The sequence below is a fragment of the Allomuricauda sp. NFXS6 genome (assembly GCF_040148835.1).
Taxonomy (GTDB): domain Bacteria; phylum Bacteroidota; class Bacteroidia; order Flavobacteriales; family Flavobacteriaceae; genus Flagellimonas.
In genome coordinates this window covers 57,672-115,342 of record NZ_JAGEMG010000007.1, presented here as the reverse complement: position 1 = coordinate 115,342, position 57,671 = coordinate 57,672, and the positions used below count along the sequence as shown (strand labels likewise).

Below are 57,671 nucleotides of genomic sequence, written 5' to 3'. Positions count from 1 at the left end.
GTCAACATGGCAAGGGTACTTCTCCCAGAAAAGCTGTAAATGAAGCTGGCGCAATATAATGCAGTTTACATACCATAAAAACTACCTTTTATTTTTCTCCTCGATCCATTTGGCCATATACTTGGTACTGGCCAGGATTTGATGGTGTAGCATCCTCCCGATAAAATTATGTTCTCGATGGATTTCCAAAGCTTTGCTTAGTTGCTGTAAGCGCTCTGTCAATTGGTTTTGCAGCAATTCCTTATCATAAAGTTTTTGAAGCAATTGGATGCCGTTCTCTTGCACTGTTTCCCACAATTCCTGTTTTTGGTGCAACTCTACCGCAGCTTGGACAAACCTGTCCCAATCATTGCTTATGATTCCGTTCCAAGGAAGCTCGCCGTGCATACCTTCGGCACCGATGGTGGTGGTTACGCTTGGGGTTCCTGTACGCATGGCGTCCAAGAGTTTTCCTTTGATTCCTGCACCAAATTTTAGTGGAGCAAGCAATACTCTGGCACCTTTGAGCGCCACATCAAGGTTTTCTGCCCAACCGCTAACATAAAAACCGATTTTAGGATGATGCATTTCCTTGACTTCTTGGGGTAAGTACGCGCCATAAATATGGATTTCAGCATTTGCCAATTGCTTTCGTATGCCTGGCCAAATATCGTGCTTCAAAATCTTAACAGCAGCTATATTTGGGGTATGCTTCCCGTTCCCAATGCTCACAAACCCATTTCTCTTATCAAACGGAGCTAATTTATCCTTGGATATTTCCGAAAAGTCGACCATAAAGGGCAAATGGAACAATAACTCGGCAGGAATGTGGAGTTCGTGCTGCAAAATTTCGATTTCGTAGCTGGAAATCATCAAACTTAAATCACAACGGTAGATACTGGCCGTTTCCCTTAATGTTGTTGGGTGGTTTTTCCAATCTTTAATCCTAAAGGGTCGGTTTTTTTTATGAGCTTCTTCCCTACTCTTGCGCAAGGCGTGCAAATCTTCAGTGTTTAGAATACGTAAAGCATTCGGGGCAAACTCTGCAAGGCGCCATCCAAACTGTTCTTCGACCATGAAACGGTCGAACAGTACCACATTGGGCGATAATTCTTTTACAAACTCATCAAAACTCGAATGGTTGAGTTGTATAGCTACTTCTTGAACGCCTAACTTTGCTAAATCCAGACTATACTGAGTTTTACTGGCGGTACTGGCAAAGGTAATATCGTAACCGAAGGTCAAAAAAGCATCTAACAATTGCAACATACGGCATCCGGCGGCCGTGGTGGTTGGTTCGGGCCATACGTAACCAATAACAAGGATTTTTTTCGACATACGGGTAAAAGTACTTAAAGTGCAACTTCAAGCTCAAGTAAAAGAATAAAGATTTCATAACCAAGATACATGGCACCCTTCTTTACTGGTAAGCAATCCAAGAAGCAATATCTGTGTTTGACACGAATGACACCAATTTTCTCGGAAGAAGGCATCTCGACTGCGCTCGATGTGACAAGTATCAAGTTCAAGAATAAGGATTTAGGAACCAAGATACAGGACACTCTTCTTTACTGGTAAGCAAATCCAAAAAACAAAACTATTAAAACTAACCTCTGAAGTCTTGCGTCTTGAATCTTATGTCTATTTTCCAATAATCCAGCTAACCAGTCCTACATCCTTGCTGCAAACATTTTGGAAATACTGGAACGCAATTTACGCTCATAATCTTCCTCCAACCACTCTTTGTAATTTTTGGTGTTGTTCATAATGCAATAGGAATACTGTTTTACCCTAAAGGAAATCTCGTCCTTGAGCTCTTTGGCCAAAATTCGGGCGTCGAACACGTCTTCACTGTTTTCCACACAAATTTGGGCGTGCTGCTCAATACTTTTTTCGAGCACCATCTTGGATTTTTGACCTTGGGCAAATATTTTCTTGTACTCGGCTTTTACATCAAACGTAATATTGTCGGACTTACTGAACTTGGCGCGCAACTCGTCCGGCATTTCATAGACAAATTCGCGCTCAATCTCCTCATCATTTTTAATGTTCTCCAGATAAAAGTCAGGGAAATGGAAGATTTCCTGCCAGTCTATCGGTGCATCCCACGGTCCAAAACGGGCAATATTATTACCCATATCAATAACATTGAACTCCTCTTTATTGGGCAATACCCGGGAGCCCCTCCCGATCATCTGAAAATAAAGCGTGAGGGAACGCGTGGCCCGGTTCAATATGATACTTTCAACAGTAGGTTCATCAAATCCTGTTGTAAGTATGCTCACAGAGGTTAAAATTGCATCCGGGGTTTCGGCAAACCATTCCAATATCTCCTTTCGTTCCGTGGCCGTATTTTTATTGTCCAAGTGCCGCACGTTGTATCCTGCCTTTTTAAAGGTTTCGTAAACATAGAGCGAGGTGTTGATACCGTTGTTGAAAATCAGTGTTTTGGTACCCTTCGCAATCTCTTCATAGGCGGTCAGCAATTTCCCCAACATACTATGGGCACTATAGAATTCATCTGAAGATTTTACGGTGTAATCCCCGTTAATCCCCAGTTTAAGTGTTCTAAGGCTTACATCATAATTATATAGGTTGGCCTTGGCCAAGAACTGTTTGCTGATCAACGATTTTATGGATTCCCCAATGATCAGATGCTTGTAATTGTCTTTCATGGGGAGTTTGATGTTGGAGCTCAACGGTGTTGCCGTTACGCCCAAAATCGTGGCATCCTCGAAATATTTGAAGAGTTTTCTAAAGGAATTGTAGTGGGCCTCATCAATAATGACAAGTCCAATATTATTGATCTTGACCTTTTCTTCTTGCAAACGGTTGTTCAAGGTCTCCACCATGGCCACAAAGCACATATAGTCATCCTGATCATAAAGTTCCTTGACTTCACTATTGATGACTTTATTGGCCACTCCAAATCCTTTGAGCATTTTGGAGGTTTGTTTGCTGAGCTCAATACGATGGGTAAGCACCATCACCTTTTTTCCGGTCTGCTCAATAAACCTTCGGGTAATCTCGGAAAAAACCACAGTTTTACCCCCTCCTGTAGGCAATTGGTACAAAATATTGGTGCCCGTAGGAAGTTTTTCCAAGTGTTTGAAGATTTTGTTCAGGTCTTCTTCCTGATAATCGTATAAAGTTTTCTTCTTAATGGTTTTGTTTACTTCCAAAGGAAAAATGGCATTATGGATTCTTAAATAAAAAACCTTACAAAATTAGGGGTTTTTTGTGCTTGAGACCAATACTCAAAAGCTTTTCTATCAAAATAGTATCAACAATCCATATTTAGATGATTTTTCGTCCTTTTTGGTCTGGTACTCATAACATTTTGATAACAATAACATTTTGCACTTGGAAAAATGGAGATTATAATGTATAATGAAAGCTTAAAACACTTATAAACCAGATATAAGAATGAGGCAGCTAAAAATCATTAAACAGGTCACCAACCGAGAATCGAAATCACTTGACAAATACTTGCAGGACATCAGTAAAATCGATTTGATCACAGCGCAAGAGGAAGTTGAGCTAGCACAGAAGATCAGGGCCGGAGACCAAGCTGCTTTGGAAAAATTAACGAATGCCAATCTTAGATTTGTGGTTTCCGTGGCGAAACAATATCAAAATCAAGGGCTTAAATTACCCGATTTAATCAATGAAGGGAACGTTGGACTGGTTAAAGCCGCCAAGCGTTTTGATGAAACCAGGGGATTTAAATTTATTTCTTACGCGGTTTGGTGGATTCGCCAATCCATTTTGCAAGCCTTGGCAGAACAGTCCCGTGTGGTTAGATTGCCCTTGAACAAGATTGGATCCATCAACAAGATAAAAAAGACATTTTCTTACTTGGAACAGGCGCACGAACGTCCACCATCTCCAGAAGAAATAGCCAAGGAATTGGACATGACGGTTTCCGAAGTAAAACAATCCTTAAAAAATACAGGGAGACACGTATCCATGGATGCCCCTCTAAAAGAGGGAGAAACTTCCAACTTGTACGATGTGTTGAATGCCGGTGACTCACCAAAACCAGATAAAGGTTTGATGCACCAGTCCTTGAACACTGAAATAAACAGGGCCTTGGACACACTTTCTCCAAGAGAAGCCGATGTGGTTCGACTATATTACGGTATCGGAGACCAACCTTCCATGACCTTGGAAGAAATTGGTAGTACCTTTGATTTGACCAGGGAGCGAGTGCGTCAAATCCGTGAAAAAGCCATTAGAAAACTAAGGCACACCTCAAAAAGTAAGATATTGAAGTCTTATTTAGGGTAAAATCCTCCCTTAATTCCTCCAAATGAGGGAAACATTTCCCCCTTGGGGAGACTAGAAAGGGAAACATTTATAAAATTCATAGAAACCAAAGTAAAAGTAAAGCAGGCCTACAGATAAAGGCATGGTTTTAACCTTTAACTAGATAATAAAAAAGGGGATGTTGCGCGAGCAACATCCCCTTTTCCATGATATTCACTTAAACTTAGGATTTGCTCAAAAGACTAATATCAAAGTCCGTGAGCATGTCTTTCAAATCTTGAATAAAGTTCAAGTAAGCGGTGTTTTCTTTGTTATGGTTTTTCATGGTAACAAATTTTGGGGTGTTGGTCAACTATAGATAATCAAGTTCGGCAAGTTCGTTAACTGTCAAAATTTCGTTCAGTTCTTGTAAAAATGCCAGGTATTCTTCGCCGTAGGTATCGTATAACATGGTAATCTTTGGTTTATTTGTCGGGGTTTTAGGTATAACGTTAATTCATTTTAAAGATTATTTTAAAATCGTAAAATGTGGTGAAAATCCCACTTTGGGTGGTGAAACTCTACTTCTGTTTCATGTTTAAAATGTCCAGTTCTATCTCAAAGTCCAGATCTTTGTCCACCTTGCTTGGCCTTATGTTGAATTCATCATAAATAAAGCAAAGGTTCATCGGTAATCGCCTTCGTTCTATTTCGGACATAAGCCCCAATTTGGATTGCAACTCATTTTTAATTTCAAAAGCCTTATTGCTTATTTTGGGGTTTTCATGGGATTCCAACTCGGCAAGAAAAGGAATTTCTTTTCTGTCCCCTACTTCCAACATTTCGTCCATCAACATCAATTGACATTCAAGGTCCTTGGCGTGTTTGAACAAAGGGTAAAATATGCTTTGCAGGTATTTGGGGAGTTCTTTGTTTGCCATGGTTGACGTGTTTTCACATAGTTCGGAACATTTCCATCTCAAAATCTATCTGCTCCTGAATGCGCGGATATTCTTGAAGAAACTGATCGTATAAAAAAGTAAGGTGCTTTACATCCTTATCTGTTTTACAAAGTCTCGAAATTTGTTGCACCACTTCCAATAGGCCGTGAATGTTCATCATACGCAGGGAGGGCATCATTTTTTGACAGGACTGCTGCAGCTTGTCAAAATTCTCGTTCATAAGATTGACTTTGGAACTGCCAATAAATTCAAATATATTTTGCTTGAACATGCGAACGAGCTCCTCCAACAGTTCCATTTGCCCCATACAATCTTCAAGTACAGGTTTCAAATCAACTTTTTGGGAAGCAAACCCAGCTTGCAAGCTTTTTTCTATGAATTCAAAATCGGTAGCCATACAGTCTGTATTTTTAACAGAATCTTGATTTTCTTCCTTTGTGTTTTGCACCATTTTTTTAAGCGCTTCCACAATTTCTTTTTGACCGTTGGACAATGTTGTTTTTTCCAAGCTGTTTATGAGCGACAAAAACTTTGTGGCATCAGATTCGGTGAAACGTTTACTGTCCAGGCTTTGGATCCCTACTTTTTCGTAGATACTTTCGAGTTGTTTAATTTCTGATATTCCAAATACTTTGCTCTCCAATCCAAACTTGAACATCTCAAAGGATTTTTTAAGCTCACCTGCCTCAACAACTCCCAATTCCTCATAAGAAAATGAACTTAACCCTATCTCGAGCTTTTCCAAATACGTTAACAATTCACGTGTTCCCAATTTTTTGCGGTATAAGGTTATTAATCATTCTAAAAGTGTTGATAATACCGAGGTTTTACAATTTATTGTTTCGTAGTGCCTATATTTTGTTGTCAAATTGCGTTATTTGTATGTGTAAAAAACCAACCATGAAATATTTTTATTTATTCCTAAGTATTACATTATTGATCTCCTGTGGAGAAAAGAAACCTGAAGAGACCGAGACCTTGGAGGAAAAAGCCCAAAGGATTCACGATTCGGTGATTACGGTTGATACGCACGACGATATCAACGTTCAGAATTTTACGGACAGTATCAACTACACACAACGACTGGAAACTCAAATCAATATTCCGAAAATGGAAGAAGGTGGACTGGATGTTGCATGGCTAATCGTTTATACGGGTCAGGACACCTTGACAGCCGAAGGCTACGCCAAAGCCTCCGAGAATGCCATTTCCAAATTTGAAGCCATTCACAAGTTGTGCGAAGGCATTGCCCCGGACCAGATTGAGTTAGCATTGACTTCGGATGATGTTAGAAGAATTGTGGCGGCAGGGAAAAAAGTTGCGATGATCGGTGTGGAAAATGCTTACCCGATCGGTGAAGACCTATCCAAAATTGAAGAATACCATAAACGTGGTGCGCGATATATGTCGTTGTCCCATAACGGGCATAGTCAGTTCAGCGATTCAAATACAGGAGAAAAGGACAGCGTTTGGATGCACAACGGCCTGAGTGATTTGGGCAAAGAAGCCGTGGCGGAAATGAACCGCGTTGGAATGATGATCGATGTTTCCCATCCATCCAAAGAAGCTATGAAAAAGATGGTCGAGTTGACAAAAGCTCCCATTATAGCTTCGCACTCTTCGGCAAGGGCTCTTTGCGACCATAGCCGTAATTTGGATGATGAGCAATTGATGTGGATGAAAGAAAATGGCGGTGTGGTACAAACCGTTGCCTTCAGTTCGTATTTGAACACCGAAAAGCACGAAGCCCGTTCCGCTTATATGAGCGAAGTCTATAAAAAAGTAGCCGATTCATTGGACATTGCTTGGTATGAGCGTTCTCAGTTCTCTTCGTTGACCGATGAGCAACGTGAGGAATTCTTTGCCAACTACCGAAAAGTAATGAGTATAGGTGAAGAAAAGGCCGAAACCGACCCTAATGCACCACCTGCAGTGAACGTATCGGATTTTGTGGACCACATTGACTATATGGTCGATTTGATTGGAATTGAACACGTAGGTATCAGCTCCGATTTTGATGGAGGTGGTGGTATAGAAGGCTGGTCAGATGCTTCTGAAACCTTCAATGTTACCCTGGAGCTCGTAAAAAGGGGCTATACCGAAGAGGAAATAGCCAAATTATGGGGCGGTAACCTGTTAAGAGTGTTGGACGAGGTTCAGGCCGTGGCCAAAACCTTAAACTAAGAAGCGGACTTTTCCTCTTCTTTTTCCTTTTTGGCCAAACGGTCTTTAACATATTCTATTTTCGTTTTCCCGTGGGCCTTGGAATTGCCATTTTCATCTAGGTTGACCATAATAATATTGTCTACGGTAACAATACTTTCGTGGGTCATCTTATTTCTTACTTCACAGTTAAGCGAGATAGAGGTGACCCCGAATTTTATCACCTCGATACCAATTTCTATGATATCCCCCTCTTTGGCGGTGCTCATAAAATTGATTTCGGACATATATTTGGTCACAATTTTCTTGTTCTCCAGTTGAATAATACTGTACAAAGCAGCCTCTTCGTCTATCCAGGCAAGTACTTTACCTCCAAAGAGCGTTCCATTGGCGTTCAAATCCTCTGGCTTTACCCATTTTCTTGTATGAAATCGCATAGTTGAAACTTTTAGAATTCTCTTACAAAGTTAGCCCAATCCTTTGAAGATTTTCTTGTTAACCTGTTTAATTTATGCGAATTACGAAATTGAAATATTTGTTGGTCGCCGAATATGGAGTAAATAATTTTGAATGCCCAAGATTCTAAACTTGATCAATTAAGGCCCTTTTAATTGGACAAATCCTTGTGAGGGGTTTTGGTAAGAAGCTGTTTTTGGATTATTGGATGAATTGTAAAAGGGTATGGCTTTTTGACCGTTCTAGAACTGACAATTGATAATTGTTCGTTGAACCCGACACTAATGGGCACAAATTATCGCGAAGGTTCTTTTTGTCATTCTGAGCAAAGCGAAGAATCTCTGGTCCTGAGTTTTTTTCCAATTCCTAATATTAAACTCTGAACAGCTATCCTCTGCTTCCTGTTTACTGACTTCCGACTACTGATCACCGAATTATTGAACTTTTGTCTCTTTAATCGAACAGTCCCTTTTCAGGGGGCAAGGTCGTCTTTGGAATGTGTAAGTCACAGTCCATTTTGGCATTCAGTTGTTCAATAAAGTAGGCTGACAGCAAGGGAGATTCCAATTCAAGGTTCTGGTGCACAAAGAAATGGATGTTCTCCAGCCCTATGGATTTCCAGGTGGATAAACGCGCTATCCAATCGTCCAAACGGGTGTAATCCGATTTGTGATTGGCACCCACATAGCGTACAAAAGCCTCGTTTTTGGTCAAACGCATATGCATAAGGTCACGCCTGCCTGCGGTATCCACCAAAATATTGGCAATGTTGTTTTCTTCCAATAAATGATAGAGTTCTTGGGCGACTTTTTCGTCCGTAAACCAATCCGTGTGCCGAAACTCCATGGCCAGTGGAAACTCCTTGGGCCAATATTCCACAAAGCGCACTACCCTATCCCAGTTTTTTGGGCCAAAGTTATTGTGCATCTGTAAAAAGATGGTCCCGAGTTTTTCTCCAAGCAATGATGTTACTTCCAAGTAGCGGTCCGCGGCTTCCAGCGCTTTGTCGTTCATTCGGCGAAGGTGGCTTACCTCATTGGTCATTTTTGGAAAGAATTTAAAGCCTTCCGGTGTTTTGTCCCGCCATTTTTCATACTGTTCCGCAGGAAAGATGCGGTAGAAAGTAGCATTGAGTTCAATACTGTTGAACTGTGTAGAATAGTAAGCTAACTCATCTTTTGTGCCTCTTGGATAGAAATTCTTGAGTTCTTGCCTGTTCCATTTGGCACAGCCTACAAAAACCTTGGTATCAGCACCGGTTTTGTTCTTTTTCAGGACTACTGGAGTTTCCTGATGGTCCGGTGGGATGGTAAAATCTATAAGTTCTGGGTGGTCAACTTTGCCGAATTTCATTAAGACATCTTTTTATTTAATAAAGGTAAAGTTTAGGAAAGGTGACTCCAAATAAAAACCCCTACCATTTTGGAGGGGCTTTTTTCAACTTATATGGTGTTGTTAATGATGAGGAATCTATATTTCATCGATAACAAGATTTTTTTTTAAGATGTGATATCTGAAATTAAAAAAGGGCTTTTTTTATATGGTACCGTGAAAAATTATTTTTTTTATTAATGATTTTTTCGCATGTTGACCGAATAGGTTTTTTTAAAAAGGATATAGGATTTTTGAATAATGCAATAGCTAAAGGATAATCTTTGAAGAATTCCAAAAGTGCTTTGCCAAATTCCAGAAGGCTAGTAAAAAACTCTATCCAAGTTGTTACTTCCACAAAACTAAAATAGAAATTTCCTTTTCAACCATCATGGAATCAGGTCAATAGTTTTCAAAAAGTTATTAACCTTTTATTTTATCTCCTTATTTAGTTTAGAGGGATTTTGTCTGTTATCAAAGATTGTAACTATATATATCGTTTGGGAATTAAATTGGTAGTATAAGGTGGTTTGTTTGGAAATCACACATTTATGTAATCCTGATTTTTTGTCAGATTTTGGAAAAATCTTAGGGTTACTCTTGATTAAATCAATGGACTTATCCAGTTTTTCAACGAAATCCGACTTAACTTTCAACGACCAATTTTCCTGTAAGTAGTCTAAGAGTTCTGAGATTTTCTTTTCCGCAGTTTTAGAAATCTTGACCTTTCTGCTCATTCTTATCTATGCTTTACCATAAACGAATCAAAGTCAACAACATCTCCATTTTCAATTTCAGAAATCCCTTGATTTATTTCTGCTTGTTGCTCGGTAGTCAATTCATCCCAAAAATCTGCTGCCCCCTGATTTTTAAAAATTTGTTTGATGGATTGAATAATCTTAGGGTCGTTGGTGTTCAACAACATTTTTACCAATTCGATTTTTTCCGTTTGAATATTCATAATCAACATTTTTAAGAACGAAGATAATGAATCTTTTAGATTACTTACATTACTTTTCTATAGTACACTTTTGATTTAGAACCACTTGAATAATAAATTGTTATCTTTAGGCATGTCATTTTCTATCACATTTTTTAAAGTCTCCAAGATATTCAGGTATTGGGTTATGCTCGAATTCTCCATCTGTGTGCTAAGCCTAATCATTTACTGGATTTCCAAATTACTTTAAATTTCCCAGAAACATCTTTGTTGTCTTTGTTCATAACATCGTTGACAACTATTGCCATATTTACAAGTGTGCGATTCATCATTCTGTAATTTTATTAAAAATCACAACCATGGATTCACAATCCGACCGTAGGTTGGACATTCGTCCAAGTATTCCAGAGTCACATTTTAACAGTCAAATGGGTTTTAACGAGCATTTTCAGAACAAGACCCTACGTCCTGTAATTAAACTCCAAAACGATTTACTGGTAGAGGCATTCAAGAATTATGCGAACAAGCACAAGGGTGTTTTTTACGAACTTTCCTTGGAGAAAAAGTTCCATTACATTGGGCGCGCTATCCAAAAGGATATCAAATTTAGGAATTCCCTAAAGGGAATGATCATTGGGCAGTTCACGGTAAAGGAGTACCAAGATTACATTACCAATTCCTCCGCCCTTAACAAACGGATGATGAATATGGTGGTGGAACGGCTAAAGGATCAGATTCAACTTTTGGAGGAAGAAGAAGCCTTATTCCAAAATTGATTCTCCATTTAAGTTGGTGGTGAGGATATCGCTCATCAAATCAAAATAAGGGCGAATGGCCTTGAAAGACCTGTCCACTTCTTCTAAAAAAGATGAGGACAGCACTTCTTTGTCGGTAAAGTTCCGCACAAACACAAACTGTTTCTTTCTGATCAAGTCGATATCAGGATGTTCTTTGTCAAAACCTTTAGGTGCGGTTTTTACTTCATCCCCACTAAGTTCGCCCCAAATTGTTTTGAATTCCTTTTGGTTGATAAGCCCCCTAAATTCTGAAGCATCCATTTCCAGTTCTTTTCTAATCCGGTAAAGGTCTTCCTTGTTCGGAGCCCAGAATCCAGTGGCCAAAAAAGACTCGCCCGGTTTTATGTGCATATAATAGCCTCCCCGTAAATGGGCGCCCAAACGAGAAAAAGAACCGGCAAAGTGAGCTTTGTACGGTGTTTTGTCCTTAGAAAAACGTACATCACGATAAATACGAAACAACTTCATTTTTTCAATCTCATCGTGATGGTTCAAATTATCCTTGACAGCCTCAAGAAATAATTTTATATCGGATTTATGTTTCTTAAATGCAGGTTTGTGTGCTTCTAACCAATCTCTATTATTGTTCTTTTTAAGTTCGGTCAAAAAATCAAAAACTTCTTTGGATATCGTAACGTTGGATGCCATATACCGATAATATGTTATTTTTAAACTAAAGTTAACTTTTTCTCATGGGTATGGTAAGGATTTATCTAATTTTAAGACAATAAAGCACAGTATGGACAAGGAAAAAATCATAGCTGAACTCAATAGGCATAAAAAACTGCCATATTTGGACTATAGATTAAAGCAGGAAACTGAAGATTTTACCGATACTCTTTTCTATACCTTATTTGATGCCAACACTCCAGTAGCCGTTAACTTGGAATTGTTAGAGAAAAAGTTCAATAAGCTAATGGATATGGCTTGTTGGGATTTGGAGAAACCAAGCGAAGAGCTTTGGAACAATTATATTTCCCATTTACCACAAATTTTAGAAAATTTGAATTTGGATGCTGAGGCTATATTGAATTGCGACCCTGCCTCACTTTCCATTCAGGAAATTTATATGGCCTACCCCGGATTTTATGCCATTGCTATCTATAGATTGGCGCACGAACTGTATGAGGAGGGAATTCCTTTGATTCCACGTATGATGACCGAATATGCACATAGACAGACTGGTGTGGATATTAACCCGGGAGCAACAATCGGAAAATCCTTTTTTATTGACCATGCTACAGGCGTTGTTATTGGTGAGACTGCAGTGATTCATGATAACGTAAAAATTTATCAAGGTGTTACGCTAGGAGCGCTTTATGTGGCCAAGAATCTGGAGAAAACAAAACGTCACCCCACCATAGAAAATAATGTTACAATCTATGCCAATGCTACCATTTTAGGCGGTGACACCGTTGTGGGCGCCAATTCCGTTATTGGTGGTAATGCCTGGATTACCTCGTCCGTTCCTGCGAACTCAACTGTTTATCACAAACCTGAAATTAAAATAAAGACAACCCCAAATGTCTAACAGTATACTAGACCTTATCGGAAATACCCCTTTGGTGGAGTCCAGAGTATTGAACACCAACCCCAATGTAAAACTTCTTTTTAAGCTCGAGGGACACAATCCCGGAGGAAGTGTGAAAGACCGACCTGCCTACAACATGATTAAGAGTGGCTTGGAACGTGGGGATTTTACCAAAGAAACCAAACTTATCGAAGCCACCAGTGGAAATACTGGAATTGGTCTGGCCATGATTGCAGGTGTTTTTGGATTGAATATTGAGTTGGTCATGCCCGAAAATTCAACCAAAGAAAGGGTACAGACTATGCGCGCCTACGGGGCAAAAGTTACCTTAACACCAGCTGATGTAGGTATTGAAGGTGCTCGGGATTATGCCGAGGCCAAGGTCAAAGAAGAAGGGTTTAAAATGTTGAACCAGTTTTCCAATGATGACAACTGGAAAGCACACTACAAAACCACAGGCCCAGAAATTTGGCGAGATACGGATGGAGAAATCACACATTTTGTATCCAGTATGGGCACTACGGGAACCATAATGGGAACTTCCACTTACTTGAAGGAACAGAACCCAATGGTTCAGATTGTAGGTGTGCAACCTACCGACGATTCCAAAATTCCGGGAATACGAAAATGGCCCAAAGAATATCTTCCCAAAATTTTTAATCCCGACAAGGTGGATACTGTTATGGAAGTCAGCGAAAAGGATGCCACAGAAATGGCAAAGCGATTGGCCAAAGAAGAGGGCATATTCTCTGGAATGAGCAGTGGCGGAGCTGCTACGGTGGCATTACGGCTTGCAGCAACCTTGGAAAGTGGTACAATCGTCTCTATTGTTTGTGACCGTGGCGATCGTTACCTGTCCTCTGATTTATTTGAGTAGTTTTTCTGAACTTGTCTTTATGAAAAAGTAAGAGCGACTAAAAAATGTCATTTTGTAATCAAGTGCCAGCATATTTCTGATTCAAAACTTTAGCACACCTTTAATTTATCGACTTTTACATAGGATTTTTAAGGTTATCCAACATTGTTTGCGGGTCATCGATTTCTTTAAAATAGTTGCCATAAAAAATCGTTCTTTAGACTGAAATTAGTCCCAAATCTAAGATTAAGATGAATACCTTGTCAAAAATCATCACCTGGAAAAGGAACATATTGGCCAGCGTGGCTGTATTGCTAACCTTGATTATATTGAGCTTTTATGGTGCTTACACCAACCAATTCTACTTTCTAAAGGTAGACAACTACATATTCCCCATACTCACATCGATACATTTTCTGTATCTCTACGTTGTTTGGTTCAAAATTACCGAGGATGAGTTACCGGACCCTAAAATGCGAAACATTGAGTACGTACTTTACGCCATAATGATCGTGTATGTTTTCAAAATATATGACAGTATCACCGTGTTGAATTCGTTAGAGCTTTACGGTACCCATATAATACCTGCAACCTTTGAACCAATAGCTACACTTTCAGTGGTACTGCACAGTATTCTACCTGTTTTAACGCTTTACACCTTTTGGTTGAGAAAGCGCTATGTGGGTGTCTACAATTTTGAAAACTATAACGACAACCTAAATATTTGGCAATAGTTTAGAGTCCTCGAATATAGCTTCCGTAGAGATCTTTGAACTGGTACCCTTGCTGAAAGCGGTGTTTGCTAAGTTTTTTATGTGCCACCAGTCCCCAGAGCAATAATTCTTTCAAAAAATAGGAGTCTTCCTTGGGTGTATCCGGTTGATATTCCTTTAAAAGATCGTTCAATGGAGCAATGGAATCCAATTTGGATTTATACTCATCTTCTTTTTCATCATCCAAAAGGTCAAACCCTTCCCCTTCAAAGAACCAACTGACCAGTTCATCATATTCGTTTTCTTCTTCTTTGCGTTGAAGCTTATCAATTTTAGGGAAATAATTCGGAAATAAAGATTTTGCTGCATCTTCTATCAAATTCTCGGCTACGGAACCTGCCCCCTCCTGTTCTCCTTCGTAAACCAATTCTATTTTTCCTGTGATGGATGGCACTACGCCCATAAAATCACTGAGACGAACTGATGTTTTTCTGTCTCCAGCAACAATGGCCCTGCGCTCGGCGGTACTCAATAAATTTTCAAATGCGGTAATGCTCATACGTGCACTTACCCCACTTTTTGCATCTACGTACTCGCTATTTCTAGCTTCAAAACTGATTTGTTCCAACAAGTCCATCGCTATTTCAGGGACATGTACAAAATCGGACTGACGTTTATCCAACTGCGCTTCCTGCTTGGTAATTTTCTTGGCAATCTCGATACTTTCTGGGTAATGGGTAAGAATCTGGGAGCCGATTCTATCTTTCAACGGGGTTACAATACTTCCCCTGTTCGTGTAATCTTCAGGGTTGGCAGTGAATACAAACTGAATATCCAAATGCAAACGAAGTTTGAACCCACGAATTTGTATGTCTCCCTCTTGCAATATATTAAATAGCGCTACTTGAATTCTCGCTTGAAGGTCGGGAAGCTCGTTTATTACGAAAATACAACGGTTGGCCCTCGGTATCATCCCAAAATGAATCACGCGATCATCCGCGTATGATAATTTAAGATTGGCCGCTTTAATCGGGTCGACATCACCTATCAAATCGGCTACAGTAACATCTGGGGTGGCCAATTTTTCGTAAAAACGTTCACTTCGGTGTATCCAGCTAACAGGTGTGTCATCGCCTTTTTCTTTGATCAGCTCGGTGGCGTATCGAGAAATGGGTTCCAATGGGTCGTCGTGAATTTCGGAACCTTCTACAATCGGCATCCATTCGTCCAACAACTGTACCATCAAACGGGCCAAACGCGTTTTGGCCTGTCCACGCAATCCCAATAAATTAATGTTGTGACGGGAAAGAATAGCTCTTTCCAATTCTGGAATCACGGAATTTTCATAACCCCAAACCCCTTCGAACACCTGTTCTTTGTTGGATATTTTCTCCAAAAGATTCTCTCGAAGTTCGTCCTTAATGCTTCTGCTAGTATATCCCGCTGACTTCAGTTCACCTAGCGTTTTTATGTTGGTATGGTCCAAATTCATATGTTGTGTTATCCTTTAATTCTTCTTTTTCTGTTCTGCTCGTAATCTTCAAAAATCATTTCGCCCAATCCTTTTAGTCCTGTGTAAAAGGCTTTTCCCTTGTTTGCCTTGGTGAATTCACGCACAAATTGCATCAAATAAGGATCCTCTGCAATCATAAAAGTGGTGATGGGGATATGAAGTTTTCTTGCCTGTTGGGCCATTGCGTAGCATTTTTCCACAATGTATTCATCCAACCCTACGCTGTTCTTGTAATAATCACCGTTCGGGAGCCGTAAACATGATGGCTTTCCGTCCGTAATCATAAAAATCTGTTTGTTGGTATTCCGTTTTCTGCGGAGCATATCCATCGCCAATTGAAGTCCGGCCACTGTATTAGTATGGTACGGCCCCACTCGCAGATAAGGCAAGTCCTTGATGGGGATGGGCCAAGCATCGTTTCCGAAAACCAAAATATCAAGTGTATCCTTAGGATATCTTGTTGTGATGAGTTCAGCTAAGGCCATTGCTACTTTTTTAGCGGGTGTGATTCGGTCTTCACCGTATAGAATCATACTGTGGCTGATATCAATCATCAACACGGTACTCATCTGAGCCTTATACTGGGTGTCCTCCACCACCAAATCCTCTTCACTCAGTGAAAAGTTGTCCAATCCGTGGTTGACTTGGGCATTCTTGAGGCTTTCCGTCATACTGATATGCTCCAATGAATCCCCAAAACGGTATTCACGGAAATCTCCCGTATGCTCATCTCCTTTACCTGATTTCCCCGTTTTATGGTTACCCGAACCACTACGTTTTATTTTACCAAATATTTGGTCTAAAGCCCGTTGGCGAAGCATTCGCTCCAGTTTGGAGGTAATGGAAAGATTTCCACCCCCACCATTTTCGTCACCTTCTTCGCCTTCTCCACCTTGGGGATTATCCATATCGAATTCTTCACGGATATAACCCTTGGCTTTTAGGTCTTCTATAAAATCGTCAATGGTGTAATCGTCATCGGTAAGTTCATATTCCTTGTCCAGTTCGCGAAGCCAGTCCAAAGCCTCCTCCACATCACCTGAAGTATGGGTAACTAGTTCCTGAAAAATCTCGAAGAGTTTTTCGAACGGAGTTTGGTCCGGTGCTTCGTAATTGGTAAAACGAAACCCTTTTCTTGTGTTCATAGCCATTACATAAATTTACGGTATTTCGTTGTAAAGGCTAAACGTTTACAAAAAACTTAACGGATTTGTTTAATGTCGTTTTTCCAGAACTTGGGCAATATCATTCAAAGAATAACCCTTGGCCTGTAACAGAATGAGGTAGTGAAATAAAAGGTCGGCACTTTCGTTCAGGAAAAGTTCCTCGTTGTTGTCTTTGGCCTCGATTACCGTTTCCACGGCCTCCTCTCCTACTTTCTGTGCTATTTTGTTGATGCCTTTGCGAAATAACGAGGCTACATAGCTATTCGGATTCTCTTGGTCATTTTTTCTGGATTCGATGACACCTTCCAAGGTTGACAAGAAACCATAACCTTGAACATTATCTTCGGCCCAGCAAGTATCCGTTCCTTTGTGACAGGTAGGACCTATTGGATTTACCATCACTAAAAGGGTGTCGTTATCACAATCTACCTGCATATCCACTAGGTTTAAAAAGTTGCCACTTTCCTCGCCTTTGGTCCATAAGCGTTGTTTGGAACGACTGAAAAATGTGACTTTTTGTGTCTCCTTGGTTTTTTCGAACGCCTCCTGGTTCATATACCCCAGCATCAACACGTTTTTGGTTGTTGCATCCTGAATGATTGCTGGTACAAGTCCGTCTGAATTTTTATTGAAATCTATTTGCATTGTAAATTTTTCTTAAGCTGTCACATCGAGATGTCATCCTGAGCTGTCACCCTGAGCGCAGTCGAAGGGGCAATCGAAGAAGCGTCGAGATGTGAATTTTATATTCTCACAGGAATTCCTTCTTCCTTTAATTCTTTTTTAAGTGTGTTGATTTCGATTTCCTTAAAATGAAAAACACTGGCAGCTAATGCTGCATCAGCCTTTCCATCTTTAAAAGTATCCGTGAAATGTGAAATGGTTCCCGCACCACCCGATGCAATCACAGGAATATTGACCAATGCTGACAATTCAGCCAAAGCTTGATTGGCAAAACCATTTTTGGTGCCATCGTGATCCATGGAAGTAAACAAAATTTCACCTGCTCCACGTTCTTCCACTTCCTTGGCCCAGTCAAAAAGGTCCAGTTCCGTTGGTACCTTCCCTCCCACCAAATGGACTTTCCATTGTTCGTCTATTTGCTTGGCATCAATGGCTACCACAATGCATTGCGAACCGAATTTAGCCACCAGTTCATTGATCAAATCAGGTCTTTTTACCGCCGATGAATTGATGGAAACCTTATCGGCACCATTTTTAAGAAGAATATCAACATCTTCTACGGATGAAATTCCTCCGCCCACAGTAAAGGGAATATTGATAGTCTCTGCTACGTGGTAAACCAATTCGGCCAAGGTTTTGCGTTTTTCTTCGGTCGCAGAAATATCTAGAAATACCAACTCATCGGCTCCTGCTTTAGCGTGAATTTCTGCCAATTCCACAGGGTCGCCAGCATCACGGAGGTCCACAAAGTTGATGCCTTTTACGGTTCTTCCGTTTTTGATATCCAGACAGGGTATAATTCTTTTTGTAAGCATTTAATTTTAGTTATAAAACCATAAGTAAAAGAGTTGTTGTCACTCTGAACGTGTTTCAGGGTCTCATTTATCTATTTTGATGAGATGCTGAAACAAGTTCAGCATGACGTAGTTCTAGCATTATTAATCTTTAGTTTCATTTTTCACATTCAGGTTTACATCGCCATAAAAACCTAGATCTTTATTCTGCAAAATTTTGGTCCATAGGGCAATCTGTCCCGTGTGATAGGACAGGTGCTCTGTTACGTGAATGATGTTCCCGATTCCAGAAAAGTTAAAGCCCTGAACGTTTCTTTTGCGTAAAAGTTCTTTGAGCGGGGCATCATAAATAGCTCGTTTGGCTTCATCAATGGTATCTTCCAACATTTTGATGAGTTCCGCTTTGTTATGGCTTGATTTCGTTGTGAATTCTTCATCACGTTGGCGGGTGTCTTCCAAATTTTGAATGGACGCAATCCCGTATTGGGTAATATTTCCACATAGATGAAGGATGAGATTGGCGATGCTGTTACTCGACTCATTGGGTTGCTCCCAAACCTGCTCCTCCGACAACTGTTCCAGACAAATTTTGATCATGCGTAGGCTTTCGTTCATACGGTACCCTGCGTTCCAAACCAATTCTTCCTGGAGTTCTTTTTCTTTATCCATTTTCAAGAATATAATGTTCCAATTGCTTTAAACTGATTTTGCCTTCATAAATGGCTTTGCCAATGATTGTGCCCTTACAACCAATGTCAGCAAGTTTGGGAAGTTCGTCAAAGGAGGATATGCCTCCACTGGCAATTAAATTTAAGCCTTTTTTGGTTTCTGACAGCATTTTTTGGTACAAGTCGAACGAAGGTCCCTGTAACATTCCATCTTTGCTGATATCGGTACAGATAACATATTGGACTCCTTCTGATTGATATTGTTGTACAAAAGGAATCAACTCTAAATCCGATTCTTCTTGCCAGCCCGATACAGCCACTTTTTCGTTGTTGGCATCGGCCCCTAGAATAATTTTATCGGGACCATAGGTTTTCAACCAGCCCAAAAATGTTTCTCGGTCCTTTACAGCAATGCTGCCTCCAGTAATCTGATGCGCACCGCTTTCAAAAGCGATATATAAATCTTTATCAGACTTTAAACCACCGCCAAAATCAATTTGTAAGCTTGTTTTTGATGCAATGGATTCCAATACCTTATGGTTAACAATGTGTTTGGATTTTGCCCCATCCAAATCCACTAAATGAAGGTGCAGAATACCATGTGCCTCAAACTCTTTGGCTACTTCCAAGGGGTTTTCATTATAGATTTTTTTGGTATTATAATCCCCTTTGGAAAGACGAACACACTTTCCGTCGATAATATCTATAGCTGGAATCAATCTCATTATCTAATCGTATTTTATTCGGTCTATGGACATCCACATCTCTGAATCTCCCACTCTTTTAAAGCCTAAATTTTCATAAAAACTATGGGCGTCCAATGTTTTAAGTGCCACCGTATTTACCCTTTTTACATCGGGACGATCCAAAACATATTGCATTAGTTTTCTTCCAAGTCCTTTGCCTTTGTGGGGGTCAAAGACAACGACATCCATGATATAGGCAAAAACCAATGCGTCCGTCATCATTCTGGCATAAGCAATTTGTTGGTCATTTTCATCATACATTCCAAAACAGATGCTTTTTTCGATGGTCAGAAGTGTTTCCTCCTTGGTCCTTCCTTCTCCCCAATACGTGGATGAAACTTCAGTGTGAACCTTTTCAATATCTAATTTGTCCTTATCCGTTGAAATATAGAACTCCATATCAGCTAAGGGTTAAAAAGTTCTTCATGATTTCACTGCCGACATCACTGCTTTTTTCGGGGTGAAACTGCACGCCATAAAAATTATCTTTCTGCAAAGCGGCACTATATTCCACATTATATTCCGATGTGGCAATTGTTTCTTTTCCAATTGGAGCGTAAAAACTATGCACCAAATAGATATAGGATTTCTCGGGAATATTGGTGAAAAGCTTGCTTTTCAAGTCTGAAATCTGGTTCCATCCAATTTGAGGCACTTTTACGTTGTTGGAAAACTTCACTACATCCAAATCAAAGATGCCCAAACCTTCGGTATTTCCTTCTTTGGAAGAATGGCACATCAACTGCATACCCAAACAGATGCCCAAAACAGGTTGCTTTAATGTTGGAATCACCTTGTCCAAGCCCGTAGCCTTTAATTTGGCCATTGCTGAACTGGCCTCTCCAACTCCTGGAAAAATGACTTTGTCGGCATTTCGGATTTCATCGGCCTCGTGACTCAAAACCGCTTCGTAGCCTAGCCGCTTTATGGCAAACATGATACTTTGGATATTTCCAGCCCCATAATCAATTATTACAATTTTCATTTAAAGCATTCCTTTAGTTGATGGTAAAACCATTTTTTCCGCATCGCGCTTCACCGCCATTTTTATGGACTTGGCAAAAGCTTTGAAAATAGCCTCGATTTTATGGTGTTCGTTGGTGCCTTCTGCTTTGATGTTCAAATTCGCCTTGGCTCCATCGGTGAACGATTTAAAAAAGTGCATAAACATTTCGGTAGGCATATCTCCCACTTTTTCACGTTTGAACTCGGTATCCCAGACCAACCAGTTTCTACCTCCAAAGTCAATAGCTACTTGTGCGAGGCAATCATCCATGGGTAAAGCAAAACCATAGCGTTCTATACCGAGTTTGTTACCTAAAGCTTTAGAAAACAATTCACCCAGAGCAATAGCAGTATCTTCAATGGTATGGTGCTCATCTACTTCCAAATCCCCATCTACCTTAATGTTTAAATCCATTTGTCCATGTCGGGCCAATTGGTCCAACATATGGTCAAAAAATGCTAAACCTGTGTTGATGTCACTCTTTCCGGTTCCATCAAGGTTTATCTTGATTTTAATGTCGGTTTCATTGGTTTTTCGGGATATTTCCGCTACCCGGTTTTCCAGTATTAAAAACTCGTAGATTTTCTCCCAATCATTGCTTTCCAATGCAATATTTTCATCCAACTCTTCGCGTTTTACCGTGATTTCTCCAGTGCCCAGATGAGTTTCATCATTGATAAAGATTCCTTTGGCTCCGAGGTTTTTGGCCAATTCCATGTCCGTCAATCGGTCACCGATCACAAAGGAATTCTCCAAGTCATATTCCTTAGAAAAATAGGAAGTCAACATTCCCGTGCCTGGTTTGCGGGTATCTGCATTGTCCTTTGGAAATGTTCTGTCTATAAAAACCTTATCAAAAACTACCCCTTCATTTTCAAAAGCTTTGATGATGAAATTGTGAACCGGCCAAAAGGTGTCCTCAGGGAAAATATCGGTACCCAACCCATCTTGGTTGGTGATCATCACCAATTCATAATCCAATTCCTTGGCAATTTTGCCCAAATAGGTAAAAGCTTTGGGATAAAAATCTAGCTTCTCAAAGGCATCAATCTGCTCATCGGCAGTTTCTTTGATCATCGTCCCATCCCGATCAATAAATAGTACTTTTTTGCCCATTACTTCATTTCTTTTAAAATGGCTATCAATTTTTTGTTCTCTTCTGGTGTGCCCACGGTAAATCGCAAGGTATTTTCACAGAGCGGTTGCGTACTTCGGTTACGCACCACCACTTGCTTTTCAAGCAATTGTTGGTAACGTTTGTTAGCATCATCCACTTTAGCCAATACAAAATTGGCATCGGTTGGATATAATTCTTTTACAAAATCCAGATTATCCAATGCTTTGATCAATCCATCTCTTTCATAAAGAATCTGCTGTACCTCTTGATCGACCAAATCTTGATTCAATACTCGCTGTAAAGCTCGTTGCTGTGTTAGTTGATTTACGTTATAGGGTGGTTTGATTTTGTTCAAAATACCTATTATTTCTTCCGATGCATAGCATATCCCCAATCGGATACCTGCCAATCCATATGCTTTGGATAGCGTTTGGGTCACAATCAAGTTCGGATATGTTTTAAGTTGTGACAACCAACTTTCATCTTTTGAAAAATCAATATATGCTTCGTCAATAACCACCAGTCCATTAAAGGATTCCAACAACTTCTCAATTCTTTCTTTTTTGAAGGAGTTTCCAGTGGGGTTGTTGGGCGAGCAGATAAAAAGAAGCTTGGAATTGGAGTCTGTAACTTTTAAAATTTCATTTACATTCGGTTCAAAATCTGTCGTTAGCAAAACTTCTTTGTTCTCTACCGCATTGATGCCAGCAAGTACCTTGTACATTCCATAAGTAGGCGGCAAAGTGATAATGTTATCCTGATTGGGTTCACAAAACGCCCTATAAATTAAATCCAAGATCTCGTCGCTACCGTTACCCAATAAAATTTGACTTTCCGACAATTCTTTTTGCTCCGCCAAAAGCGATTTAAGGCTTCGCTGGTACGGATCTGGATAGCGATTGACCCCATTATCGAACGGATTTTCGTTGGCATCCAAAAAAATCATCTCCGAACCATCGGACACATATTCGTCACGTGCAGAAGAGTATGGTTGCAGCTTACGAACCGATTCTCGAACTATTTTGTTTAAATTAAACCCTTCCATTATTTCAAACTTTTTAATCTAAGGGTTACTGCATTTTTATGTGCTTGCAGGCCTTCTGCCTCTGCCATCAATTCTATGGCGCTTCCAATGCCTTGTATGCCTTTTTCTGATATTTTCTGAAAGGTTATACTCTTCATAAAGCTATCCAAATTTACGCCGCTATATTGCTTGGCGTAACCGTTGGTGGGCAGGGTGTGATTGGTGCCAGAAGCATAATCACCAGCACTTTCCGGCGTATAGTTTCCAATAAAAACAGATCCGGCATTTTGAATGTTCTCGAGGTAATAATCCTCATTTTCCACACAAACAATAAAGTGTTCTGGACCATATTCATTAATAAGTTCCAAAGCTTCTTGGTCATTGTTGACCAAAATTAGCCTACTATTGATAATTGATTTGCTAGCTATTTCCGCTCTAGGCAATTGCTGTAGTTGACTTTCGATCTCCTCTTCAACGGACTTAATCAATTTTTCTGAAGTAGAAACCAGGATTACCTGACTATCAACTCCATGTTCTGCTTGACTGAGCAAATCCGAAGCTACAAAAGCAGCCTTGGCTGAATCATCCGCAACCACCAAAAGCTCGCTTGGTCCCGCTGGCATATCTATTGCTACGCCATATTTGGTAGCTAATTGCTTTGCAACCGTCACATATTGGTTTCCTGGGCCAAATATTTTATAGACTTTTGGAATGCTTTCCGTTCCAAAGGTCATCCCTGCAATGGCTTGAATGCCGCCAACTTTAAAAATTTGGGTTACCCCACACAATTGGGCGGTATATAAAATCGCTGGATTGACTTCACCTTTCTTGTCTGGTGGACTGCAAAGCACAATTTCTTTGCACCCTGCCAGTTTAGCGGGTATGGCCAACATTAAAATGGTTGAAAACAGTGGTGCTGTACCGCCCGGAATATACAACCCTACCTTTTGAATGGGCCGCTTTTCTTGCCAACATGCTACCCCGGGCATTGTTTCCACTTCAACCTTAGTTGTTTTTTGGGCAGCATGGAATTTCTCAATATTCGATTTGGCCAGATTGATGGCTTGTTTCAATGCATCCGAAACAGAATCGTTAGCTTTCTGAATTTCTGAATTGGAAACGACTAGCGAGTCTAAATCAATCTTGTCAAATTGGGCCGTATATTTTTTGATTACGGTGTCACCATCCGATTGTACCTCCCTGAAAATACTGTTGACCACCTCTTCAATATCGGCAACAGTTTGCGTGGGACGTTTTAGTATTTCGTCCCATTCTTTTGGCTGTGGATAATTGATACGTTGCATTACAGTACCATTTTTTCGATAGGACAAACCAAAATTCCCTCTGCACCGGCTTGTTTCAGCTCATCAATCACTTCCCAAAAAGTTTCGCGATTGATTACAGTGTGCACGGAGCTCCAACCCTCTTCTGCCAAGGGCAATACCGTGGGGCTTCGCATTCCCGGTAAAATTGCAATGATTTCATCCAATTTATCGTTCGGAGCATTCATCAACACATATTTGTTCTGACGCGCTTGAAGCACCGATTTAATCCTGAACTGGATTTTTTTCAGCAATTCTTTACGCTCTTCGGAAATGGTCGGTGATACCGCTAGTACAGCTTCACTTTTCAGCATCACCTCAACTTCTTTCAGGTTGTTTTTGAAAAGGGTACTTCCACTGGAAACAATATCACAAATACCGTAAGCCAATCCAATATTGGGAGCGATTTCCACAGAACCGTTAATGATGTGCAAATCTGCCGTAACACCTTTGGATGCCAAGTAATCCTTGACCGTATTCGGGTAAGAGGTTGCGATTTTTTTACCTTCAAAATCCTTGATGGAATTGTAGGCTTCACTTTTTGGAACTGCCAAGGATACCCGGCATTTAGAAAAACCCAATCGCTCCGCAATGGAAATATCCTTTCCTTTTTCAATGAGCACATTTTCGCCTATAATGGCAATGTCTACCACTCCATCCCTAAGGTATTGTGGGATATCACCATTTCTTAGGTAAAACACTTCCAAAGGAAAATTACGAGAAGTTGCTTTTAACTGGTCCTTTCCATTGTCGATGGAAATACCACAATCTTTTAAAATTTTGAGGGAATCCTCGTTTAAACGGCCACTTTTTTGAACAGCAATTCTAATTTTTGTCATTTTTCAATCGTTTTGTCCGAAAAACCAAAGGGGTACAAAAAATAAACCCGTTTGATTTCTCAAACGGGTTAGAATATATTTTAAAAACAACAATACATTTCTATCTCGCTTGAGGGCAAGTATAAAAATGATGATGTGTGTTTTTGTTTCTCATTATGGTCCAAAAATAGGATATATTTTTATATCAAAAAAGGGATATTTAGTTATTTCCCAAAATTAATGGTAATCCATCATCGCCTGAACCTACCACCACGACTTTAGCATTTGGTGATTCCGCCAACTTTAGGGTGGCATCTATGCCTTTGTCCTGCAATATTTTATCGGTAAGAGAGGCGCTCAATATTTTATTGGCATCCGCCTTACCTTGGGCTTCAATACGAACTTTTTGAGCTTCTTTTTCGGCGGTGATCAATCTAAATTCGTATTCCAAGGATTCTTGCTCTTGCTTCAGCTTGCGCTCAATGGCTTCCTTTATGGTTGGCGGAAGTGTAACATCCCTAACAAGAATTTGGTTCAATTGAATATATTGATCGCCAACAATGTTTCTTGTTTCTTCAAAAATTTCTTGTTGGATGGCGTCCCTCTTACTGGAATATAGTTGCTCAGGTGTGTATCTTCCCACAACACTTCGCGCAGCAGAGCGTATTGCTGGAAGAAGGATACGATCCTTGTAAAGCTCACTTTTTTCTTGGTGCAATTTTCCCAAGGATTCATACTCAGGTTGAAACCAAGCAGAGGCATCAAGCTTAATTTCCAATCCATTGGAGGAAAGTACTTGCATTTTCTCAAAAACCTCCTGTTGTCTAACTTCATAAATAAAGACATTGTTCCATGGAGCTACCAAGTGAAACCCTTCACCCAGTGGTGGCTCATCGGTAACTACACCACCTCCAAAGGTTTTATAAAGCACACCGGCCTCACCTGATCCAATGGTAATAGCAGATTTTGAAATAATAATAATTAAGAAAATAATCGCTGCCAGTGCCGGCAACGCAATCTTTGGTAATCTATCCATTTGTATTTTGATTTATATTAATCCATTATATTTTCTGATAAACCATTCCAATGCTAAGGAAAAGATCATCAGTCCGAGTAAAATACGGAAATCTATTAAAGATACAACATTATCCCTGCTCTTTTGAACAGGGAGGTATTCTTCTGAAGAAGTTAAGTCGTTTATAAGGGTTTTAACTCCATCTAAAAAGTAACTTTTGCCCTTGTTTTTCCGAGCCAATCGCTCCAATTTTTGATTGTTCGCAGAAATCAATTGTTTTTCTGGATTGAAATCCAGAATTCGGAAGGTACCCGAACGATTTAGGTTTTCATCTTGGACCGTAACGGTGAAATTGTATTCCCCAGCCTCCAAATCACTCAAATCCACCTCATAAAAAGAACCTTTTAAAAGTATAGGGGACACTCTGGAAAAATCATTGTCCTTACCCTTAATAGCGATGGAAAGATTGGCATTGGAATCAAACTGGTAGCTTTCATCAAAATACGAAACTCTAATTTTGGCCACACTGGCGTTGTCAAAAACTAGTTCATAATCCAACTCCAATCGGCTCCGCTGTCTATTGGATGCCAAATAAACCATCATATTATTTATGAAGTCATCAAATTTTTTAAAATTTTGATCATTCCGGTAGACTTGTGCCCGCCAGCGCCAGAGATCTTCACCAAATAGTACCGCCTCTTTTGTGTTTCCTTCTGTAAGGATAGTGAACAAGGGTTTATCCAAAGTAATGCCCTGCAACTGCTGAAACATCAGTATTTCGCTATTCTTGTTCAGTTGAATGTCCCCAAGGGTACCCTTTAGCGGGGGAAACCCATCCACGGAAAAATCGCCCAAACCAAATAACCCAAAGGCGTTATTCAATATTGGTAAAATTTCTTCTGGTTGCCTACTGCCAGAAATGGTAAAACTCTCTTGTGCCCTATTTAAAAAGTTCCAATCGGTTTTGCTTCCTGTTATGGTGAGGTAATTGGAGGTTGAATTTTCCAGAAACTCGTAAACACTCCTAAAATTCCGATTCGGCTGATATAGGATTATAAGGTCGGATTCCTCAAGAATGGACTGCTCCGTAATGGGTTTTACCAAGGTTACGGAACGCTGTTCGTTCGATTCGATAGCTTTTTTGAGTGCTCCAATATCTGGATGTAGTATGTCGGAAACTACAATCACATTCGTTTTTTCATCAATTACTTCAATAGCCGTTTCTTTGGAGTTATTCGCTGTATTCCGTTCATTTTCCAGCGGATTCACCTCAATTTTGATGGTTTTGATGCCAACACTCTGCGCCTCAATCAAGGTATTTAAGGTTTGACTGCTCTTGTTGCTGTTGAGATTGACTCGCTCTTGATGCACCCTCTTTCCGTTAATGGAAATAGTGACTGTACTTGAAACAGGTCTTGAACCTTGGTACCGAATGGAAGTCTCAATAGGGAAGCTGTTCCGTAAAAAGGCGTATTTATTTACGTTGATAAGTCCAACTGAAATATCTTCGTACTGCGTGGTGTCGCCCACTACAACCGGGTTTACGGTTGATTTTTCATTTAAGTTGATGTATTCGTAGTCTCTGCCGAGTGTTTGATTACCATCTGAAAACAAAACAATCACATTGTTTCCGTTTACAAAAACATCATTTACCGTGGAAAGTGCATTTGAAATATCGGTATTTGATTGATTGAAGTGGATGGAATCCATTGCTTCGATTGTTTTCCCAAACCCATATTGATGGATAGTAAAACGTTGATTTAAAGCATCGTCTTGTTTGATTTGTGTAATGGCCTCCGAAATTTCTGCATAAGAAGTAGCCTCTTCCATTGAGGTGGAATTGTCCACCAACAGAATCAGGTTTGCTTTTTCTACAAAATAATCTTTGCCAACGAACTTTGGATTTATCAAAAGTAAAAGGCCGCTAAATAAGGTGACAAACCTTAATGCGGCCAATATGATCTTTAGCGAACCCTTTCTTGGGTTTTTATAAAAGTATTGAAAATAAACTATGGTAAGCGCGGCAACGACTGCTAAAATAATAAGTAGTACCGTGCTCAAATCCATTCATTTAGGTTAACATTCCACCATCAACATTCAATACCTGTCCTGTTACATAGCCAGATAGGTCCGACGCCAAGAACACACAAGCGTTGGCCACATCTTCAGGGCTTCCTCCACGTTTTAATGGAATACCTTCTCTCCAACCTTGAACAGTTTTTTCGTCCAATTTCTCGGTCATTTCTGTCTCGATAAAACCTGGGGCAATGGCGTTACAACGAATATTTCTGGATCCCAATTCCAATGCTACGGACTTGGTAAAACCAATCATCCCTGCTTTGGAAGCTGCGTAGTTTGTCTGTCCGGCATTACCTTTAACACCAACCACACTACTCATATTGATAATGGAGCCTTTGCGCTGCTTTAACATGGTTCGTTGCACAGCTTTAGTCATATTGAATACAGATTTAAGGTTGATTTCGATGACTTTATCAAAATCGTCCTCTCCCATTCGCATCAATAGGTTATCCTTGGTAATACCTGCGTTATTGATGAGTACATCGATTTTGCCATCAAAATCCTCCAAAACTTTGGCCACAAGGGCTTCAGATTCTTCAAAACTGGCGGCATTACTTTTATAGGCCTTGGCTTTTACGCCCATTTGGGTCAGTTCTTTTTCCAATTCCAAGGCTGGAGCTTCGCTAGAACTGTAGGTGAATGCCACATTGGCACCGTGTTTTGCAAATACTTCGGCTATTCCTTTACCAATTCCCCTACTGGCTCCTGTTATGATTACGTTTTTCCCTTCCAAAAGTTTCATCTATGGATATTTATTTGTTTTTAACTGTCAGATGCAATTCGCCAATTAACACCTCTATTAGTGTCCAAAATTGATATGGCTCATTTCATACAATGATTGTGTTTGAATTGTTATTAACCAAAATATTGGTTGTTATCCGGTTTACTAAAATTCGTCATTTCGAGTGGATTTCACGGCAGTAGGAGTAAAATTTGTATCGAGAAACAAAATTTTCATCTAAAAAGTTCTCGATACGATTTTTGGTTTCTCAAAATCACTCGAACTGACACCTAGAACTATTTTTAGGTTCAAAATCCAAAACTGGTCAAATATAGTTGTTGTTTTATGTTTAGACGAAAAAAAATCCCGCATAAAACGGGATTTAGAATGGTTTTAACGGTTGGTTACCCAACCACTTCTTTTACTTTTACGCCAATTTCGGCTGGTGAATCCACCACATGGATACCACAATCGCGCATAATTTTTTTCTTGGCTTGCGCCGTATCGTCACTACCACCTACAATGGCACCAGCGTGTCCCATGGTACGTCCTGCTGGAGCAGTTTCACCAGCGATAAAACCAACAATTGGTTTTTTGCTACCGCTTTCCTTATACCATCTTGCAGCTTCTGCTTCCAATTGACCGCCAATCTCTCCAATCATAACTACACATTCGGTCTCTGGGTCGTTGATCAAAAGCTCAACAGCTTGTTTGGTTGTAGTTCCGATAATGGGGTCACCACCTATACCAATGGCCGTAGTAATTCCCAACCCTTGACGAACCACTTGATCAGCCGCCTCATAAGTCAAGGTTCCAGATTTGGAAACGATACCTACCTTCCCTTTTTTAAAGACAAATCCTGGCATAATACCAACTTTGGCCTCTCCTGGGGTAATTACACCTGGGCAGTTTGGGCCAATCAATGTGCAGTCAAAATCCTTGATGTAGTCGTTGGCCTTTACCATATCCGCTACTGGAATACCTTCGGTAATTGTGATGATTACTTTAATTCCTGCATCGGCAGCTTCCATAATGGCATCCGCAGCAAATGCGGGCGGAACAAAAATAATCGTGGTGTCGGCACCAACTTCTTTTACAGCTTCTTCCACTGTGTTGAAAACTGGTTTTCCCAAATGCTCTTGACCACCTTTTCCGGGGGTCACACCACCAACCACGTTGGTTCCGTATTCAATCATTTGTTCGGCATGGAAGGTTCCTTCGCTACCGGTAAATCCTTGTACAATTATGTTTGAATCCTTGTTTACTAAGACGCTCATATATTTAACTTAATGTAGAGATACAAAAATATGGTTTACTAAAGTTTTTATCTATTGATTTCTTAAATCTTTTTCAGTTTTTGCAAGATTTCTGGAATCTTTTTGATGGATGCTATTTGTTTCAATTTTTCCCGTGCTTCTTCTGCCGGATAACCAAAATAGGTTTTACCGCCCTCAAGAGACTTAGATATGCCTGATTGGGCCAAAATGACAGCCTTTTTACCAATAGTGGCTCCACTAGTAATTCCAACTTGTCCCCAAAGGGTCACTTCATCTTCAATGATACAGCAACCGGCAATGCCTACGTGGGAGGCTATTAAACATTTTTTTCCGATCACTGTATCATGGCCCACTTGAATTTGATTATCAAGTTTTGCCCCTTCCTTTACGGTTGTTGACCCGGTTACACCGCGGTCAATAGTGCATCCAGCTCCGATATCCACATTGTCTTCAATCACCACGTTCCCTCCGGACAAGAGTTTGTCGAAACCTTTGGGCCTGTTTTTATAATAAAAAGCATCGGCTCCCAAAACGGTGCCTGCGTGGATAGTTACATTATCACCAATGATACACCCATCATAAATGGTAACATTGGGGTGAATCACACAGTTTTTACCAATCTTAACATGGTTACCAATAAAAACATTGGGCTGAATTATCGTTCCTTCCCCGATTTTGGCAGAATCCGCCTTGGATGAGGCTGCAGTTTCAAAAGGTTTAAAATGTCTGGTCAATTTGTTGAAATCCCTGAAAGGATCATCGGAAATCAACAATGCTTTGCCCTTGGGACAATCCACCTCTTTGTTGATGAGGACAATCGTGGCACTGGATTGTAAAGCTTTGTCATAGTATTTGGGGTGGTCTACAAATACAATGTCCCCTTTTTCCACTACGTGGATTTCATTCATGCCCAAAACAGGGAAATCTTCATCTCCGATAAAGTCGGTATCAATAATCTCCGATATTTCTTTTAATGTATAGGTTCTAGGGAATTTCATTTGAGACTACTCTTTGGCTCGTTCCAAATAGGCTGCTTTCTCTGTATCGATCTTTATCTTATCACCTTCGTTAATAAAAAGTGGCACATTGATCGTTGCTCCCGTTTCCACAGTGGCTGGCTTTGTGGCATTGGTTGCCGTGTTTCCCTTTACTCCTGGTTCGGTATGGGTTACTTCCAATACAACACTTGCTGGCATTTCAACGGAAAGCGGGTTGTTATCCTCTGCGTTGAAAATTATGGTCACCACTTCGCTTTCCTTCAACAAGTCGGATGCATCCAAAGCATCTTTCTGCAAAGCAATCTGGGTATAATCATCCGTGTTCATAAAGTGATAAGTTTCCCCATCATTGTACAAAAACTGGTACGAACGTGTTTCTACACGGACATCTTCAATCTTATGTCCTGCGGAAAATGTATTGTCCACTACTTTACCCGTGGTCACACTTTTTAATTTGGTACGTACAAAAGCGGGGCCCTTACCTGGTTTTACGTGAAGGAACTCTATAATTTTGTAAATATCGTTGTTGTACCTAATGCACAACCCTTTTCTTATATCGGAAGTACTTGCCATAAATTTTTAATTTGAACTGAAATATCCTTTCATAATTCCACGCTGCGAATCTCTGATAAATTGAAGAATTTCATCTCTTTCAGGAGTTGCTTCCATCTCAGCTTCAATAATGGATGCCGCTTGGGAATTGTTATAATTTTGTTGATACAGTAATCTGTAAATGTTTTGAATCTCTCGAATCTTGTCGGCTTCGAAACCTCTCCTGCGCAATCCAATGGAGTTTATCCCTACATAAGAAAGTGGCTCTCTTGCGGCTTTTACATAAGGAGGCACATCTTTACGTACCAAGGAACCTCCTGTTACAAAGGCATGGTTTCCAATGGACACGAACTGGTGTACGGCCACCATTCCGGCCAAAACAACATTTTGACCTATGGTCACGTGACCTGCCAAGGTTGAATTATTGCTGAAGATACATCCGTCGCCCACAAAACAATCGTGTGCTACGTGGCAATATGCCATGATCAAACAATCATTTCCAATTACGGTTTTCATACGGTCAGAAGTACCTTTGTTAATCGTGGCACACTCCCTGATCGTAGTGTTGTTTCCAATTACGACCGTGGTATCTTCTCCTTGATATTTTAAATCTTGGGGCATGGCAGAAATTACCGCGCCTGGAAAGATGCTACAGTTTTTTCCGATTCTTGCACCCTCCATTATGGTAACGTTGGAACCGATCCATGTACCTTCACCAATGGTTACATTATTATGTATGGTGGCGAAGGGCTCGATCACCACATTTTTGGCGATTTTGGCTCCTGGGTGTACATATGCTAGGGGTTGGTTCATCTACGAATCTGTGTTTTTTGTTTTTACGATCTGTGCCATAAGCTCAGCTTCGGAGACCAATTTCCCATTAGCGTATGCATAGGCTTGCATGTGACAAATTCCTCTACGAATAGGAGAAATCAAATCACATTTAAATATTAGGGTGTCGCCCGGTACCACTTGCTGTTTAAACTTTACTTTATCAATTTTCATGAAAAAAGTTAGGTAGTTCTCCGGGTCGGGAACAGTGCTCAAAACAAGTATTCCTCCTGTTTGGGCCATGGCTTCCACTTGTAAAACCCCTGGCATTACGGGAGCTCCAGGAAAGTGACCTACGAAAAATGGTTCGTTCATGGTCACGTTTTTCACCCCTACCACATGGGTATCGGAGAGTTCCAAAATTTTATCGACCAACAAAAATGGTGGTCTGTGTGGTAATCGTTCCATGATTTGGTTGACATTCAACAAGGGCTCTTGGTTCAAATCATAGCTGGGAACTTTGTTCCTTTTTTCTATTTTGATGATTTTGGACAGCTTTTTCGCAAACTGCGTATTTACAAAATGGCCAGGTTTATTGGCAATTACCTTACCTCGGATTCTTGTTCCTGCCAAAGCTAGATCACCGATAACATCCAACAACTTGTGTCTTGCAGCCTCATTGGGGTGATGCAGGGTCAGGTTGTCCAAAATGCCATTGGGTTTTACGGAAAGCTTCTCTTTTCCGAAAGCTTTCTCCAATTTTTTCATTGTGGACTCCGAGATTTCCTTGTCCACGTAAACAATGGCATTGTTAAGATCTCCTCCTTTGATCAGTCCGTTTTCCAGCAACATCTCCAGTTCGTGCAGAAAACTAAAGGTACGTGAATCGGCAATTTCGTCTTTAAAATCTGACATTTTCTCCAAAGTCGCATTTTGGGTGCCCAAAACTTTGGTTCCAAAATCCACCATGGTGGTGACTTGGTATTGATCTGCTGGAATTATAGTGATTTCACTTCCCGTAGTTTCGTCTTTATAAGAAACAACATCTTTTACCACATATTCTTCACGTTCTTGGTCTTGCTCTACAAAGCCTGCCTCTTCCAAAGCTTCCACAAAATATTTGGAAGATCCATCCATAATGGGTGGTTCAGGTGCATCCAGTTCAATAAGAACATTGTCAATGTCCAACCCTACCAAGGCGGCCAATACGTGCTCCGATGTATGGATCTTTACACCGTTCTTTTCCAGATTGGTGCCACGTTGGGTATTGACCACATAATTGGCATCTGCTTCAATTATGGGCTCACCTTCCAAATCTATTCTTTTAAAAGCAAATCCGTGGTTCTCTTCCGCAGGAACAAAACTCATGGTTACGTTTTCGCCCGTATGTAGCCCAACTCCCTGAAGGGTTACTTTCTTGGCGATGGTGCGTTGTTTGTTACTTGGTTTGCTCACCTTCAACTCTTTTTTCTATGTTAGAGATTTGATTTGCCAATTTCGGCAAATTCTTAAAGTGTACATATGATTTGTTGAAATCTCCATAGTTCAAAGCTGGTGACCCTTGGAGTACTTCATCATCTTTTACGTTTCTTCCGATACCGGACTGGGCCTGTATGCGGACCCTATCGCCTATGGTGATATGCCCTACAATGCCTACTTGACCGCCAATTAGACAATTTTTACCGATCTTAGTAGAGCCTGCCACCCCTGTTTGCGCAGCAATGGCGGTATTTTCACCAATTTCTACATTGTGTGCAATTTGTATTTGATTATCCAGCTTCACACCTCTTCGCAATATGGTGGAACCTAAAGTCGCACGGTCAATAGTGGTGCCGGCACCGACATCGACATTATCTTCTATAATTACATTGCCGGTCTGCGGTACTTTGCTGTATTCTCCTTCAGAGTTTGGTGTAAACCCGAATCCATCCGCTCCGATAATTGCTCCTCCGTGGATTACACAATTACTACCGATAATAGTTTCGGAATATACCTTGGCCCCGGCAAAAACAACCACATTGTTACCAATGGTTACATTATCGCCAATATATGCGTTGGGGTAAACCTTTACGTTGTCCCCGATTGTGACGTTTTCTCCCAAATAGGCAAAAGCGCCAAGGTAAAAACCTTCTCCATAGTGGGCACTCTCCGAGATATAGCTTGGATTCTCGACCCCAACCTTGTTGTTTTTAACTTGATTGTAGTATTCCAATAATTTGGAAAAGGATTTATAAGCATCGTCTACCTTGATAAGTGTAGTGGAAACTTTTTGGTCTGGAATAAAATCTTTATTTACTATGGTAATGGATGCCTTTGTGGAATAGATGTAAGAGGTATATTTAGGATTGGCGAGAAAGGTCAACGACCCTTTTTCACCGTCTTCTATCCGGGATAATTTGTGGACAGCGATTTGAGGATTCCCCTCAACTTCCCCTTCTAAGATTCCGGCAATTTGGGTAGCTGTAAATTTCATTGGTGCAAAAGTAACAAAATTTGTTAAACGGCTTTCTTTGGATAACAGCAGTAATATTTGGTTACGGTTTTGGCCAGCGCTTTTAGACTAAGCTGGTCCGACTCCTTTAAAACATCTGAAATTTTTCCGTTCTTTTTTAAAATTTGAATGGCCTCATCTTTACTGTAAGCCTTATTGGATATTTCTCCCTGAAACACAAAATTGGAAGCTTCTTCAACGGAAAGATCGTGCTTTTCAATGATCCAATCCAATTTCTCGTTCATTTTTTCAGGAGATATGGGTCTCTTTTTTACTTTCACGTGCAACAGCCTTCTGTCCAAAATCATCTTGCACAGTTTGGAGAGCACAAAATCATTATGGAACTGCCAACTTTTCAAGGCACCAAAAATATCTATATCATCAAGTTCGGCAAAAGTCTTTAAAACATCAGGAGCAAAGGATAAAGTTCCGTTATTCTTCAGAAAAAACAATAGTGGCTGACTTCCCATTAAATCTTCCCCTTGATCTAACAGCAATCTTGCCCGCTGCATGATCCGAACCAATAACTGCTCGGCCACCAATCCTGTTTTGTGCAAGTATACCTGCCAATACATAAATCTGCGGGCCATCAAAAACTTTTCCACCGCATAAATGGCTTTCTCTTCTACCACCAAATCACCTTCGACCACATTGAGCATGGAGATAAGCCTTTCCGAATTGATGTTCCCCTCGGTAACCCCAGAGTAAAAACTGTCCCGTTTCAGGTAATCCAATCGGTCCATGTCCAATTGACTGGACACCAACTGATTTAAGAACGGCTTGGGATAATCGCCTTTGAAAATGGAGATAGCCGTGTCCAGTTGGCCATCGAACTCCTTGTTCAGTTCCATCATAAATTTCAAAGAAATCTGCTCGTGACTTATTTCTTTGGCAACAAACCCTTCCAAAGCGTGGGAAAATGGCCCATGGCCAATGTCGTGAAGCAAAATGGCACACAACAATCCTTTCTCTTCTTCTTGGGTGATTTCTACATTTTTTAATTTTAAAACCTGAATAGCCTTCGTCATTAAATGCATACTGCCCAGTGCATGATGGAATCTGGTGTGATGTGCGCCTGGATAAACCAAATAGGAAAGCCCCATTTGGGATATCCGCCTCAACCTTTGAAAGTAAGGATGAGAGATAAGACTAAAAATTAGTTCGTTGGGAGTTCCAATAAAACCGTAAATTGGGTCGTTGAAAACATTAAGTTTATTGGTTTTTACCAAGGATTTTTGTTTTAATTCCCACAAAGATAACGACTATATGAACAAGATAACAATTCTTTGGGTCGATGATGAAATCGACCTCTTAAAACCACACATATTATTTCTGGAAAGCAAAGACTACAAAGTGGTAACGAGCCAAAGTGGTCAAGATGCACTGGAAGAGATCAAGGAAACCTTTTTTGATATTGTTTTTTTGGATGAAAATATGCCCGGGCTATCCGGATTGGAGACCTTGACCGAAATAAAAAAATACGATGGTTCCATTCCCGTAGTGATGATCACAAAGAGTGAGGAGGAATATATTATGGACGAGGCCATCGGTTCTAAAATTGCCGATTATTTGATTAAACCCGTTAACCCCAATCAAATTCTCCTTTCTTTAAAAAAGAGCTTGGACAATTCGCGATTGGTCTCGGAAAAGACCACCTCCAATTACCAACAGGAGTTTCGAAAAATTGCCATGGACCTTTCTATGATCAATACCCAAGACGAATGGGTGGAGCTCTATAAAAAATTGATTTACTGGGAGCTGGAACTGGAACAAATTGAGGATTCCGGTATGTTCGAGATATTGGAATCCCAAAAAGTGGAGGCCAATGCTCAGTTTGGGAAGTTTGTGGACAAAAATTACAAAGCCTGGTTTCAGGATGGTGATGCGCCCATAATGTCCCATACCTTGTTTAAAAAGAAGATTCAACCAGAACTGGAGGACAACAAAACACTGCTTGTTGTTATTGATAATTTACGGTACGACCAATGGTTGGCTTTTGAGAAAACACTTTCCGTTCATTACAAAAAGAAACAAGAATGTGCTTATTTCAGTATTCTCCCTACGGCAACACAGTATGCCCGTAATGCCCTTTTTTCTGGCCTGATGCCTTCTGAAATGGAGAAAAGATATCCCGAATGGTGGAAAAACGATACCGATGAAGGGGGGAAAAACCTTCATGAACTTGAGTTTCTTGGAGAACAACTAAAAAGGCTGGGGCTCAATCTGAATTGGGAATACCATAAAATAAGCAATCTGAAGCAAGGGAAGCAATTGGCACAGAACTTTAAGTCCCAAAAAGACAACGATTTGACAGTTTTGGTTTACAACTTTGTGGATATGCTCTCCCACTCCAAAACCGAAATGGAAGTGGTTAAAGAGCTTGCCTCCAACGACAAAGCATACCGCTCCCTTACCTTGAGCTGGTTTAAAAACTCGCCATTGCTGGAAATCATCCAGCAGGCACAGGATTTGGGAATGAAACTAATTTTGACAACGGACCACGGCACCATCAATGTAAAACAACCTTCCAAGGTGATCGGAGACAGGGAAACCAGTTTAAACCTGAGATACAAAACAGGTAGGAGCCTTACCTATCAGGATAAAGATGTGCTGGCCACCAAAAATCCACAGGAAATCCATTTGCCCAATATTAATTTGAGCAGCAGCTTCATTTTCGCCAAGAACGATTTGTTTTTTGCCTATCCGAACAACTACAATCATTATGTAAGTTATTATCGGAACACCTATCAGCATGGAGGCGTTTCTTTGGAAGAAATGATTGTTCCTTTTGTAGTTTTGGACCCAAAATAATACTGGAGTGAAGAGAAGTTTTCAATTGGACGAAATCCAAGACGTAGCAAAAGAAGTATTGCAGAAAGTTCCGAACAAAGTTCTTTGTTTGTATGGTGATATGGGAGTCGGTAAAACCACCTTGGTCAAGGCCTTGGTAAAACAACTTGGAGCAGTGGATTTGGCCAACAGTCCCACTTTTGGTTTGGTAAATGAGTACTCCGATGAAAATGATACTCCCCTAGCCTACCATTTCGATTTTTACAGACTCAACGACGAAATGGAGGCGCTCGATATGGGGTTTGATGATTACCTGAGTTCGGATGCTTGGTTGTTTATAGAGTGGCCCGATAAAATATCGACCCTGTTGCCAGAAGATGCTGTGAGTGTATTCTTGCGCTTTATCGAGGAAAGCACGCGTTCAATCGAGTTAAATGTTTCTTAAAACACAACTGCTCTATCTTCAAACAAATTATTGCACAAGGCAAGCCGATTTCGATAAACTGTAAGTTTTTTAGGTTTAAAAACCAATTTTATCGATAAAAGGCATGGTTAGTTGAAATATTTTCCTACATTTGTCTTGTGAATTAATTCATTTATTAACCAAAAACTCTTTTACGATGAACACTAAGAAAGTTTTTTTTGGATTGCTAGCTGTTGCATTTTTGGCGATGACTGCTGTATCAACTACAGTAACTTTTGACGACAATCAAACTACTAGCATCAAGAAAAAGGATATCAGAAAGCTTTAATTTTCTTTTTCCTTAACAAGTAAAATGGCTCTATTTTCAAATAGGGTCATTTTTTTTGCAATAAAATGTAGTTTTTCCTGTTATCAAGAACGATGAGCGATAAAAGAAGTATTAGAAAGAAGTTAATTATGGAGGGGATTTTTGCGCTCTTGATAGCAATTACCCCAATATTGTTTTATTGGTATAAATATATACCAGTAGGAACAGACTCCTATTCCTTTTTGGGAATTGGTTTTGAGCCCAATGGTTTTAACGATGTATCGGAAGCTTTTTACTATTACTTTAGTAAAATAGTCCCGTTATTGGCTCTAGTCATATGGTTTATTACGTGCAAGGAATGGTGGTATTATGCAATACTGATTCCAATAGCCATGTATAGTTTTCAATTATTTGCAGTCTTGACCTTTCAATCTGGTATTGTCGATGAAAACGAGGTAATGTATGTAATCGCTGTTACCATGGTTGTCGTGCCTGTTGTATACTTTATTCGACTTAAACTAGTGGATAAACACGTACATGGTATCGACTTAGAGGCCATGGATACCGAACTCCAAATCCTCAAGGAAAAAGAGGAATTGCGCAAGGAACGCGAGAAATTGGAAAAACGACAAAAGAGCGTTTCAAAAAAACTGTAAATTTGCTTCAAAGCCCTTCAGGGTGTTTTGAACAGATTTACCTTTTATGAGCCAAGCTTCCTCGCCATTTAGCAAACAACAATTATTGCCCCAAGAAGAAACCCTAGAGGTCATTAAACAAAAAGGGGAGCTTTTCATTGGAATCCCAAAGGAGAATCAATTTCAAGAAAAACGGGTGTGCCTTACCCCGGATGCCGTAAATGCCATTACGGCGCACGGGCATCGGGTTTTACTGGAATCGGGAGCGGGCGAAGGCGCCAACTTTTCCGATTTGGATTATACCAATGCAGGAGCCGAAATTACCAGGGACACCAAAAAAGTGTTTTCCTGCCCCATTATTTTAAAAGTGGAGCCCCCTACCCTTTCCGAAATAGACATACTGAATCCCCAGACCATAGTAATTTCCGCATTACAAATTAAAACACAGAGCAAGGATTATTTTGAGGTGATGGCCAAAAAAAGGCTCACCGCTATTGCTTTTGAATACATACGAGATGATGATGGCAATTATCCCGCCGTTCGCTCATTGAGTGAAATAGCCGGAATATCGTCCATTTTGATTGCATCCGAGCTCATGTCCAATCCCAATACGGGCAATGGACTTATGTTTGGAAATATTAGCGGAGTGCCCCCGGTGGAAGTTGTGATTATCGGAGCGGGAACTGTTGGTCAGTTTGCTGCGCGCTCAGCTCTTGGACTTGGGGCCAATGTTAAGGTGTTTGATAACTCCATTAGTAAATTGAGGGACCTCCAAACCAATCTTAACCAAACCTTGTATACCTCTACCGTACAGCCGAAGAATTTGTTGAAATCCCTAAAGCGCTGTGATGTGGCCATTGGTGCCACCCGTGGAAAGGACCGCTCGCCGGTAGTTGTTTCCAATTCCATGGTAGAAAACATGAAAAAGGGCGCGGTGATCATTGACGTGAGTATTGATATGGGCGGCTGTTTTGAAACTTCGGATGTGACCACGCACAGAAAGCCTACCTTTGAGAAATATGGGGTGGTCCATTATTGCGTTCCCAACATTCCATCAAGATACCCGAGAACATCTTCCATATCCATTAGCAATATATTTACTCCTTATTTATTGAAAATTGGTGAAGAAGGCGGCTTGGAACATTCACTTCGGTTTGATAAAGGCTTGCGGAACGGACTTTATATGTACCACGGTATTTTGACCAACAAATCTGTGGGCGATTGGTTCGGCTTGAGCTATAACGATATTAACTTTCTTATTTTTTAATGTAGATGGCATTTTTAAAACGATTGGGATGGTACTTGGTTGGACTGTCCATAGGATTGATTTTTCTGGTTTTTATTTTGAAGAAAAAATCGGGTGAAGAGGGGTTGGATTTCTGCTATTTGCCGAATTGCAGGGTGCTCAAGGATATGCGTTCCAAACCTTTGACTTTTTCGGAATCGCTTCCCGAACAGTATCGAGACACGCTGATGATTCAGGCTTTTTTAGAGGACGGCGATGTGGATTTTGGAAAGAGCGATACCAAATCCAAGCCCTGTAAAACATATTTTATCTCCCATGAATACGAAGGTAAAGCATTGGAATTGCAAGCTAAGCGTTGTGAGGAGGAAGTAATACTGGAAAAGGTCGAAAAAATTAATCAATAACATTTCATTGCCTTATCCGTCAATTCAAACGGGGCATTCGTCAATTTGTAATCTAATTACACAAATCAAGTGTTATATTTCTGACTAAACAGAAAAACACCTTTTTTATGATTGATTTTGGCGTTCTTAGATATAAACTCAGTAAAGCATCAAAAAGGAAATCATCTTTTGAATCAACTCTTTCAATAAATGAGAAGACAATAGTAAGACAAGAGTTGCTAAGAGAAATTTTGAAAAAGCTCAGTTTTTGGGAACAACAAAACGGCTTTTTGGACAACAAAATTACCTTGCACCGTTTGGCCAAAGAACTCAACACCAACAGTTCTTACTTATCCAAAGTAATAAACACCCATAAAAATCAAAATTTTGCAAGTTATCTAAAAGATCTTCGGATTACTTATGCGATAAATCATTTAAAGGAAAACCCAGAGATTGTGAAAACCAAATCCATGATCCAGGTAGCCGAAATGTACGGGTTTAACTCGTTAAGTGTTTTTACAAAAACGTTTAAAACTAAAACTGGGGTAACGCCAGGGGTGTTTTTTAAGCGGATTTTGGAGGAGGAGTGGAGGAAAACACTATAACCAATTTTGTGATGTATCAATCCACAACTATAATGAATTGTTTTCATAATACATGCTTCAAATACTTAAAGCTTGTAAACAAGCCCAAATCCAAAATTAAGTTTATTTTCCAGTAATTCTTCATTTTTAGTTTTTAAGTTTTCCTCTCCATTTTTGAGGAACGTTTTTTTTCTGAAAAGAAAAAACTTGTCCTTTTCAAGGAACACCAATCCTGTTTTTTCTTTAAATTGAAAATTATATCCAATCGATACAATAAAATTTAGTCGATGACTTTTTTCCACTCCGAATGTAATGTTTGGCTGTACATGGAAATTCCTTTGGGAAAGGGATACATCTATTTTACCACTGTCAAAATCCTTTCCTTTGACAAAAAAATCTTCTGTGCTTTTATAACTGTCTATAAAAGAGTACAGTTCTTGATAGCCTAATTTCACATCAGTGGAAATAAAGATTGGGCGCCCATTTGGATTCAAGTTAATTTTTTTGGAAACAACAAAGTCATGAGAAATGATTCCAAATCTTGTAATTTTACTTTTATTGGCATACCCAACAAATAAATCTGGTCTGATTTCATATAAAAGTGAAGTGGAGATACCCCATGCATTTCTTTTTGAAGAAGAACCGTTTTCTTGTATTTCAATGGCTGTGTTTTCGTAGGAGACGGAAAATGGGTTTATGTTGATAGGTTCCCAAACAAGCATCATCTCTGATTTGAAACGATGAAGAAAATCAAACAAATTTGATTGGCTTTCGTTTTGTTTGTTGTTAGACGGGTTGATTGATTGAAACAAGCGCTCTACTCTTTCATCGGGCAAAATAATATTATAATCATCCCAAAATTCTTTGCTATAATGTTTAGGAGCATCCAATAAAATGTCCTGAAATTGAGATCTTTCCAAATATGGAATATCTAGGGTATTGGGTACAACCTCTGTAGTAACATAATCACTTGTCAGTTCCAATATTTCTCCCTTTTTGTCGAAGGCAGTTTCATAATGGGAATGTTTATACCTCCATAGGTTATCATCACCTTGTTCGTAAGTGATTGTAAGATTTCTATATTTTCGTCGATACGGGCTTATATTCAGCAAAGAAACAGTTGAAACATCCCTGATATTAACTTTTATTATGGCAAAGGAAGAATCCATAACATAAACATTACCAGATTGTCCTTCATTGTTTTCAAAATAAATATGATAAACATCCTTATCATTTTGCTTTAGGGTATCCTTTATTTTATATGTAAAGTTGTTTGGTCTTCTCAAAAAAGCCTTTCTTCTTGCCACAAAATCAAAACTATGTATATCGTGACTACCCCCATAAATCCTTAGATGTAAAGAATCCAATTGTCCACTTTCATATTTTCGGAACTCATTCAGTTTTACATCTCCTGACAACTGCCTTTTTAAATATGTTTTTTTTATGGATTCCATTACTGCTTCCACAATATATATTGGTTTTGACTCATCCTTCCAATTAGTTTTTTCTCGAAGAAAACCCATATGCCTCTCTTCTATTAGGGGGTAATTGTTCGGAATGGCTTTTATTGCTTTGTGAATCAACTCTCTTCCATAATCTATTGGTGTAAGGGTAATCCCTTTTAATTCTGTAATCTCAGGAACTAAGGAAAGAATGTGGTAACCCTCTTTTAAAAAGAATTTCTTGGTTTGATAACCAATGGTGGAGATGACTATTTCTTTTTTCTCGTTCCATGCATCAAATACCAATCTAAATAGGCCTTCTTTGTTCGAGATGGTTCCCAAATTGGTATTTTCAACACGAATATGGACGTATGGAAGAGGAGTATTATTCTCGTCAACTATTTTTCCAGAAATTATTGTTTGGGCAAAACTAAAATGAAATAATAAGAAGCACAGTAAGCTTAAAAATATATAAGCAGTATTTTTTAATTTAGTATAAAAAATAAACATAAAAAGACCTTAATAATACCTATAGAGATTGGAGTTCAACAAATGTAACCGAGTTGTTAAATAATAAGGTGACAAGGCTTATAAATGCCTTGCCACCTTTAGATGAACTATTTTTTCTTTGGAAATATTTCATTTCCAGCAATTAATCCAACTATAAACCCCGCAAGAAGCCATCCAATAACCCCTCCATTTATGTCCGACAATTCATCTTTTTTCAGTTCAACAACTCCATATTCATTATTACTTTTCATGATTTTTAAATTTTAAGTTAATTATATTTTACCTCTTTGCAATCCAGTGCCTAGAATTGCTATCGCTGCACCCACAACAAATGCAAATACAGCACCTAAAAAACCTCCTTCGACCTCTTTCTGTTCTTGAATACTTAATTCTTGAACTTTGAAACTTTCTAAATTTTTCATTGATATAAATTTTAATTAAACAATAATTTTCGCAACCAAAGCCAGAAATTCTGTTGCGCGCTGCTTTAGATTACTTTTTCAAATATGGGAGTTGCCACTCTCAAATTTTGAGAGTGAGCAGGTGAAAAATGTTAAAATTTCAGTAATCGTTTCATATTGCCAAAGCTATACCCTCCGGAAAGGTTCCGTTCGGTTATTTCGTCGAGCGCTTCCACATAAAACCCGCATTTAAAGCTTGTGGTTTCGGTGTACACATAGCTCTGTCGTGATAAATCATAACAAATGGGGGCGTTGAGTTCTTTCATAGTTTCTATCATTCTAAAAACTGTGGCTTCGGACACTTCCAACCTATCTGCCAACTGTTTTGGCCTTCCTGTGGCCTTTAATCGTATCAATTGATCTATACGTTCCAAAATTGCTATCTGTTGAGTAAGTTTTGCCATGATTAAAAGATTTATGAATTAACAGGTTTACGAATGGATAAGAATGAAGGTACTTGTTGCTGCCATAAGTTAAAATAAGCTCCTTTTTGATCATATAATTGGTAATGCGAGCCCTCTTCCAAAACTTCTCCTTTGTCCAAAACCACTATTTTATCCGCATTCACCACCGTACTCAACCTATGGGCTATAATGATTACGGTTTTGCCCTCTGATCGTAAATTGTCAATAGTTTTTTGCACAAAATTCTCTGAGCTGCTGTCCAAGGACGAAGTAGCCTCGTCCAAGACCAAAATTTCTGGGTCTTTATACAATGCCCGTGCAATGGCCATACGTTGTTTTTGCCCTCCCGATAAGGATGCTCCATTTTCACCTAAATAGGTGCTGAAGTCATTAGGGAGACTCTCTATGAAATCCAAAATGCCAATGTCCTTGCATATTTTGTATATCCTCTCAAAGTCTGGTTGTAGTTCTCCTACAGCTATATTTTCAATGACATTTCCTGCAAATAGGTCGATTTTTTGTGGTACTACGCTTATCAAATTGCGGAGACTTTGGTTTTCCATATGGTTGATATCAATATCCCCAATTCGAATTTTACCCTTATTTATGGGATAGATATTCTGTAAAAGGGATACAAGGGTCGATTTTCCTGAGCCACTTTCCCCCACAAAGGCCGTTATGGTGCCTTTCTGAATGGTCAGGTTTAAATTTTTAAAGATTTCGACCCTTGTTCCATATTGAAAATTTACCTCCGAGAAGGTAATATCATCAACCTTATCCCTAGTGAACACTATGTTTTTATCCTTCTCCTCTCGCTCCAAATCCATAATTTCAAAAAGACGGTCCGCCGCTATGAGGGCATTTTGAATTTCTTTGTTTGCTCCTATCAAACTACTCAATGGTCCAGTAAAATATCCGATGATGGCATAGAACGATAATAGCTCTCCAGGGCTGATCTGTCTTTCAATAACAAAACCTGAACCTGCCCAAAGGAGCACAATGATGAATACTTGTGAGATAGCTTTTGACGAGGTCTGAGAAAAAATCATATTTAAACTGGAAGTATAGCCAGTTCTTAATAGGGTGATAAAGCGGGTTTCTGTTTTGATGTTTGCAAAATCTTCCAAACCAAACCTTTTTATGGTACCCACAGCATTTAGGGACTCCACCAATTGACTTTCCAAATCGGCGGCATTTTCCATGAACCGTCGCTCTACTTTTTTATTGAGTCTATTTACAATCCAATAAATAAGACTGTATATGGGAATAATAATCAACATAATCAGGGCCAGCTTCCAATAATAGGAGAACATCAAGGCGAAGGAAAAGACCACGATAAGTATGTTGACGGTTAGATTAAGAGATACCCCATTTATAAAGTTTCTGATTTTTACCGCATCGTTGATTCGGGATATAATCTCCCCTACTCTCATGGTGTCAAAAAACTCGTGAGGCAGCTTTATCAAATGTTTGTAGTAGCCCAATATTAATCGGGCATCTATTTGTTGTCCTGTTTTTAAAAGAAAGGTGTCCTTATAATACCCAATGGCTAGTTGAATCAATAATAGGATGATCATAACTACACTTAGCAAGTTCAGCAGTTTGGCATTGCCATCTACCAAAACATGGTCTGTAATCTTTTGAATGTAAATAGATGTGGAGAAACCCAACAAGGTGTAGACCAAAGCACCAATAAAAGCTTGTACAAGCACTGCTCTATGAGGCCGTAACAAGAACCAAAATCTTTTAAATACAGATACTTTTTCGTTACTTTTTTCAAAGCTTTCATTTGGCAGCAATAGCACTAAGACCTCTGTCCATTCTTTTTTAAATTCTTCATGGCTTCGCTTTTCCAGCTTTCCCGTGCCAGGGTCCATGATTTTTATGTGTGATTTGGTTACTTCGTAAATTACAACATAATGATGCAGTCTTTCGCGCACAATAATATGTGCAATAGCTGGTTTGGGGATTTTAAATAGGCTCTCAAAATCACCCCGTACTCCTTTGGCTTCAAACCCCAATTTTTCAGCCGCTTTAATAAGACCGTAAACGTTGGTTCCTTTTTTGTCGGTTCCAGCATATTGTCTTATTCTTGAAATAGGTATTTGTAAATTATAATGTGCTGCTATGGAGGCCAGACAAGTGGCTCCACAATCTGTAATATCATGCTGTTTTATGGTTGTTTTCGCCATTTTAGTCGATTGAAGTAATTTGACCATTCTGTTTGGTTGGATTCATCCAATCGTCAACCTTGTCATATAAGAGCTGGTACAGGGTCCTTTCGGTAAGTTCAAAGCGAGCATTAAAGGTCATACCTTTTTTTATGGTCCCTCGCGCCCCATTTTTAAGCTCCAAGAACTCTTCGTTCATTTGGCATCTCATCTTAAAAATAGGTTGCTCATTGATTAATTCAATATCTTCCGAAATCTCTAAGATTTTTCCCGTAGCCAAACCCCACTGGTTATAGTTATAGGCATCTATTTGAAAATTAACGGGTTTTGATTCATCAATAAGTCCAATATCCAAAGGGCTCACATAACATTCGGCCAATAGCTCGGTATCAGGTGATATCTCGGCCAATATAGATCCAGAAGTAACGATACTACCCCTTTCAATACCAACTGGATTCACAAGAGACCCAGAGACAGGAGCTGTTACGATATACTCTTTTTTGTTTTCTAGGTATTGGGAACTTTTGTTTTGGGTGATTTCCAAATCATTCCTGAGTTCAGTTAAGCTGGTTTCCCATTTGTTGAATTGTTGCTTTTTGAATTGATTAAATGCGCTAAGCGCTAAATCATATTCCAATTTGATATTTTCAAATTCAGCTTTTGCAATTACTCCTTTGTCCAAAAGTTTTTGGTTGCGATCAAAATCAACTTTTAACTTTTTTATTCGAGTTTTGTGTTCAAAGGAAATCTCTAAAAATTGAAAATACTCTTTTTGGTATTTTGGAGATTGAATACTATCGCTTTGTATTCGTTTTTGATTCAATAGGTATTGTAGGTCTCTTATTTGTTCTAAGAATCTTTTTGTATCGTACTTGGTCAGGGCTATTTGTTCGTTAAGTACATTATTTTCCAGAATGAGCAGTACATCTCCTTTTTCTACATATTTATTGCTCTCAATACCGGAAAACAATACTTTTCCGGAATTAAGACTTGTAATAGCTATTCGTTCCTTAGAGGGTTTGACCAGACCTTGGGCGTTTGTGTAAACTTTTACCTTAATAAAGGGCAAAGCACAAATAATAGACAGGATAAAAAACAGTAGCAAACTATAAATTGCTTTGCTTTTTACCCCATTTTTGGGAATGTACGCCTGTACTGTATTCTCAATAATCTCTTTCGGGAAAATTTGCATGGACTAAATGTCGCTGCAAATAAAAAGGCAAACAAGCTAAGATTTTCGTGATTTATAAATGCGAATTCAGATTTATAAATTATACCAACTTGCCCAATAAAAATTAACTTCTTGATTACTTTTTTGAATAGTAATCGAGGTAAATCTAACCTTTCAACTTCCTACGCTTACGCTCTTTGGTAATTAAAGTAAGTTCTCGTGAAGTTTGCCCGGCAACGGAGGTGTTTTCCTCCGCCCTTCTGATCAGATAGGGCATTACATCCCTTACGGGTCCGTAGGGAACATATTTTACGGAGTTGTAGCCGTGTGCTGCCAAGTTATAGGTAATGTGATCACTCATCCCGAACAACTGACTAAACCAAATTCGTTCATCATTGGAAGAAATGTTGGATTTTTCCATAAGGTCCACCAATCGTAGGGTGCTTTTTTCGTTATGGGTTCCCGCAAAAATGGTAAAACGTTCCAAGCGTTCCATCATATAATCGATAGCGGCGTCGAAATTTTCATCGGTTAGCCTTTTATTTTCACAAATGGGACTTTGGTAACCTTTGTCTTCGGCCCTTTCGTTCTCTTTTTCCATATAAGCTCCCCGAACCACTTTGGCCCCGATCTTAAAACCTTCTTCCTCCGCCATTTTGTAAAGCTTTACAATGTACCCCATACGATCCCAGCGGTACATTTGGAAGGTATTGAACACAACGGCTTTTTCTTTGTTGTATTTGCGCATCATATCCAGGACCAAATCATCTGCGGCATCCTGCATCCAGCTTTCTTCGGCATCAATCAACAAGGCAACATCCAATTTATGTGCTTTTTGGCAAACCTTATCAAATCGATTTACGATTCGCCCCCATTCGGCCTCTTCTTTCTCCGTTAATTTAGCTCCTTCGGACACCTTTTCGTAAAGTTTAAAACGACCAAAACCCGTTGGTTTAAAAACGGCAAATGGCATCGCATCTTTCTCCTTTACGAAATCCAGGATTTCAAGGGTCTTTTCCATGGCAAAATCCAATTGGTTGTCCACTTCTTTGCCTTCGGCCGAATAATCCAAAATGGAACAAACACCATTACCGTACATGTTGTCTATGATCGGTAGGCAATCCTCTTCGTTCACCCCACCGCAAAAATGGTCGAACACGGTAGCCCTGATCAAACCTTCGACCGGTAGGCGCATTTTTATGGCAAAATTGGTAATCGCCGTTCCGATACGTACCAAGGGCGCCATGGAAATCATTTTAAAAAGGAAATAGGCCCGGTTCAACTGGGGGTCCGACTTTAGCTCAAAAGCTATTGCAGTATTCTCAAAATTTGGTCGCATTCTTTACTATCCATTAAAGATTCAAAGATAAGTACGCAAAGTAGAACCGTATATATAAAAATAGTCTTTATTTAGTGGTGTAATTTGAATTATGGAATCGGTTAAATCACAATCCTACGAGGTACACATTAATGATTTGGCAAAAGCTGCTCTTAACCAGCACATTGCTAAAAATAGTTACTCCAAATTGTTTCTTTTGGTAGATGAAAACACCAAAACACATTGTTTGCCCATTTTTAAAAAAATATTGGAAAAGCCGGTTGATTCCGTGTTGGAAATCAAGTCCGGTGAAGAAAATAAACACATTTATACCTGTTTGCAGCTCTGGGAGGACCTCTCCAATTTGGACGGGGACCGCAAAAGCTTGCTCATTAACCTGGGTGGCGGGGTGCTTACGGATCTGGGAGGGTTTGTTGCCTCTACTTTTAAAAGGGGAATTGACTTTATAAACATTCCCACTACCCTACTTTCCATGGTAGATGCATCCATTGGTGGCAAAACCGGAGTGGACCTGGGTTCTTTAAAAAATCAGGTCGGTGTGATCAATCAGCCGGAAATGGTCTTGATTTTCCCGGAGTTTTTGAATACCCTTGATTCTCGCCAAACCAAAAGTGGTTATGCCGAAATGCTCAAGCACGGCCTTATACAGGATGAAGCTTATTGGAACGATTTGTTGGATAAAAGCAATTTTACCGATGCTTCTTGCATTCAAAAATCCATTGCCATTAAGAACAAGGTGGTTTTACAGGATCCAACGGAACAAGGTTTGCGAAAGATTTTAAACTTTGGACATACATTGGGACACGCCATTGAATCCTATTGCTTGGAGAATGAAGATAAAAAGACCTTGTTGCATGGGGAGGCCATCGCCGTCGGAATGATTCTGGAGGGCTATTTGTCCCATGAGCTCCGTGGTCTTTCCAAATTGGCAGTGGACGAAATCAAAAAAGGCTTTTTGAAACATTTTGAAAAGGTTGATTTTACCGAAGACGACATTGCAAACATTCTTCGCTTGCTCAAATACGATAAGAAGAACTCCCATGGCAATGTAAATTTTGTATTGCTTCAAGCCATTGGAGACGCGGTTACGGACATCAAAGTACCAGAAGAATTGTTCCCCAAAGCATTTGCTTTCTACAGGGAATAAACAGTTCGCATACATATTTTTTACGTTGGCAACTCTTTGCGCTCATCAAATTCAAAAATTCCTAGTTTAGGAACGCTAATTATAACTAACCATTATGAAACGAATTTTGATAGACTACAAGAAGTTGGACCACAAAGTGGCGGGGCAATTAATTGATTTGTATCCAGACGGTTACGGAGACGATGACATCATTTCCATAAGAAAGCCCAATGGAGAGCTTATTGAAGCAGTAGAAATAAAAACCCCGGACACCATCTACCTGGTGAAAATAAGTAGGAGTCTTTCCAATTTTATCGCCAATTTTGAAGAAAACATTGAAAAGGAGCTCGACAAAGATTTAGTGGCTTCTGAGTTTGAAGCTGGTTCGTTCGACGGTCTGGAATCCGCCTCGGAAGAAGATGCGGACTATGACGATAATTATTGATTAAGCCAAATAACGTTCACGAAAGATTCGAACATGATGCGCTTGGTGCCCACAAATAATAAAGCCAAGGGCCCTGACACTCATTTTGGAGCCACTGGCCACTCCTATCCTTTTAATGGCCTCTTCATCAAAAGAATCAAAGAGAGAAATTGTGGAGTCCCTGACCGCCTTATATTCTTCAATTAAATCACTTTTGGAACGGTTGTCCGCATTGGAATACGGCACATAGGTGTCTTGATCAAAACCGGGCAAAGGAGTTTTATCGTTTCTGGCAATACAAAGGGCACGGTACTGAAAAATCCGTTCCGTGTCGATCATATGCACCAATGCCTCTGCCAAGGACCATTTGCCTTCGGCGTAAGCATAATTAAGTTTCTCTTCTGGGATTTCTTCAAAAAGGGATAAAAATGTACTTTTCCCTCGCTTTAATTCTTCAATCAGTTCCACTTCGCCCAGCGCCATGACGTAGGTCTGGTAAAATGGATTGTACTCAGAAGACGGAAGTTCCGAAAGTACCATATATCGTGGAAGGTTTACAACTCGTTGAAAATGGTGTGCATCAAACGTCTCTTATCGTTGATGCTCTCTTCCAAGGAAATCATCGTTTCCGTTCTACTGATTCCTTCAATATCATCTATTTTAAAAATGATGTTTTTGGCATGTGTGGTATCCTTGGCCCGGATTTTACAGAAAATATTGAATTTGCCTGTAGTAATGTGGGCTACCGTAACATAAGGTATCTGCCCTAACCTTTCCAGCACAAATTTGGTTTGGTGGGTTTTTTCCAAGAAAATACCAACATAAGCAATAAAGGAATACCCAAGCTTTACGTAATCAAGGGTAAGGGAAGAACCTTTTATGATTCCAGACTCTTCCATTTTTTTGACTCGGACATGAACCGTACCTGCGGAAATCAGCAATTTTTTTGCGATGTCCGTAAAGGGTGTACGGGTGTTATCGATTAACATATCCAATATCTGGTGGTCTATCTCGTCCAACTTTACTTTGTTCATTACATTGAATTTTGCAGCAAAAGTAGTTAAAAAAGGAAATTTACGTAATAAAATTGCTTTTTTTTTAAATAATATGCAAGAACCTTAAAAAAAAGTCTCTTATTTATTGAATTTCAATAGTAAATTGAGAATCTCTTTTTGGGTGGATGGAAAGCCAAAATCCTTGGAATCAATACATTCTAAGGTTTGGTGTCCGTAAAAACCTGTTAGTGGCCCAATCTCCGCGATTTCTGGTCGGAATACAATTTTTTCATGGACTAAAACTTCTTTATATCGAATTCCGACGGAATGACCGGCTTCAAACTCAGGATTGACGATATCTGGATTATAGACCAGTACATCAAAAAATAACTTGTCGTTTTCAGGTATGGAGAAGTAATCGCCCGTTTTAAAATCATTGATTTTATCCGTAGCTATGGTTTTTAACGCTTCTACTATTGAGAGGAAGATTAGTTCGCGTGTTTTTTCCCTTTCGTAGTCTTTGGGATAGTGACCTGCTTCGAACAAAATGGTCGGCACACCCAACATTTGAAGTGTGTCCCCGATGCAATTATCATTAAATCCATCATCGTACCGCCCAATCTGTCCCGGAACAAGGTCTTGAAGCATGGTGTTCATTGCAACAATCAATTTCATCGCCACTTCCCTACTTGGGGTAATGTGACATTCCCTATTACTGGAGGGCGATAAAAACGAAACGGTTGCGGGTTTGTTGGTTTTCCCCGCGCTAAATAATGTGCGTTGATCGTGAAGGTTAAAACAAAAATCTGGTTGAAAACTTTCGAACAACTTCCGAAAAGCCATGCTTTCGGGCTGCGTCAAACTTTTGGCATCACGGTTTAAATCTACCTTATTAGCGTTCTCTCGAGTGTATATTTCGGCGCCATCGGGATTAAGCATGGGTAGAATCGTTAGGGTACATTCCCTTAAAATGGTCTTGGCCAACGGTTCATCAGATTGTAAGTAATTGACCATATCCCAGACAGCTTTGGTAGTAGTGGACTCGTTCCCGTGCATTTGCGACCACATCAGCACTTTTTTATCCCCGAAACCCATTTTGAAAGCATGGATATCAACACCATTTACCGAACTCCCAATAGCGATTGGAGGATCGGATAGTTTTGTGAAACACGGTTGTACAGCTTTTAGGTCAATGTATCTGCCAGTAATGGAATCATTTTTATATCGTGAATAATCAAGCATACACTTTTGAAATTAAAGTTTACAAAAGTAACCATACTCTTTTTTACAATTGTAACAATTTGGAATATACAAACGCGATACATTTGTAACGGTTTTTCTGGGTATATTATTGAGAATATATAAATGTAAACATAATTATATTAATAGACTTTATAGTATTATATATCAAATATTTATATTCTTGTATCTCAATTATTACGTTAAGTTATATGGTGATGTTTGGTAAGTTTATATACGTATTGTTTTAAAATATATTACCTTAGAGATAATTAAATTTACATTTGTGAACAAAGAGATTGTTTCCCGTATAGAAGCCGTTATTGAACATTTGGATGTATCTGTATCCGCCTTTGCCGATGAGATTGGCGTACAGCGTTCAAGCATCTCCCATTTACTCAATGGACGAAACAAACCTAGTTTGGACTTTGTTATGAAATTGGTCACCGCCTACCCTGAGGTGGATTTATACTGGCTATTAAAAGGTGAAGGAAATTTTCCAAAGGAAAACACCAATCAAGTTGGATTGAACGCACCGGAAGTTACAGAAGATATCCATAAACAAGCAGTAGAAGATTTTGTTTCTCCACTCCCTCCCCATAAAAATCACGATGAACACGAAAAGAAAGACCCGTATAAAATTGTAATGTTCTATGAGGATGGCACCTTTAAAATATTCAACACAAAAAACGATTGACCCTTTCAGCTAGTTTCCGTTACTTTGCACATATGATGAAATATCTTTTTTTTGGATTGATTGTGCTATTTTTTATAGCCTGTGGACAGCCACCACAACGTAATTGTGAGGATTTCAAAACTGGGGAGTTCAAGTTTACTGCCACCATCAATGGCGAAGAGAAAACAACCACATTCCACAGGACTCTTGAGCTTGAGGTTGATGAATTTGAAGGAAAGAAGGATTCGTCCTCCATTCGATGGATCAACGATTGTGAATATATCCTGAAGAATTTAAACCCTAAAAACAAAGCCGAAGAACAGCCCATCCACATCAAAATACTGACTACCACGGCGTCTTCCTATACCTTTGAATACAACGTTGTTGGAAATAGCCAAAAATTTAAAGGTACCGCCCATAAACTGGATTAATCCTTTTAATTAGGTCTTTGGTAGGCAAGTTCAGGGCTTGACTCCTTTTGTTTCTTGAACAATCGCTGTTGTTGTTTTACAGTGAGGGTACTGCCATCGTGACTCCACCCTGGTGGGCCAAAAATGTACATAAGTTTATGTGAAAGCTTTTTTGACTTTTTTACATCATTCCAGATATCCTTGAATTCATGGGTAAGAATAACTACCGGATTGTACGATTCAGGTGCATGGATTACACCATATTTTACATCTACATCGTCATCCAGTTCTTTCCAAGTACCGAACATTTTATCGAAAATATTTAAGAACCCACCATGATTTTTATCTAGATATTCCACATTTTGTGCGTGGTGTACTTGGTGCATGGTATGCGTGTTGAATATTTTTTCCAAAAAACCTAGCTTGGGAACATAGACCGTATGCAATTGAAATTGCCAAAGTGCTTCAATCCCTAAACAAACCAGAACCATTTCCGGCGGAAAGCCAATGGCGGGCAACCAAATATAAAAGAAAGGCTTGTATAGAATCGTGAACCAGCCATTTCTAATTGCTGTTCCCAAATTAAAGTTATCCGAAGAATGGTGCACGATATGTGCCGCCCACAAAATGCGAACCTCATGGTTGGCCCTGTGGAACCAATAATAGGTAAAATCATCGCCCAATTGGCAAATAATCCAAATGTACCAAGCATAGCCAAAGGACTCGTAGCCCATAATATTGGTCCTTATACCTCCAACTACGGGATTGAAAAGTTCATATGTCCCTTCAAAAAGAAGTATGGCAAAGGCTACTTTAAAAAGTGGTCCCAATATAGCGGAACCAATTCCCATAAAACCACTTGCAGCTAAATCCTTCCAATTGTAAAGATCATGGTGTTCATGATCATGGGTTTTGCTATAAGTCAATTCCAATAAAATGAAAGCAATAAAGACTGGTACACCATATACCAGGGGGTTTGTGAAATCCATAAAGATGTATTAAGCAATCTGCCTTAGGTGTGTAAATCGGTTGGAAAATTAGCCATAAATCGAATCAAAACAAAGTGGTTTGATCAGAACTATCATTCTTTGTTTCTATATCATCATCATCATTGCCTATCTGTTCTTCGTCTACCACCTCTATATCTTCGGCCTCTTGTTCCTTCGGTTCTTCGAAGGGCAAGGGGTCAAGGGCGTTGATGTTTTTCACCTTGTCCGCAGTAAGCTGATTCCCAAGTGCTTTAATGCCTTTCACGGCAATAAAGTCCTCAACATCCACTTGTAGGTTGGGTTTTGGGTCTTTTCCGCGAGGTTTTACAAACTCAATGTCGATCATTGGCCTCCAATCGGTGGACACGAGCTCCAAATAGGATTTGGAACCCTCATCAATTACCACTTCTTCCTTGTTGGGGTTTTCCACCAAGAATCTTTTTAGGTAAAAACGTTCTTTGTCACCAACGTAGTGCACTACTGAAATCGGTTTGTCCGGGTTCCATTTTTCCAGTACGATCATATCGTCGTTGAACCGTGTGAGCAAGTCCGGTGGGATGGTTTTTACGATTCCCTTCTGATCAATTACCAAAAGTAGGTCGTCTCCTTTAAACTCCCCCAGCAACTCCCCTCTTCCATCCACATTGAGACGACTCACCACGTCATCGAACCAAATCTTTCTCGGTTTTAATGTTGATACGCCTTTCTCTTTTAGCTCGATACGCTTTACGGTGTATTTTGTAACTAAATTACCTTTGGAACCCCGCCCTTTGATGAGTACATCGGAAAAATCCAGGTCCCATTTCAATTTTTTGATACTACCGGATTGACGCAACATTACCGTGACCACTTCAGCCTCCCCATTTGGATTGGCGGAAAAATACAAGACTTCGGAAGAAGCTTTATCGCCTGCAAGTTGATAAATCTTATCACGAGTCATACTGGTCACATTGAAGCGCTTCACATAGGTCGGTCCTCCTTTCATGAGTTTGTAAATCATGTTGTAGGTGGTCCGTTTGTCCTTCTTTTTGAATACGGCTACGTGGATGATATTTTTTCCGACAAACACCTTGGAATCCACCTTGGTGACCATCATTTCACCTTTTTGGGTAAAAACGATAATGTCGTCTATGTCGCTACAATCGGTGACGTATTCATCCCGCTTTAGCGAAGTTCCAATAAAACCTTCTTCTCGATTTACGTAAAGTTTTGTATTTCTGATGACAACCTTGGTAGCTTCGATATCATCAAAAATTCGTATTTCCGATTTTCGCTCTCTACCAGCGCCATATTTCTTTTTAAGCTCTTTGAAATAAGCAATGGCATAATCCACCAAGTGTTCCAAATGATGCTTGGTTTCTGCAATCCTATCTTCTAAACTCTCAATAAGTTGCTGCGCTTTGTCTAAATCAAACTTTGAAATACGCTTGATTCTGATTTCCGTCAAACGAACAATATCGTCTCGAGTCACCTCTCTTTTTAAATGGGAGATGTGTGGTTTCAGTCCTTTGTCGATAGCATCGATTACGCCTTCCCAGGTTTCTTCTTCTTCAATTTCACGATAAATTCTGTTCTCGATAAATATTCGTTCCAAAGAAGAGAAATGCCATTGTTCCTCGAGCTCGCTCAATTGTATTTCAAGTTCTGCTTTAAGTAAATCCACAGTATTGTCTGTAGATCTTTCAAGCATCTCTTTGACGCCAATAAATAATGGCTTGTTGTCTTCAATCACACATCCCAACGGAGAGATGGATGATTCGCAAGCTGTAAATGCATAAAGTGCGTCAATGGTTTTGTCTGGAGAAATTCCATTGGGCAGATGCACTAGAATTTCTACTTCGGCAGCTGTGTTGTCCTCAATCTTTTTTACTTTGATTTTCCCCTTGTCGTTAGCCTTTAAGATGGAGTCAATTAAAGATGAGGTATTGGTGCCGTAGGGTATTTCGTTGATGACCAAGGTATTCTTGTCCAAGGTGGATATTTTGGCCCTAACCCTGATTTTTCCACCACGCATCCCGTCGTTATAGTTGGTCACATCAATCACTCCTGCCGTTGGGAAATCGGGATAAATGGTAAACCTTTTTCCTTTTAGGTGTTTTATGGATGCGTCTATCAACTCGTTAAAGTTGTGCGGGAGTATTTTCGTTGAAAGTCCTACTGCAATTCCTTCGGCTCCTTGAGCCAAAAGAAGCGGAAATTTAACGGGAAGATTAACAGGTTCTTTTTTTCTGCCATCATAAGAAAGTTGCCACTCCGTAATTTTTGGGCTGTAGACTACTTCCAGGGCAAACTTGGACAGTCGAGCCTCAATGTAACGCGGTGCTGCAGCACCATCGCCGGTTAAAATGTTGCCCCAGTTACCTTGGGTGTCGATAAGGAGGTCTTTTTGTCCAATTTGGACCATAGCATCGGCAATACTCGCATCACCGTGCGGGTGGTACTGCATGGTGTGCCCCACCACGTTGGCCACCTTGTTGTAACGGCCATCGTCCAACTCTTTCAACGAGTGCATAATTCTACGCTGCACAGGTTTAAAGCCATCTTCGATAGCAGGGACGGCACGTTCCAAAATTACATACGAAGCATAATCCAAAAACCAATCCTTGTACATCCCCGTAACCTTGATCAGGCTATCTTGGGACTCATCTTGGTTTTCTAAACTCTCATCGTTCAGTTCTTCATTTTCTTCCATTTAGAAAGTCGGCATTTATTTGGGTTGTAGTTGGTTTTCTTCAACAAGGTCAAGTTCCACTTTGAGGTTGTTTATAATGAATTCCTGTCTGTCCGGCGTATTTTTCCCCATATAAAATTTCAACAGGGTATCTATGCTCATTGCCTTGTCCAGCATAACAGGCTCCAAACGGATATCATCACCTATAAAATTTTTGAACTCATCCGGAGATATTTCACCCAATCCCTTAAATCGGGTTATTTCTGGTTTTCCGCTGAGTTTTTCAATGGCATTTCTTCGTTCTTCGTCACTGTAGCAATAAATGGTCTCTTTTTTGTTACGTACCCGAAACAATGGGGTTTGAAGAATGTATAAGTGGTTTTCCTTGATCAATTCTGGAAAAAATTGCAAAAAGAAGGTAATCAGCAACAAGCGAATGTGCATTCCATCCACATCGGCATCCGTTGCGATCACAATATTGTTATATCTGAGGTCT

62 protein-coding genes (1 of these 62 only partly in view) are annotated in these 57,671 nt (G+C 39.8%); 18 read left to right on the top strand and 44 right to left on the bottom strand.

Going from position 1 to position 57,671, the window contains the following annotated elements; all coding sequences use genetic code 11:
- Positions 1-81: 81 nt before the first annotated feature.
- On the bottom strand, positions 82-1,317 hold the full coding sequence (locus tag J4E06_RS11765) for a glycosyltransferase (protein ID WP_349524115.1): 1,236 nt from the start codon (positions 1,315-1,317) through the stop codon (positions 82-84).
- A 69-nt stretch (positions 1,318-1,386) separates the two neighbouring features.
- On the opposite strand from J4E06_RS11765, the gene J4E06_RS11760 reads away from it, so the two are divergent.
- Positions 1,387-1,557 (top strand): hypothetical protein, encoded by a 171-nt coding sequence (locus J4E06_RS11760; protein ID WP_349524114.1) that lies wholly within the window; start codon positions 1,387-1,389, stop codon positions 1,555-1,557.
- A 92-nt stretch (positions 1,558-1,649) separates the two neighbouring features.
- Here the strand turns inward: J4E06_RS11760 and J4E06_RS11755 are convergent, their stop codons facing one another.
- Positions 1,650-3,161 carry a DEAD/DEAH box helicase gene (locus J4E06_RS11755; protein WP_349524113.1) on the bottom strand — a complete coding sequence of 504 codons (1,512 nt, stop codon included), beginning with the start codon at positions 3,159-3,161 and terminating at the stop codon, positions 1,650-1,652.
- A gap of 244 nt (positions 3,162-3,405) precedes the next feature.
- Here J4E06_RS11755 and J4E06_RS11750 point away from each other — a divergent pair, with 244 nt between their 5' ends.
- Positions 3,406-4,269, top strand: a complete 864-nt coding sequence (locus J4E06_RS11750; protein WP_100818963.1) for a sigma-70 family RNA polymerase sigma factor — start codon at positions 3,406-3,408, stop codon at positions 4,267-4,269.
- Positions 4,270-4,808: 539 nt separating this feature from the next.
- Here the strand turns inward: J4E06_RS11750 and J4E06_RS11745 are convergent.
- Both J4E06_RS11745 and J4E06_RS11740 read right to left on the bottom strand, forming a co-directional pair.
- Positions 4,809-5,168 carry a hypothetical protein gene (locus J4E06_RS11745; RefSeq protein ID WP_349524112.1) on the bottom strand — a complete coding sequence of 120 codons (360 nt, stop codon included), beginning with the start codon at positions 5,166-5,168 and terminating at the stop codon, positions 4,809-4,811.
- A gap of 13 nt (positions 5,169-5,181) precedes the next feature.
- Positions 5,182-5,961, bottom strand: a complete 780-nt coding sequence (locus J4E06_RS11740; protein WP_349524111.1) for a hypothetical protein — start codon at positions 5,959-5,961, stop codon at positions 5,182-5,184.
- 128 nt (positions 5,962-6,089) lie between these two features.
- Here J4E06_RS11740 and J4E06_RS11735 point away from each other — a divergent pair, with 128 nt between their 5' ends.
- Positions 6,090-7,373 (top strand): dipeptidase, encoded by a 1,284-nt coding sequence (locus J4E06_RS11735; RefSeq protein ID WP_349524110.1) that lies wholly within the window; start codon positions 6,090-6,092, stop codon positions 7,371-7,373.
- Here the strand turns inward: J4E06_RS11735 and J4E06_RS11730 are convergent.
- The 4 genes from J4E06_RS11730 to J4E06_RS11715 form a co-directional block, all read right to left on the bottom strand.
- Positions 7,370-7,789, bottom strand: coding sequence for an acyl-CoA thioesterase (locus J4E06_RS11730; protein WP_349524109.1), 420 nt, complete (start codon positions 7,787-7,789; stop codon positions 7,370-7,372). The genes J4E06_RS11735 and J4E06_RS11730 overlap by 4 nt on opposite strands.
- Before the next feature lie 472 nt (positions 7,790-8,261).
- The gene (locus J4E06_RS11725) at positions 8,262-9,161 is read right to left on the bottom strand and encodes a DUF72 domain-containing protein (RefSeq protein ID WP_349524108.1); all 900 of its coding nucleotides are present in this window, start codon (positions 9,159-9,161) and stop codon (positions 8,262-8,264) included.
- Positions 9,162-9,610: 449 nt separating this feature from the next.
- Positions 9,611-9,916, bottom strand: a complete 306-nt coding sequence (locus tag J4E06_RS11720) for a type II toxin-antitoxin system RelE/ParE family toxin (RefSeq protein WP_349524107.1) — start codon at positions 9,914-9,916, stop codon at positions 9,611-9,613.
- A 2-nt stretch (positions 9,917-9,918) separates the two neighbouring features.
- Positions 9,919-10,140 carry a hypothetical protein gene (locus J4E06_RS11715; RefSeq protein WP_349524106.1) on the bottom strand — a complete coding sequence of 74 codons (222 nt, stop codon included), beginning with the start codon at positions 10,138-10,140 and terminating at the stop codon, positions 9,919-9,921.
- Between the two features lie 338 nt (positions 10,141-10,478).
- Here J4E06_RS11715 and J4E06_RS11710 point away from each other — a divergent pair, with 338 nt between their 5' ends.
- Positions 10,479-10,895: a glyoxalase gene (locus J4E06_RS11710; RefSeq protein ID WP_349524105.1), complete on the top strand. Its 417-nt coding sequence runs from the start codon at positions 10,479-10,481 to the stop codon at positions 10,893-10,895.
- Here J4E06_RS11710 and J4E06_RS11705 read toward each other — a convergent pair.
- The gene (locus J4E06_RS11705; RefSeq protein ID WP_349524104.1) at positions 10,881-11,564 is read right to left on the bottom strand and encodes a DUF2461 domain-containing protein; all 684 of its coding nucleotides are present in this window, start codon (positions 11,562-11,564) and stop codon (positions 10,881-10,883) included. The two genes, J4E06_RS11710 and J4E06_RS11705, sit on opposite strands and share 15 nt — an antisense overlap.
- A gap of 91 nt (positions 11,565-11,655) precedes the next feature.
- Between J4E06_RS11705 and epsC the strand changes: the two genes are divergently transcribed.
- From epsC to J4E06_RS11690, 3 genes are all read left to right on the top strand, one after another.
- Positions 11,656-12,447, top strand: a complete 792-nt coding sequence (gene epsC, locus J4E06_RS11700) for a serine O-acetyltransferase EpsC (RefSeq protein ID WP_349524103.1) — start codon at positions 11,656-11,658, stop codon at positions 12,445-12,447.
- A complete protein-coding gene (gene cysM / locus J4E06_RS11695; RefSeq protein WP_349524102.1) occupies positions 12,440-13,324 on the top strand; it encodes a cysteine synthase CysM in 885 nt (294 codons plus the stop codon). The genes epsC and cysM overlap by 8 nt, the downstream gene beginning before the upstream one ends.
- Before the next feature lie 230 nt (positions 13,325-13,554).
- Positions 13,555-14,037, top strand: a complete 483-nt coding sequence (locus tag J4E06_RS11690; protein WP_349524101.1) for a hypothetical protein — start codon at positions 13,555-13,557, stop codon at positions 14,035-14,037.
- A gap of 1 nt (position 14,038) precedes the next feature.
- Here the strand turns inward: J4E06_RS11690 and J4E06_RS11685 are convergent, their stop codons facing one another.
- The 22 genes from J4E06_RS11685 to J4E06_RS11580 form a co-directional block, all read right to left on the bottom strand.
- Entirely contained in the window at positions 14,039-15,508 is a 1,470-nt protein-coding gene (locus tag J4E06_RS11685; RefSeq protein ID WP_349524100.1) for a magnesium chelatase, read from the bottom strand.
- Between the two features lie 8 nt (positions 15,509-15,516).
- Positions 15,517-16,680 (bottom strand): vWA domain-containing protein, encoded by a 1,164-nt coding sequence (locus J4E06_RS11680; protein WP_349524099.1) that lies wholly within the window; start codon positions 16,678-16,680, stop codon positions 15,517-15,519.
- A gap of 63 nt (positions 16,681-16,743) precedes the next feature.
- Positions 16,744-17,340 (bottom strand): bifunctional phosphoribosyl-AMP cyclohydrolase/phosphoribosyl-ATP diphosphatase HisIE, encoded by a 597-nt coding sequence (hisIE, locus tag J4E06_RS11675; protein WP_349524098.1) that lies wholly within the window; start codon positions 17,338-17,340, stop codon positions 16,744-16,746.
- A 98-nt stretch (positions 17,341-17,438) separates the two neighbouring features.
- The gene (gene hisF, locus J4E06_RS11670) at positions 17,439-18,194 is read right to left on the bottom strand and encodes an imidazole glycerol phosphate synthase subunit HisF (protein ID WP_349524097.1); all 756 of its coding nucleotides are present in this window, start codon (positions 18,192-18,194) and stop codon (positions 17,439-17,441) included.
- 123 nt (positions 18,195-18,317) lie between these two features.
- Positions 18,318-18,842, bottom strand: a complete 525-nt coding sequence (locus J4E06_RS11665) for a DinB family protein (protein WP_349524096.1) — start codon at positions 18,840-18,842, stop codon at positions 18,318-18,320.
- Entirely contained in the window at positions 18,835-19,566 is a 732-nt protein-coding gene (gene hisA / locus J4E06_RS11660; protein WP_349524095.1) for a 1-(5-phosphoribosyl)-5-[(5-phosphoribosylamino)methylideneamino]imidazole-4-carboxamide isomerase, read from the bottom strand. The genes J4E06_RS11665 and hisA overlap by 8 nt, the downstream gene beginning before the upstream one ends.
- Before the next feature lie 3 nt (positions 19,567-19,569).
- A complete protein-coding gene (locus J4E06_RS11655; RefSeq protein WP_349524094.1) occupies positions 19,570-19,986 on the bottom strand; it encodes a GNAT family N-acetyltransferase in 417 nt (138 codons plus the stop codon).
- Between the two features lies 1 nt (position 19,987).
- A complete protein-coding gene (hisH, locus tag J4E06_RS11650; RefSeq protein ID WP_349524093.1) occupies positions 19,988-20,572 on the bottom strand; it encodes an imidazole glycerol phosphate synthase subunit HisH in 585 nt (194 codons plus the stop codon).
- Positions 20,573-21,709 (bottom strand): bifunctional histidinol-phosphatase/imidazoleglycerol-phosphate dehydratase HisB, encoded by a 1,137-nt coding sequence (hisB, locus tag J4E06_RS11645; RefSeq protein WP_349524092.1) that lies wholly within the window; start codon positions 21,707-21,709, stop codon positions 20,573-20,575.
- Positions 21,709-22,755 (bottom strand): histidinol-phosphate transaminase, encoded by a 1,047-nt coding sequence (gene hisC, locus J4E06_RS11640; protein ID WP_349524091.1) that lies wholly within the window; start codon positions 22,753-22,755, stop codon positions 21,709-21,711. The genes hisB and hisC overlap by 1 nt, the downstream gene beginning before the upstream one ends.
- On the bottom strand, positions 22,755-24,038 hold the full coding sequence (gene hisD, locus J4E06_RS11635; RefSeq protein WP_349524090.1) for a histidinol dehydrogenase: 1,284 nt from the start codon (positions 24,036-24,038) through the stop codon (positions 22,755-22,757). Before hisD ends, hisC begins: the two co-directional genes overlap by 1 nt.
- On the bottom strand, positions 24,038-24,895 hold the full coding sequence (gene hisG / locus J4E06_RS11630) for an ATP phosphoribosyltransferase (protein WP_349524089.1): 858 nt from the start codon (positions 24,893-24,895) through the stop codon (positions 24,038-24,040). The genes hisD and hisG overlap by 1 nt, the downstream gene beginning before the upstream one ends.
- A gap of 199 nt (positions 24,896-25,094) precedes the next feature.
- Positions 25,095-25,910, bottom strand: coding sequence for a prohibitin family protein (locus J4E06_RS11625; RefSeq protein WP_349524088.1), 816 nt, complete (start codon positions 25,908-25,910; stop codon positions 25,095-25,097).
- Positions 25,911-25,922: 12 nt separating this feature from the next.
- Entirely contained in the window at positions 25,923-27,956 is a 2,034-nt protein-coding gene (locus J4E06_RS11620) for a vWA domain-containing protein (protein WP_349524087.1), read from the bottom strand.
- 4 nt (positions 27,957-27,960) lie between these two features.
- Positions 27,961-28,710 (bottom strand): 3-oxoacyl-[acyl-carrier-protein] reductase, encoded by a 750-nt coding sequence (fabG, locus tag J4E06_RS11615; RefSeq protein WP_349524086.1) that lies wholly within the window; start codon positions 28,708-28,710, stop codon positions 27,961-27,963.
- Between the two features lie 383 nt (positions 28,711-29,093).
- Complete coding sequence (sucD, locus tag J4E06_RS11610; protein WP_349524085.1) at positions 29,094-29,966, bottom strand: succinate--CoA ligase subunit alpha; 873 nt, start codon at positions 29,964-29,966, stop codon at positions 29,094-29,096.
- Between the two features lie 62 nt (positions 29,967-30,028).
- Entirely contained in the window at positions 30,029-30,964 is a 936-nt protein-coding gene (locus tag J4E06_RS11605) for a UDP-3-O-(3-hydroxymyristoyl)glucosamine N-acyltransferase (RefSeq protein ID WP_349524084.1), read from the bottom strand.
- A 6-nt stretch (positions 30,965-30,970) separates the two neighbouring features.
- Positions 30,971-31,537: an elongation factor P gene (gene efp / locus J4E06_RS11600; protein ID WP_349524083.1), complete on the bottom strand. Its 567-nt coding sequence runs from the start codon at positions 31,535-31,537 to the stop codon at positions 30,971-30,973.
- 6 nt (positions 31,538-31,543) lie between these two features.
- Positions 31,544-32,329 (bottom strand): acyl-ACP--UDP-N-acetylglucosamine O-acyltransferase, encoded by a 786-nt coding sequence (gene lpxA / locus J4E06_RS11595; protein ID WP_349524082.1) that lies wholly within the window; start codon positions 32,327-32,329, stop codon positions 31,544-31,546.
- Positions 32,330-33,742, bottom strand: coding sequence for a bifunctional UDP-3-O-[3-hydroxymyristoyl] N-acetylglucosamine deacetylase/3-hydroxyacyl-ACP dehydratase (locus tag J4E06_RS11590; protein ID WP_349524081.1), 1,413 nt, complete (start codon positions 33,740-33,742; stop codon positions 32,330-32,332).
- Entirely contained in the window at positions 33,726-34,760 is a 1,035-nt protein-coding gene (gene lpxD, locus J4E06_RS11585; RefSeq protein ID WP_349524080.1) for a UDP-3-O-(3-hydroxymyristoyl)glucosamine N-acyltransferase, read from the bottom strand. Before lpxD ends, J4E06_RS11590 begins: the two co-directional genes overlap by 17 nt.
- Before the next feature lie 23 nt (positions 34,761-34,783).
- Positions 34,784-36,007, bottom strand: a complete 1,224-nt coding sequence (locus tag J4E06_RS11580) for an HD domain-containing protein (protein ID WP_349524079.1) — start codon at positions 36,005-36,007, stop codon at positions 34,784-34,786.
- A 37-nt stretch (positions 36,008-36,044) separates the two neighbouring features.
- On the opposite strand from J4E06_RS11580, the gene porX reads away from it, so the two are divergent.
- The 7 genes from porX (at position 36,045) to J4E06_RS11545 (ending at position 41,168) form a co-directional block, all read left to right on the top strand.
- Positions 36,045-37,589 (top strand): T9SS response regulator signal transducer PorX, encoded by a 1,545-nt coding sequence (gene porX / locus J4E06_RS11575; protein ID WP_349524078.1) that lies wholly within the window; start codon positions 36,045-36,047, stop codon positions 37,587-37,589.
- A gap of 7 nt (positions 37,590-37,596) precedes the next feature.
- Positions 37,597-38,013 (top strand): tRNA (adenosine(37)-N6)-threonylcarbamoyltransferase complex ATPase subunit type 1 TsaE, encoded by a 417-nt coding sequence (gene tsaE, locus J4E06_RS11570; RefSeq protein ID WP_349524077.1) that lies wholly within the window; start codon positions 37,597-37,599, stop codon positions 38,011-38,013.
- Positions 38,014-38,188: 175 nt separating this feature from the next.
- Entirely contained in the window at positions 38,189-38,320 is a 132-nt protein-coding gene (locus J4E06_RS11565; protein ID WP_262917769.1) for a hypothetical protein, read from the top strand.
- Positions 38,321-38,412: 92 nt separating this feature from the next.
- On the top strand, positions 38,413-38,955 hold the full coding sequence (locus J4E06_RS11560) for a hypothetical protein (protein ID WP_349524076.1): 543 nt from the start codon (positions 38,413-38,415) through the stop codon (positions 38,953-38,955).
- A gap of 46 nt (positions 38,956-39,001) precedes the next feature.
- Positions 39,002-40,201, top strand: a complete 1,200-nt coding sequence (locus tag J4E06_RS11555) for an alanine dehydrogenase (RefSeq protein ID WP_349524075.1) — start codon at positions 39,002-39,004, stop codon at positions 40,199-40,201.
- Positions 40,202-40,206: 5 nt separating this feature from the next.
- The gene (locus J4E06_RS11550; RefSeq protein ID WP_349524074.1) at positions 40,207-40,584 is read left to right on the top strand and encodes a DUF4258 domain-containing protein; all 378 of its coding nucleotides are present in this window, start codon (positions 40,207-40,209) and stop codon (positions 40,582-40,584) included.
- A 230-nt stretch (positions 40,585-40,814) separates the two neighbouring features.
- Positions 40,815-41,168: a helix-turn-helix domain-containing protein gene (locus J4E06_RS11545; RefSeq protein ID WP_349524073.1), complete on the top strand. Its 354-nt coding sequence runs from the start codon at positions 40,815-40,817 to the stop codon at positions 41,166-41,168.
- A 65-nt stretch (positions 41,169-41,233) separates the two neighbouring features.
- On the opposite strand, the gene J4E06_RS11540 is transcribed toward J4E06_RS11545, so the two are convergent.
- The 7 genes from J4E06_RS11540 to J4E06_RS11510 form a co-directional block, all read right to left on the bottom strand.
- Positions 41,234-43,099 carry a carboxypeptidase-like regulatory domain-containing protein gene (locus J4E06_RS11540; RefSeq protein ID WP_349524072.1) on the bottom strand — a complete coding sequence of 622 codons (1,866 nt, stop codon included), beginning with the start codon at positions 43,097-43,099 and terminating at the stop codon, positions 41,234-41,236.
- 107 nt (positions 43,100-43,206) lie between these two features.
- A complete protein-coding gene (locus J4E06_RS11535) occupies positions 43,207-43,350 on the bottom strand; it encodes a class IIb bacteriocin, lactobin A/cerein 7B family (RefSeq protein ID WP_349524071.1) in 144 nt (47 codons plus the stop codon).
- Between the two features lie 21 nt (positions 43,351-43,371).
- Entirely contained in the window at positions 43,372-43,521 is a 150-nt protein-coding gene (locus J4E06_RS11530) for a hypothetical protein (protein ID WP_349524070.1), read from the bottom strand.
- Between the two features lie 131 nt (positions 43,522-43,652).
- Positions 43,653-43,964: an HTH domain-containing protein gene (locus J4E06_RS11525; protein WP_349524069.1), complete on the bottom strand. Its 312-nt coding sequence runs from the start codon at positions 43,962-43,964 to the stop codon at positions 43,653-43,655.
- Between the two features lie 11 nt (positions 43,965-43,975).
- Positions 43,976-46,156 carry a peptidase domain-containing ABC transporter gene (locus J4E06_RS11520; RefSeq protein ID WP_349524068.1) on the bottom strand — a complete coding sequence of 727 codons (2,181 nt, stop codon included), beginning with the start codon at positions 46,154-46,156 and terminating at the stop codon, positions 43,976-43,978.
- Between the two features lies 1 nt (position 46,157).
- Entirely contained in the window at positions 46,158-47,327 is a 1,170-nt protein-coding gene (locus tag J4E06_RS11515) for an HlyD family secretion protein (RefSeq protein WP_349524067.1), read from the bottom strand.
- Positions 47,328-47,472: 145 nt separating this feature from the next.
- Positions 47,473-48,645 carry a proline dehydrogenase family protein gene (locus J4E06_RS11510; RefSeq protein WP_349524066.1) on the bottom strand — a complete coding sequence of 391 codons (1,173 nt, stop codon included), beginning with the start codon at positions 48,643-48,645 and terminating at the stop codon, positions 47,473-47,475.
- 91 nt (positions 48,646-48,736) lie between these two features.
- On the opposite strand from J4E06_RS11510, the gene aroB reads away from it, so the two are divergent.
- A complete protein-coding gene (aroB, locus tag J4E06_RS11505) occupies positions 48,737-49,792 on the top strand; it encodes a 3-dehydroquinate synthase (protein WP_349524065.1) in 1,056 nt (351 codons plus the stop codon).
- A gap of 94 nt (positions 49,793-49,886) precedes the next feature.
- A complete protein-coding gene (locus J4E06_RS11500; protein WP_349524064.1) occupies positions 49,887-50,216 on the top strand; it encodes a hypothetical protein in 330 nt (109 codons plus the stop codon).
- Here J4E06_RS11500 and J4E06_RS11495 read toward each other — a convergent pair whose 3' ends face one another.
- From J4E06_RS11495 to J4E06_RS11485, 3 genes are all read right to left on the bottom strand, one after another.
- Positions 50,217-50,735, bottom strand: a complete 519-nt coding sequence (locus J4E06_RS11495; protein WP_349524063.1) for a DinB family protein — start codon at positions 50,733-50,735, stop codon at positions 50,217-50,219.
- Positions 50,736-50,749: 14 nt separating this feature from the next.
- Entirely contained in the window at positions 50,750-51,229 is a 480-nt protein-coding gene (locus tag J4E06_RS11490) for an Lrp/AsnC family transcriptional regulator (RefSeq protein ID WP_349524062.1), read from the bottom strand.
- Positions 51,230-51,328: 99 nt separating this feature from the next.
- Positions 51,329-52,432 carry a M14 family metallopeptidase gene (locus J4E06_RS11485; RefSeq protein WP_349524061.1) on the bottom strand — a complete coding sequence of 368 codons (1,104 nt, stop codon included), beginning with the start codon at positions 52,430-52,432 and terminating at the stop codon, positions 51,329-51,331.
- A 283-nt stretch (positions 52,433-52,715) separates the two neighbouring features.
- Here J4E06_RS11485 and J4E06_RS11480 point away from each other — a divergent pair, with 283 nt between their 5' ends.
- Both J4E06_RS11480 and J4E06_RS11475 read left to right on the top strand, forming a co-directional pair.
- Positions 52,716-53,126 carry a helix-turn-helix transcriptional regulator gene (locus J4E06_RS11480; RefSeq protein WP_349524060.1) on the top strand — a complete coding sequence of 137 codons (411 nt, stop codon included), beginning with the start codon at positions 52,716-52,718 and terminating at the stop codon, positions 53,124-53,126.
- 32 nt (positions 53,127-53,158) lie between these two features.
- Complete coding sequence (locus J4E06_RS11475; RefSeq protein WP_349524059.1) at positions 53,159-53,536, top strand: DNA topoisomerase IV; 378 nt, start codon at positions 53,159-53,161, stop codon at positions 53,534-53,536.
- Positions 53,537-53,541: 5 nt separating this feature from the next.
- On the opposite strand, the gene J4E06_RS11470 is transcribed toward J4E06_RS11475, so the two are convergent.
- From J4E06_RS11470 to J4E06_RS11460, 3 genes are all read right to left on the bottom strand, one after another.
- Positions 53,542-54,504, bottom strand: coding sequence for a sterol desaturase family protein (locus J4E06_RS11470; RefSeq protein ID WP_349524058.1), 963 nt, complete (start codon positions 54,502-54,504; stop codon positions 53,542-53,544).
- Positions 54,505-54,568: 64 nt separating this feature from the next.
- Positions 54,569-57,196, bottom strand: coding sequence for a DNA gyrase/topoisomerase IV subunit A (locus J4E06_RS11465; RefSeq protein ID WP_349524057.1), 2,628 nt, complete (start codon positions 57,194-57,196; stop codon positions 54,569-54,571).
- A 15-nt stretch (positions 57,197-57,211) separates the two neighbouring features.
- Positions 57,212-57,671, bottom strand: partial view of a DNA topoisomerase IV subunit B gene (locus J4E06_RS11460; protein ID WP_349524056.1) — the 3' portion only. 1,409 nt of this gene lie beyond the right edge of the window; the window shows 460 of its 1,869 coding nt (coding positions 1,410-1,869); the start codon falls outside the window, past its right edge; it ends in the stop codon at positions 57,212-57,214.

Coding starts and splice junctions, on each gene's coding strand:
- J4E06_RS11485 (WP_349524061.1), bottom strand. CDS start 52,432: ATGCTTGATTATTCACGATATAAAAATGATTCCATTACTGGCAGATAC.
- hisF (WP_349524097.1), bottom strand. CDS start 18,194: ATGCTTACAAAAAGAATTATACCCTGTCTGGATATCAAAAACGGAAGA.
- J4E06_RS11475 (WP_349524059.1), top strand. CDS start 53,159: ATGATGAAATATCTTTTTTTTGGATTGATTGTGCTATTTTTTATAGCC.
- J4E06_RS11500 (WP_349524064.1), top strand. CDS start 49,887: ATGAAACGAATTTTGATAGACTACAAGAAGTTGGACCACAAAGTGGCG.
- J4E06_RS11535 (WP_349524071.1), bottom strand. CDS start 43,350: ATGAAAAGTAATAATGAATATGGAGTTGTTGAACTGAAAAAAGATGAA.
- J4E06_RS11710 (WP_349524105.1), top strand. CDS start 10,479: ATGGATTCACAATCCGACCGTAGGTTGGACATTCGTCCAAGTATTCCA.
- epsC (WP_349524103.1), top strand. CDS start 11,656: ATGGACAAGGAAAAAATCATAGCTGAACTCAATAGGCATAAAAAACTG.
- J4E06_RS11470 (WP_349524058.1), bottom strand. CDS start 54,504: ATGGATTTCACAAACCCCCTGGTATATGGTGTACCAGTCTTTATTGCT.
- J4E06_RS11745 (WP_349524112.1), bottom strand. CDS start 5,168: ATGGCAAACAAAGAACTCCCCAAATACCTGCAAAGCATATTTTACCCT.
- J4E06_RS11750 (WP_100818963.1), top strand. CDS start 3,406: ATGAGGCAGCTAAAAATCATTAAACAGGTCACCAACCGAGAATCGAAA.
- J4E06_RS11555 (WP_349524075.1), top strand. CDS start 39,002: ATGAGCCAAGCTTCCTCGCCATTTAGCAAACAACAATTATTGCCCCAA.
- efp (WP_349524083.1), bottom strand. CDS start 31,537: ATGGCAAGTACTTCCGATATAAGAAAAGGGTTGTGCATTAGGTACAAC.
- J4E06_RS11490 (WP_349524062.1), bottom strand. CDS start 51,229: ATGAACAAAGTAAAGTTGGACGAGATAGACCACCAGATATTGGATATG.
- J4E06_RS11550 (WP_349524074.1), top strand. CDS start 40,207: ATGGCATTTTTAAAACGATTGGGATGGTACTTGGTTGGACTGTCCATA.
- J4E06_RS11465 (WP_349524057.1), bottom strand. CDS start 57,196: ATGGAAGAAAATGAAGAACTGAACGATGAGAGTTTAGAAAACCAAGAT.
- J4E06_RS11625 (WP_349524088.1), bottom strand. CDS start 25,910: ATGGATAGATTACCAAAGATTGCGTTGCCGGCACTGGCAGCGATTATT.
- hisC (WP_349524091.1), bottom strand. CDS start 22,755: ATGGAAGGGTTTAATTTAAACAAAATAGTTCGAGAATCGGTTCGTAAG.
- J4E06_RS11690 (WP_349524101.1), top strand. CDS start 13,555: ATGAATACCTTGTCAAAAATCATCACCTGGAAAAGGAACATATTGGCC.
- porX (WP_349524078.1), top strand. CDS start 36,045: ATGAACAAGATAACAATTCTTTGGGTCGATGATGAAATCGACCTCTTA.
- J4E06_RS11730 (WP_349524109.1), bottom strand. CDS start 7,789: ATGCGATTTCATACAAGAAAATGGGTAAAGCCAGAGGATTTGAACGCC.
- J4E06_RS11510 (WP_349524066.1), bottom strand. CDS start 48,645: ATGCGACCAAATTTTGAGAATACTGCAATAGCTTTTGAGCTAAAGTCG.
- aroB (WP_349524065.1), top strand. CDS start 48,737: ATGGAATCGGTTAAATCACAATCCTACGAGGTACACATTAATGATTTG.
- J4E06_RS11620 (WP_349524087.1), bottom strand. CDS start 27,956: ATGGATTTGAGCACGGTACTACTTATTATTTTAGCAGTCGTTGCCGCG.
- J4E06_RS11495 (WP_349524063.1), bottom strand. CDS start 50,735: ATGGTACTTTCGGAACTTCCGTCTTCTGAGTACAATCCATTTTACCAG.
- hisA (WP_349524095.1), bottom strand. CDS start 19,566: ATGAGATTGATTCCAGCTATAGATATTATCGACGGAAAGTGTGTTCGT.
- hisB (WP_349524092.1), bottom strand. CDS start 21,709: ATGGGCAAAAAAGTACTATTTATTGATCGGGATGGGACGATGATCAAA.
- hisG (WP_349524089.1), bottom strand. CDS start 24,895: ATGACAAAAATTAGAATTGCTGTTCAAAAAAGTGGCCGTTTAAACGAG.
- J4E06_RS11735 (WP_349524110.1), top strand. CDS start 6,090: ATGAAATATTTTTATTTATTCCTAAGTATTACATTATTGATCTCCTGT.
- J4E06_RS11680 (WP_349524099.1), bottom strand. CDS start 16,680: ATGGCTATGAACACAAGAAAAGGGTTTCGTTTTACCAATTACGAAGCA.
- J4E06_RS11720 (WP_349524107.1), bottom strand. CDS start 9,916: ATGAGCAGAAAGGTCAAGATTTCTAAAACTGCGGAAAAGAAAATCTCA.
- sucD (WP_349524085.1), bottom strand. CDS start 29,966: ATGAGCGTCTTAGTAAACAAGGATTCAAACATAATTGTACAAGGATTT.
- J4E06_RS11665 (WP_349524096.1), bottom strand. CDS start 18,842: ATGGATAAAGAAAAAGAACTCCAGGAAGAATTGGTTTGGAACGCAGGG.
- J4E06_RS11685 (WP_349524100.1), bottom strand. CDS start 15,508: ATGAATTTGGACCATACCAACATAAAAACGCTAGGTGAACTGAAGTCA.
- hisIE (WP_349524098.1), bottom strand. CDS start 17,340: ATGCAAATAGATTTCAATAAAAATTCAGACGGACTTGTACCAGCAATC.
- J4E06_RS11530 (WP_349524070.1), bottom strand. CDS start 43,521: ATGAAAAATTTAGAAAGTTTCAAAGTTCAAGAATTAAGTATTCAAGAA.
- lpxA (WP_349524082.1), bottom strand. CDS start 32,329: ATGAACCAACCCCTAGCATATGTACACCCAGGAGCCAAAATCGCCAAA.
- hisD (WP_349524090.1), bottom strand. CDS start 24,038: ATGCAACGTATCAATTATCCACAGCCAAAAGAATGGGACGAAATACTA.
- J4E06_RS11765 (WP_349524115.1), bottom strand. CDS start 1,317: ATGTCGAAAAAAATCCTTGTTATTGGTTACGTATGGCCCGAACCAACC.
- J4E06_RS11520 (WP_349524068.1), bottom strand. CDS start 46,156: ATGGCGAAAACAACCATAAAACAGCATGATATTACAGATTGTGGAGCC.
- J4E06_RS11605 (WP_349524084.1), bottom strand. CDS start 30,964: ATGAAATTCCCTAGAACCTATACATTAAAAGAAATATCGGAGATTATT.
- fabG (WP_349524086.1), bottom strand. CDS start 28,710: ATGAAACTTTTGGAAGGGAAAAACGTAATCATAACAGGAGCCAGTAGG.
- J4E06_RS11655 (WP_349524094.1), bottom strand. CDS start 19,986: ATGGAGTTCTATATTTCAACGGATAAGGACAAATTAGATATTGAAAAG.
- J4E06_RS11565 (WP_262917769.1), top strand. CDS start 38,189: ATGAACACTAAGAAAGTTTTTTTTGGATTGCTAGCTGTTGCATTTTTG.
- J4E06_RS11725 (WP_349524108.1), bottom strand. CDS start 9,161: ATGAAATTCGGCAAAGTTGACCACCCAGAACTTATAGATTTTACCATC.
- hisH (WP_349524093.1), bottom strand. CDS start 20,572: ATGAAAATTGTAATAATTGATTATGGGGCTGGAAATATCCAAAGTATC.
- J4E06_RS11540 (WP_349524072.1), bottom strand. CDS start 43,099: ATGTTTATTTTTTATACTAAATTAAAAAATACTGCTTATATATTTTTA.
- J4E06_RS11715 (WP_349524106.1), bottom strand. CDS start 10,140: ATGAATATTCAAACGGAAAAAATCGAATTGGTAAAAATGTTGTTGAAC.
- J4E06_RS11560 (WP_349524076.1), top strand. CDS start 38,413: ATGAGCGATAAAAGAAGTATTAGAAAGAAGTTAATTATGGAGGGGATT.
- lpxD (WP_349524080.1), bottom strand. CDS start 34,760: ATGAAATTTACAGCTACCCAAATTGCCGGAATCTTAGAAGGGGAAGTT.
- J4E06_RS11760 (WP_349524114.1), top strand. CDS start 1,387: ATGGCACCCTTCTTTACTGGTAAGCAATCCAAGAAGCAATATCTGTGT.
- cysM (WP_349524102.1), top strand. CDS start 12,440: ATGTCTAACAGTATACTAGACCTTATCGGAAATACCCCTTTGGTGGAG.
- J4E06_RS11705 (WP_349524104.1), bottom strand. CDS start 11,564: ATGGCATCCAACGTTACGATATCCAAAGAAGTTTTTGATTTTTTGACC.
- J4E06_RS11525 (WP_349524069.1), bottom strand. CDS start 43,964: ATGGCAAAACTTACTCAACAGATAGCAATTTTGGAACGTATAGATCAA.
- J4E06_RS11515 (WP_349524067.1), bottom strand. CDS start 47,327: ATGCAAATTTTCCCGAAAGAGATTATTGAGAATACAGTACAGGCGTAC.